Source organism: Agaribacillus sp. DX54, assembly GCF_056858335.1.
On sequence record NZ_JBXEQE010000005.1, the window covers coordinates 1 to 57,671 of the forward strand.

The 57,671-nt window shown below is 44.0% G+C and carries 48 protein-coding genes (1 of these 48 running past the window's edge); 31 read left to right on the forward strand and 17 right to left on the reverse strand.

Going from position 1 to position 57,671, the window contains the following annotated elements; all coding sequences use genetic code 11:
- Positions 1 to 54 precede the first annotated feature (54 nt).
- The 3 genes from AC04NP_RS07600 (at position 55) to AC04NP_RS07610 (ending at position 8,746) form a co-directional block, all read left to right on the forward strand.
- A complete protein-coding gene (locus AC04NP_RS07600; RefSeq protein ID WP_482858928.1) occupies positions 55 to 228 on the forward strand; it encodes a hypothetical protein in 174 nt (57 codons plus the stop codon).
- 776 nt (positions 229 to 1,004) lie between these two features.
- Entirely contained in the window at positions 1,005 to 4,580 is a 3,576-nt protein-coding gene (locus tag AC04NP_RS07605; RefSeq protein ID WP_482858930.1) for a T9SS type A sorting domain-containing protein, read from the forward strand.
- Positions 4,581 to 5,095: 515 nt separating this feature from the next.
- The gene (locus tag AC04NP_RS07610) at positions 5,096 to 8,746 is read left to right on the forward strand and encodes a T9SS type A sorting domain-containing protein (RefSeq protein WP_482858931.1); all 3,651 of its coding nucleotides are present in this window, start codon (positions 5,096 to 5,098) and stop codon (positions 8,744 to 8,746) included.
- A 178-nt stretch (positions 8,747 to 8,924) separates the two neighbouring features.
- On the opposite strand, the gene AC04NP_RS07615 is transcribed toward AC04NP_RS07610, so the two are convergent.
- Positions 8,925 to 11,465: a glycogen/starch/alpha-glucan phosphorylase gene (locus tag AC04NP_RS07615; RefSeq protein ID WP_482858932.1), complete on the reverse strand. Its 2,541-nt coding sequence runs from the start codon at positions 11,463 to 11,465 to the stop codon at positions 8,925 to 8,927.
- 480 nt (positions 11,466 to 11,945) lie between these two features.
- On the opposite strand from AC04NP_RS07615, the gene AC04NP_RS07620 reads away from it, so the two are divergent.
- Together AC04NP_RS07620 and AC04NP_RS07625 are read left to right on the forward strand one after the other, a co-directional pair.
- The gene (locus AC04NP_RS07620) at positions 11,946 to 13,277 is read left to right on the forward strand and encodes a porin (RefSeq protein WP_482858934.1); all 1,332 of its coding nucleotides are present in this window, start codon (positions 11,946 to 11,948) and stop codon (positions 13,275 to 13,277) included.
- Positions 13,274 to 14,617: a hypothetical protein gene (locus tag AC04NP_RS07625; protein WP_482858935.1), complete on the forward strand. Its 1,344-nt coding sequence runs from the start codon at positions 13,274 to 13,276 to the stop codon at positions 14,615 to 14,617. Before AC04NP_RS07620 ends, AC04NP_RS07625 begins: the two co-directional genes overlap by 4 nt.
- Before the next feature lie 23 nt (positions 14,618 to 14,640).
- On the opposite strand, the gene AC04NP_RS07630 is transcribed toward AC04NP_RS07625, so the two are convergent.
- The 3 genes from AC04NP_RS07630 to AC04NP_RS07640 are packed head-to-tail and all read right to left on the reverse strand — an operon-like array spanning position 14,641 to position 17,984.
- A complete protein-coding gene (locus AC04NP_RS07630) occupies positions 14,641 to 15,384 on the reverse strand; it encodes a succinate dehydrogenase/fumarate reductase iron-sulfur subunit (protein ID WP_482858937.1) in 744 nt (247 codons plus the stop codon).
- 6 nt (positions 15,385 to 15,390) lie between these two features.
- The gene (locus AC04NP_RS07635) at positions 15,391 to 17,322 is read right to left on the reverse strand and encodes a fumarate reductase/succinate dehydrogenase flavoprotein subunit (RefSeq protein WP_482858938.1); all 1,932 of its coding nucleotides are present in this window, start codon (positions 17,320 to 17,322) and stop codon (positions 15,391 to 15,393) included.
- On the reverse strand, positions 17,322 to 17,984 hold the full coding sequence (locus AC04NP_RS07640) for a succinate dehydrogenase cytochrome b subunit (protein WP_482858940.1): 663 nt from the start codon (positions 17,982 to 17,984) through the stop codon (positions 17,322 to 17,324). The genes AC04NP_RS07635 and AC04NP_RS07640 overlap by 1 nt, the downstream gene beginning before the upstream one ends.
- 64 nt (positions 17,985 to 18,048) lie before the next feature.
- Here AC04NP_RS07640 and AC04NP_RS07645 point away from each other — a divergent pair, with 64 nt between their 5' ends.
- The 4 genes from AC04NP_RS07645 (at position 18,049) to AC04NP_RS07660 (ending at position 21,608) form a co-directional block, all read left to right on the forward strand.
- Positions 18,049 to 18,240 carry a hypothetical protein gene (locus AC04NP_RS07645; protein ID WP_482858941.1) on the forward strand — a complete coding sequence of 64 codons (192 nt, stop codon included), beginning with the start codon at positions 18,049 to 18,051 and terminating at the stop codon, positions 18,238 to 18,240.
- Positions 18,241 to 18,396: 156 nt separating this feature from the next.
- Positions 18,397 to 19,185 carry a universal stress protein gene (locus tag AC04NP_RS07650; RefSeq protein ID WP_482858943.1) on the forward strand — a complete coding sequence of 263 codons (789 nt, stop codon included), beginning with the start codon at positions 18,397 to 18,399 and terminating at the stop codon, positions 19,183 to 19,185.
- Positions 19,186 to 19,756: 571 nt separating this feature from the next.
- Positions 19,757 to 20,590: a universal stress protein gene (locus AC04NP_RS07655; RefSeq protein ID WP_482858944.1), complete on the forward strand. Its 834-nt coding sequence runs from the start codon at positions 19,757 to 19,759 to the stop codon at positions 20,588 to 20,590.
- A 394-nt stretch (positions 20,591 to 20,984) separates the two neighbouring features.
- A complete protein-coding gene (locus tag AC04NP_RS07660; protein ID WP_482858945.1) occupies positions 20,985 to 21,608 on the forward strand; it encodes a hypothetical protein in 624 nt (207 codons plus the stop codon).
- Between the two features lie 14 nt (positions 21,609 to 21,622).
- Here the strand turns inward: AC04NP_RS07660 and AC04NP_RS07665 are convergent, their stop codons facing one another.
- Together AC04NP_RS07665 and AC04NP_RS07670 are read right to left on the reverse strand one after the other, a co-directional pair.
- On the reverse strand, positions 21,623 to 22,525 hold the full coding sequence (locus AC04NP_RS07665; RefSeq protein ID WP_482858946.1) for a ParB N-terminal domain-containing protein: 903 nt from the start codon (positions 22,523 to 22,525) through the stop codon (positions 21,623 to 21,625).
- A 154-nt stretch (positions 22,526 to 22,679) separates the two neighbouring features.
- Positions 22,680 to 23,081 carry a DUF7793 family protein gene (locus AC04NP_RS07670; protein WP_482858947.1) on the reverse strand — a complete coding sequence of 134 codons (402 nt, stop codon included), beginning with the start codon at positions 23,079 to 23,081 and terminating at the stop codon, positions 22,680 to 22,682.
- A gap of 203 nt (positions 23,082 to 23,284) precedes the next feature.
- On the opposite strand from AC04NP_RS07670, the gene AC04NP_RS07675 reads away from it, so the two are divergent.
- From AC04NP_RS07675 to AC04NP_RS07735, 13 genes are all read left to right on the forward strand, one after another.
- Positions 23,285 to 23,836 (forward strand): aminotransferase class I/II-fold pyridoxal phosphate-dependent enzyme, encoded by a 552-nt coding sequence (locus AC04NP_RS07675; protein ID WP_482858948.1) that lies wholly within the window; start codon positions 23,285 to 23,287, stop codon positions 23,834 to 23,836.
- A 122-nt stretch (positions 23,837 to 23,958) separates the two neighbouring features.
- Complete coding sequence (locus AC04NP_RS07680; protein WP_482858949.1) at positions 23,959 to 24,348, forward strand: aminotransferase class I/II-fold pyridoxal phosphate-dependent enzyme; 390 nt, start codon at positions 23,959 to 23,961, stop codon at positions 24,346 to 24,348.
- A 173-nt stretch (positions 24,349 to 24,521) separates the two neighbouring features.
- Positions 24,522 to 25,766 carry a GNAT family N-acetyltransferase gene (locus AC04NP_RS07685; protein WP_482858950.1) on the forward strand — a complete coding sequence of 415 codons (1,245 nt, stop codon included), beginning with the start codon at positions 24,522 to 24,524 and terminating at the stop codon, positions 25,764 to 25,766.
- Between the two features lie 528 nt (positions 25,767 to 26,294).
- Positions 26,295 to 27,113, forward strand: coding sequence for an SDR family oxidoreductase (locus AC04NP_RS07690; RefSeq protein WP_482858951.1), 819 nt, complete (start codon positions 26,295 to 26,297; stop codon positions 27,111 to 27,113).
- Positions 27,114 to 27,164: 51 nt separating this feature from the next.
- Positions 27,165 to 28,349 (forward strand): mannonate dehydratase, encoded by a 1,185-nt coding sequence (gene uxuA, locus AC04NP_RS07695; RefSeq protein ID WP_482858953.1) that lies wholly within the window; start codon positions 27,165 to 27,167, stop codon positions 28,347 to 28,349.
- A 4-nt stretch (positions 28,350 to 28,353) separates the two neighbouring features.
- Positions 28,354 to 29,751: a glucuronate isomerase gene (gene uxaC, locus AC04NP_RS07700; RefSeq protein ID WP_482858955.1), complete on the forward strand. Its 1,398-nt coding sequence runs from the start codon at positions 28,354 to 28,356 to the stop codon at positions 29,749 to 29,751.
- A gap of 3 nt (positions 29,752 to 29,754) precedes the next feature.
- Complete coding sequence (locus tag AC04NP_RS07705; RefSeq protein WP_482858956.1) at positions 29,755 to 30,792, forward strand: PfkB family carbohydrate kinase; 1,038 nt, start codon at positions 29,755 to 29,757, stop codon at positions 30,790 to 30,792.
- A gap of 36 nt (positions 30,793 to 30,828) precedes the next feature.
- Positions 30,829 to 31,254, forward strand: a complete 426-nt coding sequence (locus AC04NP_RS07710; RefSeq protein WP_482858957.1) for a four helix bundle protein — start codon at positions 30,829 to 30,831, stop codon at positions 31,252 to 31,254.
- 63 nt (positions 31,255 to 31,317) lie between these two features.
- Positions 31,318 to 31,992: a bifunctional 4-hydroxy-2-oxoglutarate aldolase/2-dehydro-3-deoxy-phosphogluconate aldolase gene (locus AC04NP_RS07715; protein WP_482858958.1), complete on the forward strand. Its 675-nt coding sequence runs from the start codon at positions 31,318 to 31,320 to the stop codon at positions 31,990 to 31,992.
- 5 nt (positions 31,993 to 31,997) lie between these two features.
- On the forward strand, positions 31,998 to 32,978 hold the full coding sequence (locus AC04NP_RS07720; protein ID WP_482858959.1) for a TRAP transporter substrate-binding protein: 981 nt from the start codon (positions 31,998 to 32,000) through the stop codon (positions 32,976 to 32,978).
- Positions 32,979 to 32,988: 10 nt separating this feature from the next.
- Complete coding sequence (locus tag AC04NP_RS07725; protein ID WP_482858960.1) at positions 32,989 to 33,450, forward strand: TRAP transporter small permease; 462 nt, start codon at positions 32,989 to 32,991, stop codon at positions 33,448 to 33,450.
- Positions 33,450 to 34,748, forward strand: a complete 1,299-nt coding sequence (locus AC04NP_RS07730; RefSeq protein ID WP_482858961.1) for a TRAP transporter large permease — start codon at positions 33,450 to 33,452, stop codon at positions 34,746 to 34,748. The genes AC04NP_RS07725 and AC04NP_RS07730 overlap by 1 nt, the downstream gene beginning before the upstream one ends.
- A 297-nt stretch (positions 34,749 to 35,045) precedes the next feature.
- Positions 35,046 to 36,467 carry an SLC13 family permease gene (locus AC04NP_RS07735; protein WP_482858962.1) on the forward strand — a complete coding sequence of 474 codons (1,422 nt, stop codon included), beginning with the start codon at positions 35,046 to 35,048 and terminating at the stop codon, positions 36,465 to 36,467.
- A gap of 77 nt (positions 36,468 to 36,544) precedes the next feature.
- Here the strand turns inward: AC04NP_RS07735 and AC04NP_RS07740 are convergent, their stop codons facing one another.
- The 4 genes from AC04NP_RS07740 to AC04NP_RS07755 all read right to left on the reverse strand — a co-directional run bounded on the left by AC04NP_RS07740 (position 36,545) and on the right by AC04NP_RS07755 (position 41,620).
- A complete protein-coding gene (locus tag AC04NP_RS07740; protein WP_482858964.1) occupies positions 36,545 to 38,821 on the reverse strand; it encodes a WG repeat-containing protein in 2,277 nt (758 codons plus the stop codon).
- Positions 38,818 to 39,732, reverse strand: a complete 915-nt coding sequence (locus AC04NP_RS07745) for a hypothetical protein (protein WP_482858965.1) — start codon at positions 39,730 to 39,732, stop codon at positions 38,818 to 38,820. The genes AC04NP_RS07740 and AC04NP_RS07745 overlap by 4 nt, the downstream gene beginning before the upstream one ends.
- A 12-nt stretch (positions 39,733 to 39,744) precedes the next feature.
- Positions 39,745 to 40,401: a hypothetical protein gene (locus AC04NP_RS07750; protein WP_482858966.1), complete on the reverse strand. Its 657-nt coding sequence runs from the start codon at positions 40,399 to 40,401 to the stop codon at positions 39,745 to 39,747.
- 106 nt (positions 40,402 to 40,507) lie between these two features.
- Positions 40,508 to 41,620: an acyloxyacyl hydrolase gene (locus tag AC04NP_RS07755; RefSeq protein ID WP_482858967.1), complete on the reverse strand. Its 1,113-nt coding sequence runs from the start codon at positions 41,618 to 41,620 to the stop codon at positions 40,508 to 40,510.
- 475 nt (positions 41,621 to 42,095) lie between these two features.
- Between AC04NP_RS07755 and AC04NP_RS07760 the strand changes: the two genes are divergently transcribed.
- From AC04NP_RS07760 to AC04NP_RS07790, 7 genes are all read left to right on the forward strand, one after another.
- On the forward strand, positions 42,096 to 42,464 hold the full coding sequence (locus AC04NP_RS07760) for a hypothetical protein (RefSeq protein ID WP_482858968.1): 369 nt from the start codon (positions 42,096 to 42,098) through the stop codon (positions 42,462 to 42,464).
- Between the two features lie 95 nt (positions 42,465 to 42,559).
- The gene (locus AC04NP_RS07765) at positions 42,560 to 46,933 is read left to right on the forward strand and encodes a CusA/CzcA family heavy metal efflux RND transporter (protein ID WP_482858970.1); all 4,374 of its coding nucleotides are present in this window, start codon (positions 42,560 to 42,562) and stop codon (positions 46,931 to 46,933) included.
- 12 nt (positions 46,934 to 46,945) lie between these two features.
- Complete coding sequence (locus AC04NP_RS07770; protein ID WP_482858971.1) at positions 46,946 to 48,115, forward strand: efflux RND transporter periplasmic adaptor subunit; 1,170 nt, start codon at positions 46,946 to 46,948, stop codon at positions 48,113 to 48,115.
- 97 nt (positions 48,116 to 48,212) lie between these two features.
- On the forward strand, positions 48,213 to 49,535 hold the full coding sequence (locus AC04NP_RS07775; protein WP_482858973.1) for an L-fuconate dehydratase: 1,323 nt from the start codon (positions 48,213 to 48,215) through the stop codon (positions 49,533 to 49,535).
- 14 nt (positions 49,536 to 49,549) lie between these two features.
- On the forward strand, positions 49,550 to 50,329 hold the full coding sequence (locus tag AC04NP_RS07780; RefSeq protein WP_482858974.1) for an SDR family NAD(P)-dependent oxidoreductase: 780 nt from the start codon (positions 49,550 to 49,552) through the stop codon (positions 50,327 to 50,329).
- A gap of 10 nt (positions 50,330 to 50,339) precedes the next feature.
- On the forward strand, positions 50,340 to 51,200 hold the full coding sequence (locus AC04NP_RS07785) for a fumarylacetoacetate hydrolase family protein (RefSeq protein ID WP_482858975.1): 861 nt from the start codon (positions 50,340 to 50,342) through the stop codon (positions 51,198 to 51,200).
- A gap of 86 nt (positions 51,201 to 51,286) precedes the next feature.
- Positions 51,287 to 51,934: an IS630 family transposase gene (locus tag AC04NP_RS07790; RefSeq protein WP_482858976.1), complete on the forward strand. Its 648-nt coding sequence runs from the start codon at positions 51,287 to 51,289 to the stop codon at positions 51,932 to 51,934.
- A 215-nt stretch (positions 51,935 to 52,149) separates the two neighbouring features.
- Here AC04NP_RS07790 and AC04NP_RS07795 read toward each other — a convergent pair whose 3' ends face one another.
- The 5 genes from AC04NP_RS07795 to AC04NP_RS07815 all read right to left on the reverse strand — a co-directional run bounded on the left by AC04NP_RS07795 (position 52,150) and on the right by AC04NP_RS07815 (position 55,675).
- Positions 52,150 to 52,416 (reverse strand): hypothetical protein, encoded by a 267-nt coding sequence (locus AC04NP_RS07795; protein ID WP_482858978.1) that lies wholly within the window; start codon positions 52,414 to 52,416, stop codon positions 52,150 to 52,152.
- Between the two features lie 4 nt (positions 52,417 to 52,420).
- Positions 52,421 to 52,606, reverse strand: coding sequence for a hypothetical protein (locus AC04NP_RS07800; protein ID WP_482858979.1), 186 nt, complete (start codon positions 52,604 to 52,606; stop codon positions 52,421 to 52,423).
- A 10-nt stretch (positions 52,607 to 52,616) separates the two neighbouring features.
- Positions 52,617 to 53,450: an AAA family ATPase gene (locus tag AC04NP_RS07805; protein ID WP_482858980.1), complete on the reverse strand. Its 834-nt coding sequence runs from the start codon at positions 53,448 to 53,450 to the stop codon at positions 52,617 to 52,619.
- A gap of 222 nt (positions 53,451 to 53,672) precedes the next feature.
- Complete coding sequence (locus AC04NP_RS07810; RefSeq protein WP_482858981.1) at positions 53,673 to 55,442, reverse strand: hypothetical protein; 1,770 nt, start codon at positions 55,440 to 55,442, stop codon at positions 53,673 to 53,675.
- Positions 55,443 to 55,459: 17 nt separating this feature from the next.
- Positions 55,460 to 55,675 carry a hypothetical protein gene (locus tag AC04NP_RS07815; protein WP_482858982.1) on the reverse strand — a complete coding sequence of 72 codons (216 nt, stop codon included), beginning with the start codon at positions 55,673 to 55,675 and terminating at the stop codon, positions 55,460 to 55,462.
- 120 nt (positions 55,676 to 55,795) lie between these two features.
- Between AC04NP_RS07815 and AC04NP_RS07820 the strand changes: the two genes are divergently transcribed.
- Positions 55,796 to 55,900, forward strand: coding sequence for a helix-turn-helix domain-containing protein (locus tag AC04NP_RS07820; RefSeq protein WP_482859220.1), 105 nt, complete (start codon positions 55,796 to 55,798; stop codon positions 55,898 to 55,900).
- A 48-nt stretch (positions 55,901 to 55,948) separates the two neighbouring features.
- Complete coding sequence (locus AC04NP_RS07825) at positions 55,949 to 56,377, forward strand: hypothetical protein (RefSeq protein WP_482858983.1); 429 nt, start codon at positions 55,949 to 55,951, stop codon at positions 56,375 to 56,377.
- A 260-nt stretch (positions 56,378 to 56,637) separates the two neighbouring features.
- Here the strand turns inward: AC04NP_RS07825 and AC04NP_RS07830 are convergent, their stop codons facing one another.
- Both AC04NP_RS07830 and AC04NP_RS07835 read right to left on the reverse strand, forming a co-directional pair.
- Positions 56,638 to 57,597, reverse strand: coding sequence for a hypothetical protein (locus tag AC04NP_RS07830; protein ID WP_482858984.1), 960 nt, complete (start codon positions 57,595 to 57,597; stop codon positions 56,638 to 56,640).
- 59 nt (positions 57,598 to 57,656) lie between these two features.
- Positions 57,657 to 57,671 carry the 3' portion of a transposase gene (locus tag AC04NP_RS07835; RefSeq protein WP_482858985.1) on the reverse strand. It continues 324 nt past the right edge of the window, so only the last 15 of its 339 coding nucleotides appear in the window; the start codon falls outside the window, past its right edge — the gene reads right to left on this strand; the stop codon is at positions 57,657 to 57,659.

Consider the following 57,671-nt stretch of genomic DNA (forward strand, 5'->3'; position numbering starts at 1 on the left):
ATAAAAGCAAGTCCGAATTGAGTTATACTAGGTAGTAGCGGATACTATTTCCACTTGGTACGGTACGATGGCAAAGTGATAAATATAGATACACGCCATTCGGAGGACGATAGCGAGGCTTTGTTGGTTGAAGATGGCGTGTATTACAGCGTAAACATTGAAGGCAAACGAAGGCTTTTGTTGGACAAGAAGCCTCATAGCTATGATCAACCAAAAGGAGAAGAGTAAGTGAGTACTGGGCTGATCATCAAAACAAAATCCTCAATGCATAAAAATCTTCAAAGCGCAAATTTAAATACAGACAACGTGATACAATATTTTTGGTGAAAGGTTTAGCTGATAGCCGGTAGTTATATCACTGCTTTGGCACGATACAAAACAAATGGATATGGATCAGTTTACATATTCGCGAAATCCGGAAATCTTTAAATAAGCGGAAAGGCTTAAACCAGGCTTTCCGGATTTATTTTTCCGGGCTAAATTTTGTTTTAATTTTAAATAATCACGTACCGTATTCAACCGGTATGAATATAGATACTTCGCCTATTACCTTAATAGATTGAGTTTAAGTTCCTTAAAATCAATGAGCTGAATTTAAAAATCAATTTTGAAGCCACCAATTTTTATCTTTAATTTGTGTCCATTTAACCATGTACGATTTCACCTGAGATTATATCCCCATATTTTACTTATAACTTTTTTGATCTGCCTGATTCACGTAAATTTGAAAATAGATGAATTAAATTTTTTATCATAATCTAATGCATGATAGTTTTTTACTGTTTCAAATAGCTTTTAGAATCCTTTGCCTGGCAAGGAGAACTTAGCATTTTATTATCAAGACATAGTTGGCTGGAACAACCGGAATTTGCTGGATGGTTAATAGCATTTTTTAGACATATTTCTGCGGTTTCAGGCAGAAAGCAACAGGCGGCAGATAGCCAAAGCTATTTGCCGGTTAGTGCCATAGCTTTTTATGTAGTTTTATTGAAAAACATCGACCAATGACTTTCAACAGCGTTACTTTTAGCTTACTCGTAATCATACTCTTTGCCGGAGCATTACCCGTTCATGGGCAAATGCACCTTACCAACTACCAGTCGATCTATGGGGATCTCGAGCAATCTTATCTGGGTTGGCATGTGGATATGGAAGGTGACCTCGTAGTGGCCGGCAATAACCGCTTTCCTGAGGATGAGGGATTTGGCGGCGCCTACCTGTTCAGAAGACATGATGATGATACATGGCGGACCGAGGCAACGTTAAAGATCAGTGAGCCGTTGATCACCCATGAAATAATTGAAGATGTACAAATTGAAGGTGATGTGGTAATGCTGGTCACATTTGATGGGGTCTATTTTTTTGAAAAGCCGGATGGAGGCTGGGGTGATATGGAAGAAACGGCTAAACTTACCGGAACAGGAGGATATAGCATAAGAGCGGCACAATTCCGTGATAATCGCTTGCTGGTATTGGAAACAAGCGAAACGAATGATCCGCCAACCCTGGTAAGCCTGTATGAAAAAACAGGTTCATCCTGGAGCAGCAGGGCGCTGGTTAAAACTTTTTCCCAGCCCGAAAAAAATATAAATATAGCCAATAGTTGTAAAAATTGTATTTTATTGGCGGAAGACTTTTTTGCGTTTAGCAACATCAGGATCGACCCTGGAAAAGTATTCGTCTATGAGCAGGCCGGAAATGGCGGTTGGCCGGATTTACCTACCGCTACCTATGAGCCCGATGCTTTGGCAGATACATATAGGTTTGGACAGTCGCTTGCTACTGACGGACAAACACTTTTTATCGGAAGCGTACAAGACCAGTCTAACAATACTGATGCGGCACTTTTTGTAGTGGAAAAAAGTGTCCAGGACTGGCAAAGCGCCGTATTATCGCCCCAGCTCACTTTTGATCGGAGCGATGTTAGCAATCCTGCGTTTAGTCTCCTTTTAAAAGGGGACTCACTGTTTGTCGGCCGCCAGTTCGCGGTTGATGAGCACTCGCCGTTGGCTTTGCTGTATCCGAAACCGGCAACGGGATGGGGAGGGCTGACCGGAGACGGTACACCCTTAAAATTGGTCAATGGGCGTGATCAATTAGTAGATATGCTAATGCTGGGCTGGAGCTTTGACCTGGAAGACGATTATGCGGTATTTGGCAATTGGATTGGAGAGCGTAAAGAAAGGGCCCTGCAGGAACAGGGCGAAGTAGCTTTTGCAAAATTAGCAGCAACGTGCCTGCCTGTTACTGAGATAGCTGACCCGGTAGTAAGTGTTGGGACAACAGGGCTCAATGTAGTAGCGTTGTCATGGGAGGCTCCGGGTTACAGCTTCCGGACCGAGATTGCCTACAGGGAAGCAGGCAGCGGAGGGGCGTATAGTACCCTGTTGAGTTCGGGACAGCGTGAATTGTTAACTAACCTCAAGCCCAATACCACTTATGAATATAAGCTTCGTAACATTTGTGGCGTTTTCGGTCTTCCCGACACAACCGCCTACAGCGCTCCCCGGCAGTTTACCACGGCCATGGGTGGCATTACAGAGCTGGTAAATGTGCCTGTGCGCGGGATAGAGGATGTTGACCCTGACCGGGTTCAAAGACTGGTAATAGATGACAGTACCGCAGTCGTTGGTTTGTCAGATTTCCGCCTTCTGATATTGGAAAATCAAGACAGTGTCTGGAGACGTGTTGCCACCCTCCAACCTTCTTCACCACCCGCTTTTCACAACGTGGCTATTGACGGCCACACGATCGTAGCTGCGAATTTTCCGTCCACTGCTACACCCGATGATAACAACGGACAACTGTTTATCTGGGAAAAACCAGATATGGGGTGGGAGGATATGGAAGAAACGGTCAAGGTTGTCATCCCCGCGATAACCGATGGGCAAAATATTTTTGGCCTTTCTCTTGAAATATCGGGCCCTGCAATTTTGGTAAATACACTCCAACACAATAATTCATTTTCAAATTTTCTGGGGTCTGTCTTTGTCGTTGAAAAAACCAATGGAAAATGGGGTGAAAACCCTCCGGCTGTGCTTACCGCTAATCTGAATGGAAGAATGGTCGATTTAGAACGTTATTATTTTGGGTTCGGTTTTTATGCTTCTCTAACGGAAGGTTTGGTTATTGCTTCCCGGCCGATGTTCATCAACAACTTATCACCAATTTTTACCGCACTCGACGATTTCAAGCGTAATCCATTGGTCTTTGTAAAGTCATCCTCTGGTTGGTCTACTGGCAGTGAGTCATTTGCATTGGCCACCATACATCCGGGATACCTGCTCTTTAATCTAGCTAATCTTGATCATTTGTCTGCGGCGGGTACGGCGGTTGCCACCATAGAATCTATTGGTTCTCATTTATTTTCTTTCAGGGAAAGGGTTAGCATTAACATAACCGAATTAGCACAAAATGGCGATTGGGCAGAAGCCCCGCAGGTGAAGGCAATCCATCCGTCTCCGGATCTTTTTGACCTTTCATCCTTTCATAAATTTACTGATGACCGGCTGCTTTTAGTCAATAACCATATCCATATGGGTAGTGCTCTAAAAAAGAACAATATAACCATTTATCATAAAACAAGTGATACCTGGGCCGATGCCGCTCCTGCTATAACAGCCACCATTACCAATTCCGACGGCCTGGACTCCGATGGTATAAGAGATTTTGATCAAAGTGGCCCTTTCTCAGGTTTTGTACAGCTCAAAGCCAATACGATCCGGGACAAACTTCAGTTTTTTACCGAAAACCGTTATTGCGTGACGCCGGAGAATATCAGCGCCACAGTTTCTGATAAAGGTACATCACCGGCAGTCACCATCAACTGGGAAAGCCTGCCCACGTCATCATCATGGGAAGTAGAATACAGGATCGCAGGCAGCCAGGAACTATTTCAGTTAGTACCTGCTTCTGAAAAAACGGTGACAATCAGTCAAAATCTGCGCTATGGTACCACCTACGAATACCGCGTCAGAAGCCTGTGTGCGGACTATCCGGACTTCCCGGTTTCAGCGCCCACGGCGCTTCAGCAATTCACTACGCCTTGTTTGCCACCTACCAATCTGAAGAGCGCTGCAGAAACCGATGCCGACAACAGTTTTGAGGTATCTCTTACCTGGGAACAACCCCATGAAAATAAGGGTTACAACATTGTTATCATGCTGGGAGACAGCGTGGTGGCAGATCTGCAATCCAGGGATCCCGGTGTTATACTTAACAGCGGTCTGCTTTTCAACGAGGAGTACCGTTTCCAGGTTCGATCCGTTTGTGGTTCATCTTCCGAACCCTTCTACTCAGCGTTTTCCGAAGGGACTTTTACCATCGATGAATTCATCCCGGAAGCATTAAAGTTATATCCCAACCCGACAACGGGCAGGGCAACGATGGAAGTTCCCGTCAGCCAGATTGACCTGAACCTGGGGTATCAGCTTGTGGATCATTTGGGAAAGACCCTTTCAACAGGGGTTATCACCAGAAATAACTTCGAGATCGACCTCACCCATCTGTCGCCTGGCATTTACCACATCGTACTTTCCAGCCCCGAAAAAAACACGACATTGCGGGTGGTTAAGTACTAAAACAAGCTATTAACCCGACACTATGAATTTTCAAACACTGCCTGGGACTGTTCTGAACGATCTGGTACATCCTGCTCATTCAGGGAAAATGACGTACTATATTGTACCGTTACTCATCTTGATACCAAAGGCCCTGTTTAATCAGTCCGAGTGTAACTCGCTTAAAATCAATCTTATGAATATATTCAATACGTGCAATCCGGGATTTGCCTGTCTCATATTTCCCTGCCTTTAACCATGTACGATTTCATGTGAGATTATATCCCCATATTTTACTTTTGACTTTTTTAGCTTGTCCGATTCACATAAATTTGGAAAGCAATGAATTAAATTTTTTAACAATAAACCAATGCATGATTGTTTTTTACGGTTCAAAATAGCTTTTATAACGTCCGGCTTATCATTGAAAGCTTAGATTTTATGAAAGCATAACCGGCTGGTGTTGCCAGAATTTGATGGATGGATAAGCGATTTTTTATGGACACCTTTCTGAGGGTTACTGTAGCAATAAACATATGGCGAATGGCCATCACGATGGGTCGGTGACCAGGGTTGCCTCGAATTCAGTTTTTATCAAAGATAATCAACCAATGACTTTCAACAGCGTTACTTTTAGCTTCATCATAATACTACTTTTCGGAGGAGCATTACCTACCCATGGGCAAATGCACTTTACCAACTACCATTCGATTTACGGGGATATGGAGCAATCTCGTCTGGGCTGGCATGTGGATATGGAAGGTGACCTAGTGGTGGCCGGCCATAACCGCTTCCCTGAAGATATGGGGCATGGTGGTGCTTATTTGTTCAGAAGACACGAAGATGATACGTGGCGAACAGCCGCAACGCTTAAGATGAGTACGCCCCTGGCTAACAACGAAATTATCCTCGATGTACAAATGGAAGGGGACGTTGTCATGGTAGTCACCTCCTTTGGCGTCTGTTTTTTTGAAAAAACCGGTGGGGGTTGGAGCGATATGGAAGAAACAGTTAAGTTTGCTGCGAAAGATGGCTATAGTATAATAGCGGCACAATTTCTGGGTGACCGCCTGCTGGTATTCGAAACAAGCGCAACGCATAATCCACCAACCCTGCTGAGCCTCTACGAAAAAACAGGACCATCCTGGGCCAGTCACAGCCTGATTGAGGCTTTTTCCAAGACAGATGACAGCTACGTGATGGATATTGATTGTAAAAGCTGTATTTTATTGGCAGAAGATTTTTTTGCGTTTAGCAACACCAGGCTGGACCCTGGCAAAGTATTTGTCTATCAGCAGTTAGCGAATGACGATTGGCCTGATTTGCCAACCGCTACTTATGAACCTGATCCTTTGTTAGATATACACAGGTTTGGCCAGTCATTGGCAACTGACGGACAAACACTATTTATCGGAAGCGCGCAAGACCAGCCTAACAATACTGATGCCGCTCTTTTTTTGGTGGAAAAAGGGGGCTTGGCCTGGCAAAACGCCACCCTGTCGCCACAGCTCGTGTTTGACCGGAATGATGTCAGCAATCCTGCTTTTAGTTTGCTATTAAAAGGGGATTCACTGTTCGTGGGTCGTCAATTGGCCGTCGATCAGGATTCTCCGTTGGCTTTGCTGTATCCAAAACCGGCAACCGGGTGGACAGGCCTTACCGGGGACGGTGTGCCCATTCAGCTCTTAAACAAGCGTGATGAAGCCGTAGATTTTACAATGCTGGGCTGGACCTTTGACCTGGAAGAGGATTATGCGGTATTCGGTAATTGGATTGGCCGGAGAAAAGAAAGACCCGTGGTGGAACAAGGCGAAGTAGCTTTTGCAAAATTAGCGGCAACGTGCCAGCCGGTTACCGAGATTGCTGATCCGTTGGTGCGTATCGGGTCAACAGGACTCAATGTGGTGGAGTTGGCATGGGAGGCGCCGGGTTACAGCTTCAGGACCGAGATTGCCTACAGGGAAGCAGGCAGCGGAGGGGCGTATAGTACCCTGATGAGTTCCGGACAGCGTGAATTGTTAACTAACCTTAAGCCCAATACCACTTATGAATACAAGCTTCGCAATATTTGCGGCGTTTTCGGTCTTCCCGACACCACCGCCTATAGCGCTCCGCGGCAGTTTACCACGGGCATGGGTGGCATTGCCGAGCTGGTAAATGTGCCTGTTCGTGGGATAGAGGATGTTGACCCTGACCGGGTTCAAAGACTGGTAATAGATGACAGTACCGCAGTCGTTGGTTTGTCAGATTTCCGCCTTCTGATATTGGAAAATCAAGATAGTGTCTGGAGACGTGTTGCCACCCTCCAACCTTCTTCACCACCCGCTTTTCACAACGTGGCTATTGACGGCCACACGATCGTAGCTGCGAATTTTCCGTTTAATTCTACACCGGAAGGTAACAACGGACAACTGTTTGTATGGGAAAAACCAGCGACCGGGTGGGAGGACATGGAAGAAACAGACAAGGTCATCATTCCTGCATTTTCCAATGGGCAAAATATTTTTGGCTTCGAACTTGAAGTATCGGGCTCCACCATTGTAGTAAATACCCTCCAACACAATAGCTTGGTTTCCAATTTCCTGGGCTCGGTTTTTGTGGTTGAAAAAACCAATGGAAAATGGGGTGAAAACCCTCCGGCTGTGCTTACGGCCGCCATCAATGGAAGATCCAGTGATTTGAGCCGTTATTATCTTGGATTCGGATTCAATCTTTCTTTTGTCGAAGATTTTATTGTGGCCTCCCGCCCATTGTTTCTTAGTAATTCTGCACCTCGTTATACGGCACGTGACGATTTCAACCGCAATCCACTGGCCTTTGTGAAACCATCCCCTGGATGGACTTCTCAAAATGAGTCATTTGAAATCACCACTAAGAATCCGGGATACTTGCTTGCGGAAGAAGAAAATTTTGAAGATCTGTCCGGGGCGGGTAATGCAGTGGCTATACAGGAAGTTATTAGTTCTCCTTTGTTCTCCTTTCAGGAGAGAACTACCGTGAGCATCATAGAATTGGCACAAAATGGTATTTGGCAAGAAGCTCCACGCGTAAAATCAATACATCCGTCCCTCGATCTTTTTGATAATTTCCCCTTCATACATTTAACCGGGGACCGTTTACTAATTGTCAATAATAATTTATTCACAAACGCTGCAGCATACAGCAACCATATTGCCATTTATCATAAGACCAGTGATACCTGGGCCGATGCTTCACTGGCGTTGGTAAATACTATTACTAACACTGATGGTTTGAGTTCCCGGGGGCTGAGAAGTTTTGATCACAGCGGCCCATTCTATGGTTTTGTACAGTTTGAGGCGAATACAATCCGGGACAAACTGCAGTTTTTTACCGAAAACCGTTATTGCGTTTCTCCCACCAATATTCTGGCTGCGGCTTCCGGTGAAGGCGCCTCTCCCGCAGTCACCATCAACTGGGAAAGCCTGCCCACCTCATCATCGTGGGAAGTAGAATACAGGATCGCAGGCAGCCAGGATCCATTTCAGTTGGTACCTGCTTCTGAAAAAACGGTGACAATCAGTCAAAATCTGCGCTATGGTACCACCTACGAATACCGCGTCAGAAGCCTGTGTGCCGACTATCCGGACTTTCCCGTTTCAGCGCCCACGGCGCTTCGGCAATTCACTACGCCTTGTTTGCCACCTACCAATCTGATGAGCGCTGCTGAAACCAATACTGACAACAGTTTTGAAGTATCCCTCACCTGGGATCAACCCCATGAGAATGAGGGTTTTGAAATTGTTATCATGCTGGGGGACAGCGCGGTGACAGATTTGCAGTCCTTAGATCCCGAGGTAATACTGAATCGCGACCTGCGCTTGAATCAGGAGTACCGTTTCCAGGTTCGATCCGTTTGTGGGACATCTTCCGATCCCTTTTACTCAGCGTTTTCCGAAGGGACTTTTACCATCGATGAATTCATCCCTGAAGTATTAAAATTATATCCCAATCCGACTACCGGACGAGCGACCATGGAAGTTCCCGTCAGCCAGATTGACCTGAACCTGGGGTATCAGCTTGTGGATCATTTGGGAAAGACCCTTTCAACAGGGGTTATCACCGGAAATAACTTCGAGATCGACCTCACCCATCTGTCGCCAGGCATTTATCACATCGTACTTTCCAGGCCCGAAAAAAATACGACACTAAAGGTAGTTAAGCACTAAAATATAATATTAAACCATACAATCCCCTGCTCTGCCCTTTAAGACATAGTGTAAGTGTCGACTTGTGTTAGGGGAGAGGGGTCAGGAGAGAGGAGACGGACGCTGGCGTCAGGTTAAGCATTAAGTTATATGAGGCACAAAGCCAGAGGAGCCCTCACGCTATCGGCTATTTTGAGATTCACCGGGGTGCGCCATTTAACTTTACTTTGGTCTGCTCCTTCGGATTGTATTTTGGGATTTTTACATTCACCGGCTTTACCTGCCAAATATCCCGGCAATACTGTCCGACTGTCCGGTCGCATGAAAACTTGCCGCTTCTTGCCACATTCAGAATAGACATTTTGGTCCATTTTGAAGGGTCACGATACACTTTATCCACTTCATCCTGACAAGCAATATATGACTGGTAATCTGCCATAAGCATATATTCATCATGATTAACCAGGGAGTCATAGACCGGCTTGAAAAGGTCGATGTTTTCAGGAGAGAAGTATCCCATACGAATCATATCCAGGGCTTTTTTAAGATCCGGATTGGTTTCATAGTAGTACTGAGGATCATAACCGTTCGATTTCAGGGCATGAACCTCGTCTGTTTTCAGGCCAAATAAGAAGAAATTCTCCTCACCTACCTCTTCCCTGATTTCGATGTTTGCACCATCCAGGGTGCCGATGGTTAGTCCGCCATTCATCGTAAACTTCATGTTCCCGGTACCGGATGCCTCTTTTCCGGCGGTTGAGATTTGTTCTGAAAGGTCAGCCGCAGGATAAACATGCTGACTGGTTTTTATATTGTAGTTGGGGAGAAAGATCACCTTGAGCCTGCCATTTACGTCCGGATCATTGTTGACAACTTCCGCCACGGAATTGATCAACTTGATAATCAGTTTGGCCATGAAATAACCTGTGGCCGCCTTGCCTCCGAAAATAAATGTCCGGGGAACGATGTCAATGTCCGGATTTTCCTTGATCCTGTTGTAGAGCGTAATAATGTGCAGCATCTTGAGGTGTTGCCGCTTGTACTCATGAATTCTTTTCACCAGGATGTCAAACATAGAATTCGGATTAATTTCCATACCTAAGTGCGTGGAGATATAATCGGCCAGATATTTTTTAACATTTTTTTTGCATTTTCTCCATTCTTTTTGAAAGGCAGGATCATCAGCATACTTTTCGAGTTTCTTCAGCTCATACAGATCCTTGATCCATTGGGTCCCGATTTTAGATGATATTAATGTGGCCAGGTTTTGATTATTGAGCACCAACCACCGCCTGGGCGTAACCCCGTTGGTTTTATTGCTGAATTTTTCAGGCCAAAGTTCATAAAAGTCTTTCAGGATCCCGGATTTCAACAATTCCGTATGCAGGGCGGCCACGCCGTTGATCGCTTTACTTCCAACACATGCCAAATTAGCCATGCGCACATATTTTCCACCACTTTCATCAATGATAGACATCCTGCTGATTCTTTCTTCATCTCCTGGAAAAGTATTTCTGACAACTTTCAGGAAATGATGATTGATCTCCAGAATAATTTCAAGATGACGAGGGAGCATGCTTCCGAAGATGCTCATGGGCCACTTCTCCAGGGCTTCCGGTAACAAAGTATGATTGGTATAGTTGACCGATTGACCGGTAACCCTCCAGGCCGTATCCCAGTCCAGGTGGTAATCATCCAGCAAAATCCTCATCAGTTCTGCCACTGCCACTGCCGGGTGTGTATCGTTCAATTGGATGGTAAAACTTTCGTGAAAAGACTCAGGGGCATTTTTACCTTCCCGGCAGTGCATTCTCATCATGTCCTGTAGAGAGGCCGATGTAAAGAAATATTGCTGCTCGAGCCGCAATTCCTTGCCTCTGACCTGCTCATCGTTAGGGTACAGTACTTTGGAAATATTTTCTGAAGTCACCTTATTATTGACAGCGCCATAATAATCTCCGTTGTTGAATCTTTGAAAATCAAAGGATTCCGATGCCTCGGCTTTCCATAAGCGCAATAGGGCCGAGGTATTGGTACCATAGCCAAGCACAGTGGTGTCATAGGGTACTGCGATTACCACATACTCGGGGATCCATTCGACACTGTATCTTCCATTTTGATCGAAATAAGCTCTGGTGTTTCCTCCATATTTAATAGATTGGGTTAATTCAATCTGTGCAATCTCCCAGGGGTTGCCATACTTTAACCATTTGTCAGTAATTTCTACCTGCCAGCCGTTCTTTATTTCCTGGTTAAACAACCCGAATTCATACCGGATCCCATAACCAAACGCGGGAACGTCGAGCGTCGCCAATGAGTCGAGAAAGCAGGCGGCAAGTCGGCCCAGACCGCCATTACCGAGACCTGGCTCTTCTTCCTGTTCAATTAAATCATCTAAATTCAGCCCCAGCTCCTTTAATGCTTTATCAAAATTGTCATAAAGACCGAGGTTAAGCAGGTTATTTGCCAGGTGTGGGCCCATCAAAAACTCTGCAGACAAGTAGGAAACCATTTTTGCCTTATGCTTAATGTATTCCCTGACCGAATGCAGTGTGCGGTGTAACATTCTGTCTCTCACCGAATACGCGAGGGCCATATAAAAGTCGTGCTGGCTGGCCAGTTGAGGTATTTTTCCCTGTAAATAATAGAGATTATCGAGGAAAGCCCTTTTAAGCGTTTCTTTTTCCGTGCCAGTACGGTCGTCTTCTATGATTATCTGATTATTATCTGAATTTTTCATATGGATGTTATCATTGAATTCACTGTAAGACTAATCGAAATAGTCCCGGAATTGTTTCTCAATAATACCATTAATTTTCAAATACGCTGGTCACATAATCAAATGGTAAAATTAATATAATAAAAAAATAACAGAAAATCGAGTTTTCCGAGCCAAAAAACACCCTCACATGGCGTAATTGGGACGTGGCTGTTTCTCAAAATTTCTGGCAAAAATCTTTGTGCCTTGGTGCCTTTGTGGTTCCCCTTTTTTCACCACGGAGACACAAAGGTATAGGGCTAAATAGGACAATATACCCACAGTTTTGTTTTGTGTGCCCGTTGTGCGGGTAACGCTGGTGTTGGTTTTCATTAAGAAACCATTTATACGATGATTTTACAGTGATGATACAAATAATCTCCGATCAATTCCGGAAAGATTTGTAAAAAGTATGTTGTACGATCGCCTCACAGGATTTAACTTACGCCAAAATAACAAGTTGTGGCTAGAAAACTTTTATTGTGTTTTTTTCTATTTGGGAACATGGCGCTGTCAGGATATTCGCAGCAAACAGGTACTTTTGGAAATAAACCCCTGAGATGGCATCTCAACCAGGATAGCACACGCTGGCTGGCATTACATACTTACGTGCAACTTTGGGCAAGACTCAACAGTAATAACCCGGGTACCCGGGTTTTTGATAATGTCGAAAAAACAACGACCGATATTTCTATCCGGCGGTTCAGGCTGGGGTTACAAGGCCAGCTTACGGAAAACCTGTTTGTCTACACGCAGCTTGGAATCAATAACCTGAATTACCTGTCACCACGGGGTACTTCGTCAGACCTGCTGGATGCTTATGCCGAATACCGGTTTTCAAACGCACTGGAGATTGGCGGCGGCAAGACCGCATGGAGTGGATTGTCAAGGTATTCAGCACCCAATACTTCTAAACTTCTTTCGTATGATCTGATTTTTCTTGCCTTGCCAACCAATGACGAAACAGATGACCTGATCCGAAAATTAAGTCTGTATGCCAAAGGGAAGCTCGGCAGGCTGGATTACAGGCTCATCATGTCTAAACCATTTTCCGTCCAAAACAGTCCGGATTTTGATCCGGTTCCCGAAGAAAACATCGCCAAATTTGCCGATAATGTGTCAGGCAGGCTGTATTCAGGGTATTTGAAATGGGAGTTGGATGGTAGTGAAAGTAATAAAATCCCTTTTTCGGACGGGAGTTATCACGGTGGCAAATCTATCATGAATATTGGGATGGGCCTGGAATTTCAACCCGATGCCTTGTGGCATCTCCAAAACGGGGATACCACCTTCAACGACATGCTCTTATGGGCTGTGGATTTCTTTCTGGACAAACCGGTTAATAAAGGGAAAAAAACGACGATTACTTTGTATGCGGGCTACTTTAATTACGATTTTGGCCCCAATTACACTAAAAATATCGGCGTCAACAACCCTGCTAATGCCATCGACCCGGCGACAGCTTCTTTGAACGATCCCGGTAATGCTTTTCCCGCGGTGGGTACCGGTGAGTCGTTTTTCACACAGGCCGGATATTTGTTGCCTCCGATGGACCCATCCGGTAAAATGGGCCGCTTGCAGCCGTATTTTTCGTTCCAGTATTCTGATTTTGAGAGATTAGATGATCCGATGGTCTATTATGACATGGGTATTAACTGGCTGTTTCACAGGCACCTCTCCAAGCTATCCCTCAATTTCCAAAGCAGGCCCGTGTACAGGGTGACTCAGGGCAGGACGGAAGTCGATACGCGAAAATTGATGGTGGTCTTACAATATATCATCAGGCTGGAATGAAAAGATCACTGACAACTGTTCAATTGCTCGTATTTTTACTGCTGCTGGAAGGGGTAGGAGCATCTATGTTACGTGCTCAGAATTCTGTGACCAATAAACCCCTCATGATTCACCTCAATGAGAAAAAAACACATTGGATCAGGTTTAGCAGCTACATTCAGCTATGGTCAAGGATTAATCAGAACAACCCGGGAACCACAGTTTTTGGCGAACCGCAAAGTGTCACTTCCGATATTTCCGTCAGGAGATTCCGTTTTGGTCTGCAGGGACAGCCCGCAGACAGGCTGTATCTGTATTTTTTACTAGGTGTAAACAATCTGAACTATCTTTCTCCACGTGGTACCTCGCTGGACCTGCTGGATGCTTATGCCGAATATAGTTTCGGCAAACATTTGTCTGTTGGCGGGGGCAAATCGGCCTGGGCGGGACTTTCAAGATATACTTCTCCCAGCAGTTCCAAACACATGAGTTACGATTTACCCTTTGTCGCCCTGCCTACCCTGGATGCTACCGATGACCTCATCAGGAAATTAAGCCTGCATACCAAAGGAAAAATCGGACGGATCGACTACCGGTTTGTTTTAACGAAGCCGTTTTCCGTTCAAAACAGCCGGTCTTTTAATCCTGAGCCGTTGGAAGGTATTTCAGGCTTCACAGATACCCGCTCATCTGCGCAATATGCCGGATATTTAAAATATGAGTTTTGGGAACGGGAAAGCAACAAAACATCTTATCAGGTGGGTACCTATCACGGTTCTAAAAAGGTGTTGAACCTTGGAATCGGCTTTAACTTTCAAAGCGATGCCCTCTGGTCTCGCAGACAGGGTGATACGGTATTTCATGACATGCATCTGACAGCGGTTGATTTTTTTATGGATCTTCCCCTGAATAGCTCAAAAAAAACTGCCATGACGCTGTACGCCGCTTTTTTCAGGTATGATTTTGGCCCTGACTATATCCGCCAGATCGGCGCCAACAATCCCGCTAACGGTGTAAATACAGGTCTTGGTTCTTTTAATGGGCGTGGCAATACCTTCCCCATTTCGGGCACTGGAAATTCTGGCCTTTTCCAAGCTGGCTATCTGCTACCACCGGTAGGCAAATCGAATGACCGGGGACAATTGCAACCTTATGCTACCTTTCAGTTATCCGGTCTCGAACGGCTGGCCGATCCCATGATTTACTATGATTTAGGAATCAATTGGCTATTTCAGGGCCACACTTCCAGGCTGACTTTGAATTTTCAGAACCGGCCCGTATTCGATGACCGCGGCGATGGTCTCAGGGTAGAAGACCGCAGGCTTATGGTAGTGATGCAGTACCAGGTGAGGATCGAATGAGATTTAAGTAGTCGACTTTCTTTTTATTTTAAAAGCCTGGCTCTGTTGTATTCCCAATTCATACGGTCGATATTAGCCACAGATATTTCCTGCGGACATTCTACCTGGCAGGCATGCGTATTGGAGCAGTGGCCGAAACCTTCTTTGTCCATCTGTGTTACCATGTTCACCACCCGTTGTTTGGCCTCCGGTTTTCCTTGCGGTAATTTTGCCAGGTGGGCGATTTTTGCCGCGGTAAACAGTGCGGCGCTGCCGTTTTTACAGGTAGACACACAGGCACCACAACCGATACAGGCGGCCGAGTCAAATGCTGATTCTGCTTCGGCATGCGTGATTGGAGTAGTATTGGCTTCGGGCGCATCCCCTACTGAGGTAGATATAAAGCCACCGGACTGTAGAATGCGATCCATAGAAGACCGGTCTACCTTCAGATCCCTGATAACCTGGAAGGCCCCTCCGCGAAAAGGTTCGATATATATAGTGTCACCGTCTGCAAAACTCCTCATATGCAATTGACAGGTAGTTGTACCAGCCAGTGGACCATGTGCCCGGCCATTGATAAATAACCCGCAAGTGCCACAGATACCTTCACGGCAATCATGGTCGAACTCTACAGGCATCTCATCTTTTATAATTAATTTTTCATTCAGGTAATCGAGCATTTCCAGAAAAGACATGTCCTCCTCCACACCGTTCAGCTCATAGTCTACCAGTTTGCCATCGGCATCCGGGTTTAATTGTCTCCAGATTTTCAAATATAATTTCATGCTTAATTATTTATAATCCCTGGAAATAAGTTTCACATCTTCAAAGTTAAGGTGTTCCTTATGCAGCGTCGGTGCCCGACCGTCACCGTTATAACCCCAACAGGAAATAAAGGCAAAGTTTTCATCATCCCGTAGCGCTTCTCCCTCTTCTGTCCGATATTCCTCTCTGAAGTGGGCCCCGCAGGATTCATGCCTGGTCAGGGCATCATGACACATAAGCTCACCCAGTTCAAGATAGTCTGCCACCCTGCCTGCTTTCTCCAGTTCCGAATTGACTTCAGCAGGGGTTCCCGGTACCTTCAAATCTTCCCGGAACGACTTTCTTAAAGACTGTATTGCCTCGATAGCCGTTTTCAGGCCTTTTTCACTTCTGGACACCCCGCAATAATCCCAAAGCAGCTTTCCCAGCTTTTTGTGATAGTAATCTGCTGTTTTGCTGCCATTGATGCCGGTTAGCCGGTTCAACATGTCTGTGGCCGCCTTTTCTGCTTCGGTAAAAGCCGGATGGCCGGTATCGATGCTACCGGTTTTGATATCGTCGGCCAGGTAGTTGCCAATGGTGTACGGGATAATGAAATATCCGTCCACACATGCCTGTAACAAGGAGTTAGCGCCCAGCCGGTTGGCCCCGTGATCGGAAAAATTACACTCCCCCAATGCGTAAAGGCCGGGAATGGTAGTGCCCAATTCATAATCCACCCACAGGCCACCCATTGAAAAGTGGGCGGCGGGACTGATCTTCATGGGTTCGAGATAAGCGTTTACACCGGTGATCTTTTCATACATGCGGAAAAGGTTACCATAGCGTTGCTTTATGACATCCATGCCATATTCTTTAATGGCATCCTTAAAATCCAGGTAGACGGCATTCTTGAGTGGTCCCACGCCATTTCCTGCGTCAATTCTTTCTTTGGCAGCCCTCGATGAAATATCCCGGGGTGCCAGGTTGCCGAATGAAGGATATTTCCTTTCAAGGTAGTAATCCCGGTCTTCTTCCGGAATATCATTCGGTTGCCGCTCTTCCCCGGCTTTTTTAGGTACCCAGATTCTACCGTCATTCCTCAGGGATTCTGACATTAACGTAAGTTTGGATTGGTGTTTGCCTGACTGCGGGAGGCTGGTAGGATGTATTTGCGTCCAACTGGGGCTGGCCATATAGGCCCCCTTTTTATGTGCCCGCCAGATCGCAGAGCCATTGCAACCCATAGCCAGGGTTGATAGGTAAAATATTTTTCCAAATCCACCCGTAGCCAACACAACAGCATGGGCGCCATGTCTCTCAATCTCTCCGGTTTCGAGGTTCCGGGTTATGATTCCCCGGGCTTTTCCATCGATTACCACCAATTCAAGCATTTCATGTCTGGGATAAAGTTTCACCTTCCCCAAATTTACCTGCCTTATCAATGAAGCATAAGCACCCATCAGCAATTGCTGGCCGGTTTGACCTCTGGCGTAAAATGTTCTTCTCACCTGCACTCCTCCAAAAGACCGGTTGGCCAGGTATCCGCCGTACTCCCTTCCAAAAGGAACCCCCTGGGCCACTGCCTGGTCAATCAGGTTGGCTGAACATTCAGCCAGGCGATACACATTAGCCTCCCTGGCTCTGAAATCCCCACCTTTTATGGTATCATAAAACATCCTGTAGATGCTGTCACCATCATTTTGATAGTTTTTGGCAGCATTTACACCGCCTTGAGCCGCTACCGAATGAGCCCGCCGTGCCGAGTCCTGGAAACAGAAAGATTTGACATGATAACCTCCTTCTGCAAAAGAAGCCGCGGCCGCACTCCCGGCAAGTCCCGTGCCTACCACAATGATATCCAGCTTTTTTTTATTGTTAAAGCTCACCAATCGGCAGGTAGCCTTATACCTGCTCCATTTCTCAGCTAAAGGCCCCGCAGGAATTTTAGCGTCCATTTCTTTTTGTCGTGTTGCCATCAGGTATGATAATTCAGATAAACAAAAACAGGAATAATAATAAATCCTGTGGTAATGATTAAAGTAAAGCCAATGCCCAGGTAATACAATCCCCGGGAAAGCTTTGACGGATACACGCCCAGGGTTTTGAAAGCGCTGTAGAACCCATGCAGCAGATGATATCCCAGTGCTATAAAAGCGACGATATTCAATATGACATACCACAACCTGCCATATGCACTCACAACAATTGAAAACAGGTCTTTGTTACCTTCATCATCCAACGGTAAGGTGCCAAAGGAGTACTGATACCAAAAATCTTTCAGATGGATGACCAGAAAAAGCAGAATGATACTTCCCAGCAACCCCATATTCCTGGAAGACCAACTGCTCACCACTTTTCTCCGGTCATAGGCGTAAGCTGAACCGCTGGCTTTCCGGTTTTTTATCGTAATGATCAGTGCATAAATGCTATGCAGCACAATGGATAAAAAAAGGAGCCATGAAATAACTTTTATAAAATAATTACCTGAAAGGATCCTGGAATAAAGGTTAAACTGTATCACGGCCGTTTCCTTCGGAAGCAACAGTTGCAGGTTGCCGGCCAGATGAACCACCAGGAACAGGCAAAGGAAAAGCCCGGTCAGGGCCATCAGGTTTTTACGGAATAAGGTAGAGGTCATTTTACCTTGCAAACGCTTTAGTAGGTATCGGTTAATACGGAGGTGAAAAATAAATAAAATAACAATGACAGAAAACAATACCCTCAAAAATATGTCTGTTAAATTGAAGGCTTTTTTACTTTACGATTTGATTATATCGAAATGCCCGCACGCCACACACCGACCTTACCATCGGTATCTACTATTGGGTACCACATTTCAAGCCATGGCTACCTGTAGTGATATCGCCGATCACTTCAGCATATTGAACGCTTGATTATCTCCGCAAAATATTATACCTTCCTCCCGAAGGTGGTCAATGGCGTTTCAGTATCTGCTTCCTGCCCGGTTCCATTGATTTTTCGTTCACGCCAGGATTTAAAACCCTGAAGAATTACATACTTTTGCAGTAAAAAAGAAAATAAACGAAATTATGAGTAAAATCGACAAAATACTTGTCCCAACCGATTTTTCCAGTGCAGCAGAAAGTGCTGTTACCTATGCTAATAATTTTACAGAGGGGGATGGATCAATTGAGATTACCTTATTATATATCTCCGAATCCCCGCTGGATGAAGAGGATCAAAACGCATTGGAGGTAAAACTTCATGCATTAAAGGATAGATTTCTGCCGGCCCTGAAATCTTCCTGTCAATGTGTTGTGAGGTCAGGGTCCCTGACTGAAACGATATTAACCATGCAGAAAGAAACCGGGGCCGATCTGATTATCATGGGTACAAAAGGCGCCTCGGAAGAAGGAGAACCGGCCATCTCCAGGACTTCTGAACTGGTTTTGGAAGCTGATTGTGCTGTGCTGGTAGTTCCTGAAAACACCGGCACTTTTACCGTGCAGAATATTGCACTTGCCTTGGGAAAAAATGAAATAGATGACTCATTTGCCCTGGGAACCCTGCACGATGTTGCCAGGAAATTTGGTGCGGAAGTGCATATACTTACCATTAATAATGAGGAAGGAGCGATGGTGACAGAAGATAAAAATGAAAGTATTCTGGAATATTATCTTGAAACCCTGCATTATCATCATGTATTCCCTAAAAATACCGACATAGAAAAAGGGATTTTTGATTATGTAAGGGAAAAAAACATCGACATGCTGGCGATCTTACCACGTAATCATGCCAAAAAAAGTAAACCTTCGGAAGGGCGATTAACAAGGCTGTTGACGCTGCATACTGAGGTGCCGCTTTTGACAATAGATTAAATTAAACGGGCTGACCTATGCAACATTTGAATATTGTCAACCCAAACTGTCTTCCGGTTCCAGCGCGGAGGGAGGTGATGTTACTGTCACCGCAGATATTACAAACACCGGCAAAATGGAAGCAGAGGAGGTAGTTCAGCCTGACATTTCTTTTCCCGAAGCTTCTTTTGTGGTACCGCAGTCAGCATCGAAGGCATTTAAGCAAGTCAGGTGAAAGCCAGGAGAAACACGCAAAGCCTCATTTGACTTTTTGCCGGCAAAACTTGCTTACTTCGGTAATGCAGGCCCAAGTAACTAGGCCGGGGGCGGGGGTAAAGTGTATATTACTCCGAGAGGTGCCTCATCCGGCTAGCGCGGTGTGTCGTTGGGCAGTCCTGCTTTTCGCGAAGTGACTCCGGAAATAAGCTCGATAATAATGGATGCCCATCGGGCGCCGACAACGATACGGACTTCCGGAGTATGCACACGACAGATTGTATTTAATTGATAAAAATCAAAGGATAGCATGATTTAAATCATCAGTGGGATTTTTGCTATCCATAATTTTGAACAGAATATAATTATAGATTTTATGAAAAAAATATTGGTTCCTACAGATTTTTCAGATTATTCAAAAAAAGCCATTGCGGTCGCTGTTGAAATTGCCGCTAATTCCGACGCCGAAATTATATTGTTGCATTGTGTGGTTACCCGTTTGGACTGGGCATTGATGCCAGCAGAAAAACGGGAACAGTTTCCTGAAACGCAGGCTGCTACCGTTGCTGCCGAAACCATGCTCGAGAGGCAGGCCAAAACCAAGATTTTTGCCAATAGCAAGGTACGAAGCATCGTGGCACATGGCGTTCCCTCAGAGCAGATAATCTTTGTAGCGAACAAACAGAAAGTTGACCTTATTATTATGGGTTCACATGGGATCAACGAACCTCATGAATACTTCATCGGTTCCAATATCCAGAAAACACTAAGAAAGGCTTCATGTCCTATTATGATGGTGAAAAAGAACCATAAAGCCAAGGCATGGAAGAAAATGGTCTTTGCCGCTGACTTTGAGGAAGATATTAAAAAGGAATTCAAACCGATACTTACCTTGTCAAAGCTGATGGGCGCGACCATAGATCTTTTATTTGTAAATACTCCGGGTAATTTTAAGTCCAACGATGAAGCCCGCTCGTTGATGAATGAATTTAGCGGTCATTTTAAAAACGTTAAAATGAATCACGCCATTTACAACCATCATGAAGTTTACAAAGGTGTCATGCAGTATTGCAAAGAAACAAAGGCCGACTGGGTCTCACTCGTTGCGCACGACAGGCGTAGAAGACCTCAATATCTTATTGGCAACACCGAGACATTGGTGTACTATAGTGATATTCCTGTACTCAGTGTTAATCAAAATACAAAGTAGTTTTAAGCGCTTCCGGTTTTCTGCTCTTTCGGCCCCCGGGCAGCCTGTAATTTTGCTGCCCTGGGCCAGGCCGGTTGACTTTGACTGATCTGGTATGTCCCGAAGTCTTTACCCGGCTTTGGGCAATCCCGGCTGTTTGTATGCAAGCCTGAACATTCTATATATTCAATATATAACCTGCTGATAACCTGATGCTTATAACAAATTAAACATTATTGTAGATAATTTTTGCGATACATTAATATAATTTGTGTATATTCAATCAGTGGCTGTTCAGAAAAGTTAAAAAATCAGCCTGATGTTGTAAGAACCCGAACAATTGTTGGAACTGAATCTATGGTTTGGTAATTGTATATAAATTTGTGAATTTCGTATAATTATTGATACCAGAATAATGAGAGAACAAGTAGAACTGCTTATTGATGAATTTGTCGATGAAATTCTGTCAAATTCTCAATTTTATCATGAGTCAGGACGAAAGCAGTACCACGCCAGATATATCTCAGTGTCAAAATTTATCAACAAACTTATCTTTAGTTTTGACCAACTTCCTAAGAGCGATGAATATCATATACGGGATATGTTTGAAAGAATGCATAGGGATAACTACAAATCTGTTCACAGAGCAAAACTTATTTATGATCGTGAGTGGGTACTGCGGCGGTTTGAGCTTAAACTGTTTGGTGATGATCTCGTTTTCAGAAGGGTTTATAAGGAATTAAAAAGTCAAAATATATTGGCACCGGGCCATCAGGTAGATTTTTCTTTGGATAACCAATTGGAGGAGCTGCTTACGGAGTTTGAAGAATTAGGTGTCCTATTCAAGAAAGGTGATATATGGCTTATAGGAGGGAAGAAGTATCGCATTGAAGGAAATTTCGCCAAATCTGATTTGTGGCTTCAGCATTTGGATGGTCGGGAAGAGGTGATCAGGCTCAGGGAATTGCTACCACTCAGGCTGAGGGATTTTTACCAAATTGTAGGCGATGGCAAAGAAGTCGGCGCAAACTCCTGTTAAATAAATCAGAGATGCTACCGGATATCTGGTAGCAACAAACTTTCCAACTTGTCAATCAATGCTTTCAGCTCTTTCATGGATCGTGCATTTTTTTGCTCTATAGCCTGATTGACAGCCGATAAGATCATACCTTTTATTCTTTGAATTCTTTGATTAGGCGCTTCGAAGATTTGACTTTCCATGATACCGTACCCCCTGTTATCCATAACTTCAGGTTCCGGTTCAGATGATGCCAGGGAATCACCTGTAAGCTGACTTTTTAAAATATTGGCTTTGTTTATAAGATCGGCCTCATTTTTAATGGTTTTGAAAGTGCCTTCATCGATATTTGAAAACAAAAGAATCGAGGATTTTTTTATTTTAACTTCTCCGGATAGGATCCTGTTTTTTAAGACGGGGTTTTTTTGGCCGATCCTGTCGAGTGCCCGGGCAAATTTTGCGTCCCGGTGAATGGTCATTCTGCTCACCTTAAATTCCCGGGCCAGAAGATCTATTGTTTTTTGATCTTTTTTGGGCGGCATACCTTTCAGGTAACTCGTTTTCGTATATTCCTTGCCGCCCCAGTTCTTCTTTACGCTTTCATACTTAACGCCACGGTAATAGCTCAACTGCAAAGGATTTAAGTTACGCCTGCCTAATTGATTATTGATCATCCACATCTTTACCTCCTTCACGTTTTTAAAGTTGCGGACCTCCAATTTATAGGGTAAATTATGTTTTTGACATATTTGCAGCCGGTTGTGACCATCTACTAATACATGCTTACCATTTGGTTTCTTCCATATAACCAAAGGATCACGGCACCCCTCATTGCGTAAATTCAGCTCCAGTTGTTTAAATTCTTCCCTGCTAAGCGGAACAATAAATTCCTTCAACACCGCTGATATGGAAATATTTCTCTCCATCCTGTTTTCCATTATGTTTAAAAATTAGTCATACGAACCGGCATAGAAACCAATTGCGTTCCAAGACTAAAAACATCACTTAAATATATAGCTAATGTGACTAAATAAATACAAACTCTTTGATTTTTTATACAAAAGTTCGACGATAATCAAGTTGTTCGAAATACTAATTCACATTTTTAATATATTTTAACCAATTCAGCGCTTTTTCTTTGTTTGTAAATCCTTTGGTAGGAATCGGGGGATTGGACAGCACCTGAAAAGCGTTGAATGCAAGACGGTTGATGGTACTTTTTACCAGGAATGCCCCGTCGCTTAAATAATGAAGGGCTTCTTTAGATGCCATGTACCGGCGTGTTTCTTTGTTGATGCTGAGCAATTGTCTCATATCTACAAAAAGTGGCATGGTAGTATGATCTGAGACTTTTAACCTGTCTGCGACCACCTTCCTTCCGGCCTCTAAATTAATGACGGTTCCTGGTTTAAATACCTCGAATATTATCCCATCCTCAATCCAGATTTCCACGTATTTATTTTCCAGGTAGTTTTGTTTCGCCCGGTTTCCCATGGCTGCTTAAAGACTAAATGATTATTTTTTCTGTTTACCAGTAGTGCTTCTTAAAGGGTAAATTAAAAAAAAAGGGGGAAAAACTAAAATCTGACAGGTTAAAAGGGTAACGGTGTTGCTATCATTTTTTTGCTGCTTTTTAAGAAGAATCCTGTTGTGTTAAATTATAATAAATTTTTTATCTCACCTAAATTAAACCAGATATGAGAAAAACAAAAGTTGCTAATGCCAATGACATGGTTAATGATTACATTAACCGTGGCCGTACAAAAAAAGTACTGCATCTGATAACGCAGGACAAATTCTACAACGGTCGTGAAATCCGGATTGACAACAGAAAGTTCATTAATTTAGGTAGTTGTTCTTATTTGGGCCTGGAATTGGATCCCAGGCTTAAAAACGCGGCCAAAGCCTACATTGACAAGTATGGCGTACAGTTTTCCTCCTCGCGGACCTATCTCAGGTGTACGGCTTACCACGAATGGGAAGAATTATTGACTGCGCTCTTTGAAACCCCGGTGGTGACTTTTACAAGTGTATCCCTTGGACATCATGCGGTCATTCCTGTGGTGGTGGAACCGGGAGACGCCATCATTCTTGACCAGCAGGTACATGCCAGCGTTCAGGACCCGGCCAGGAAAATGATGCTCAACGGCGTTCATGTAGAAGCCATCAGACACAATCGACTGGATGTTCTCGAAGAAAGAATCAAGGCGCTGAACAACAGGTACCAGCGTATTTGGTATATGACTTGATGGGGTGTATTCCATGTACGGAGACTTTGCACCCATGCATGAAATTGTTGCCCTTCTGGAAAAATACCCCAAACTCTACCTGTATGCCGACGATGCGCACGGTATGAGTATTGCCGGTAAAAATGGGTGCCGGAGTTATTTATCATCAGGTGCCGCACCACAAAAAAATGGTTTTAGGCACTTCCCTCAACAAAGCCTTCGGGGCAGGAGGGGGTGTTTTCCTGTTTCCCGATGAAGAATTCTGTCTTAGGGTAAAAAACTGCGCAGGTGCCTATATTTTTTCAGGAGGGCACCAGGTGCCTGTCATCGGTGCAGGTATTGCCTCGGCCAGGATTCACCTGTCCGATGAAATCATTCAAAGGCAGGAAAGCCTGAAGGAAAAGCTTAGCTATTGTCATCAGATGCTGGAAGATTATCAGTTGCCGATCCTCTCCAACCCGGAGGCCCCTATTTTTTACATCGGTGTCGGGCTTGTCAATACCTGTATGCATTTGGTTGAGCTATTTGCATGATGACGGCTGTTATGTTAACTACAGGTATGTTTCCGGCAGTGCCTGACCAGAGTGCCGGTGTTCGTTTTACTATCACTGCCCATCATAACAAAGAGGATATCGAATAGCTGGTAGAACGCATTGCCTATCACTATCCCAGAACCTTTCGCGAATTAGGCAGAAGCGCTCAGGACGTGGTGAGGGGATTTGGACGGGTGAAGCAATTCAATCTGCTGATCGAGGGGATACCGGTAGATATTGTTAAATCCAAGGGATATGAAATCCAGCATGAAACTTCCATCCGGAATGTTCCCAAACACCTTTGGGATGAACTGGTTGGAAGTTTAGGGGCCAACAACTGGGATCAGATGTTGTTTTTTGAAGAAACATTTTCAGGCCGTGCAAAGAAGGAGCACAACTGGAAATTTCACTATTATTTGATCAGGGATAAAAGCGGCCACCCGGTTATCGCCACTTTTTTCACAGAAGTACTGGCCAAAGACGATATGTTTGCACCGGCTGAGGTTTCACGACAGTTAGAGCATTTGCGCCGGCAAATGGATGATCCATATTATCTGTCCTCCCAAACCTTGACAATGGGATGTCTGCTTTCGGTGGGTGATCACATTTATATTGATAAAACCCACACGGAATGGCAAAAAGCTTTTGTTGTTTTGCTGGAATCTGTTCAAAGCCTGCGGGAAGAAAACGATATTCCTGTTTTAAGTCTGCGGGATTTTGATACGGAAGATGAATTGATGAAAGGATTTTTGATAGACCTGGGTTTAAAACGGGTGAGTATTCCCGACGGCCATTTAATTGATCGTTTCGAATGGAATACACCAGAGGAATTTCTTCGTCAATTAAGGGGTAAGAATAGTAAAAGTACCCATGACCGGAGAAATTATATTCGTAAGCGCGCTTTAGGTTTTGAAGATCGCTTTGAAGTAAAAATAGTCAGATCGGCTACCGCAGATGAGATACGGCATTTCAGAAGGCTTTATCTGAATGTAAGTGAAAAAAGCTATGATATCACCGGGTTCAACCTGCCTGAAAGATTTTTTGAGAATGTATCGACTCATCCCCGGTGGGAAATCCTGGAACTAAAGCTAAAACCCGAATATGCTCCTGCAAAAGCACGCAAAGCAGTCGGGATAGCGCTTTGTTACAAGACCGACCGCTTATATAGCTTTCTGGTAACGGGCATGGATTACAATTTTTTAACTGAGCACAATGTTTATACACAGATTCTCTGGCAAACTATCAAAAGGGCAAAACAACTGGGGCTTCCTGTCAACATGGGCATAACAGCCTCTCAACCAAAAAGAAAATTCGGGGCGAAATTAATGAAGTATTCAGTCTATGTACAGAATAAGGATACTTTTAAAGATATGATTGTCAATCTCTTACCTCAACGGGAGCCTAAAATCCTGAGATAGTTTTAATGGGCTGTTGTATTTATATAAAGCCCTTATACTCATAGCCCTGTTTTTACACCATTCCCCATCCGCCGTCCCGTTCCTTCTTTCCATGAAATCAAAGCGGTGGTATCGGCGTTCTTGATGGTTAACTCCCCGGTGTCCCGGGAACCTGTTATGTCAAGGTTATCGATTCGTTAATTTTTATGCGAGATGACCTCCCATTTACCCAATAAAACAAGATTTTCATCATAGGACATGAAACTGCGCAGCAAAAAACTTAATCCCGGAATTATAAAATTTTAATTGGGATCGTTCCCGGAAAAAGATTTCTATGATATTATTTGGACAATGAATATATTCGTGGGCGTAAGGCCGGGAGCACTTATAGAATTAACTGTTTTCCGAGAGAATCAGATGATAATATTTTTTGAAAGATTTTTTTTAGCGACAATAATTTACCTTGAATTATACCTTTCCATCCTTTGGTTTTCAGTGTAAGGGTGGTTTAGCTTCTTAAAGTCTTTACAGAGCAAAGAGCGATTGATTATGAAGACCAATTTATTTGACATTACGAGTAAGGTGGTGGTTGTAACCGGAGGAACCGGTGTACTAGGGCATGCGATGGTCAAGGGTTTGGCTATGGCAGGGGCCAAGATAGGGATCCTGGGAAGAAGGGAAGAAATTGCCTGTTCCAGGGCAGAGGAAATCAGGGAACTCGGGGGCCAGGCGATACCTCTCAAAGCGGATGTTTTACAAATAAATGAACTGGAGCTTGCCTATGACCGGATTATAGGTGAGTGGGGAAGGGTCGATGTTTTAATCAACGCGGCAGGTGGCAATATGCCCGGAGCGACTATTATGCCAGATCAAACTTTCCTGGATCTTTCACCTGAACACCTAAAAAAGGTGATGGATTTGAACCAACTGGGTACCATTTTTCCCAGCCAGGTATTTGTCAAAAGCATGATTGAAAATAAAAGCGGGACAGTGATCAACATTTCGTCGATGGCAGCCCAGAGGCCACTGACAAGGGTGGTGGGTTATGCCGCATCAAAAGCGGCCATTGACAATTTCACACGCTGGCTGGCTGTTGAAATGGCCCGGAAATTTGGTGAAGGGATCAGGGTCAACGCAGTTGCCCCGGGGTTTTTTCTCACAGAACAAAACAGAAGCCTGTTGTTACAGGAAAATGGTGAGGTAACCGAACGTGGTAAATTAGTGATACAACATACCCCAATGAACCGATTCGGAGCCCCGGAAGAGCTGGTGGGCACAATCATCTGGCTTTGCAGCGAAGCAGCACGCTTTGTAACAGGGACGGTGATTCCCGTTGACGGAGGATTTAGTGCTTCTACCGGAATATGAATAAACATAGGAACGGTTGCTAACAACAAATACATAAAGGAGACTATAAAATTGGCACTACAACAAACATGGCGATGGTTTGGACCGGATGATCCCGTGCAGCTTTCTGACATCAGGCAGGCTGGAGCGACAGGTATTGTTACCGCCCTGCATCAAATCCCAAACGGCGCTGTTTGGCCGGTGGAAGACATCAGGGAAAGGCAGCAGCTCATTAAACAAAACGGATTGGAATGGGTGGTTGTGGAGAGTGTGCCGGTCCATGAAAGTATTAAAACCCGAACCGGCCAGTTTGAAATGTACCTTGAAAATTATAAACAAACGCTTATTAACCTGGCAGCATGTGATATCCGCACAGTTTGTTACAATTTCATGCCAGTATTGGACTGGACGCGCACTGACCTCGAATATCCCATGCCGGATGGTTCGCTGGCGTTAAGATTTGATTGGATTGCAGTGGCTGCCTTTGATGTCTTTATGCTAAAGCGACCGGGGGCAGAAAATGAATATACGGAGGAATTGCAGGCGGATACCCGCTCTTATTTTGAAAAGTTGGATGAGCCAGGCAGGGAAAAGTTGCAAAAAACGATTTTAGCAGGCCTGCCGGGTTCTGAGGGAAGCTATGCTCTGACAGATTTTAATAAAGCCTGCGAATCGTATAACCAAATCGATGCAGAAAAGCTCAAGCGTCATCTCGTTCATTTTCTGGAAGAGGTGATACCGACTGCAGCCTCGGCCGGTGTTAACATGTGCATTCATCCTGATGACCCGCCTTTTTCGATTTTTGGTTTACCAAGGGTCGTTAGTACGGAAGATGATGTGTCTGAACTATTACGAAGTGTCGATGATCCTGCCAACGGCTTAACCTTTTGCACGGGCTCTTTCGGCGCCCGGGGGGACAATGATCTCCCCGGAATGATTGAACGATGGGGCGATCGTATTCATTTTATACATCTGAGGAGTACTGAGCGCGATGTGAGGGGCAACTTTTTTGAAGCTAACCACCTGGAAGGTGATGTCGATATGTTTCGTGTCATGAAAGCCTTGCTGAGGGAGGTGCAAAAAAGAAAAAGTAAAGGTAATAAGCATTGGGCGATTCCCATGAGACCGGATCATGGTCATAAAATGTTGGATGATATGCATAAAAAAGGCAACCCCGGCTATTCCGGCATTGGAAGATTGAGAGGACTGGCAGAACTAAGGGGGCTGGAAATGGGGATAGAACGAACTTTATCATGAGCTTATGAGAAACTTTCTTGATGACAACTTTCTGTTGCAGAACAAAACGGCAGAAATACTTTACCACGATTTTGCCAAATCGTTACCTATTATTGACTATCATTGTCATTTACCACCTCAGGAAATCGCCGAAGACAAAAACTTTGATAATCTCACCGGTATCTGGCTGGATGGCGATCATTATAAGTGGCGTGCCATGCGTACTTTTGGCATACCTGAGGCATACATTACTGGAGACAAAGATGATTATTCCAAATTTGAAAAGTGGGCTGCCACCGTTCCTTACACCATCCGGAATCCCCTTTTTCACTGGACACACCTGGAACTAAAGAATTATTTTGGGATTGAAAAGCTGCTGACCCCTGAAACGGCGGCGTCGATCTATGAGGAGTGTACTCAAAAACTTGGTACAGAGGACTATAGCACCAAAGCCCTTTTAAAAAAGATGAAAGTAGAGGTGGTTTGCACCACCGATGACCCTACCGATAATTTGTGTTATCATCAGGCGCCCGGTTCGGATCATTTTAAAATGTTTCCGGCTTTTCGTCCTGATAAAGCGCTGGCCATTGAAAATGCCAGGGATTTTAATCAATACATACAAAAACTGTCGGCCGCGGCTGATATGGAAATCAAAGACCTCGATGGCCTGCTCGAGGCCCTCCAAAGACGGGTAGATTATTTTCATGCGCAGGGCGCGCGTTTGTCTGACCATGGACTGGAATACGTTTACTCAAACGACTTTACGCTAGGTTCGGCAAATAATACCTTTAAAAGCGTGCTTGCTTCAAAAGATGTCGGTGAGCCTGAAGCGCTGGAGTTTAAATCGGCCGTACTTTATCATCTCGGCCAAATGTATGCCGATAAAGGGTGGGTACAGCAATTTCACCTCGGTGCTTTGCGAAATGTCAGCTCCCGCCAGCAGCAACTGCTTGGCCCCGACACCGGTTTTGACTCTATCGGGGATTTTGACCAGGCAAAAGCCCTGGCCGTGTTCCTCGACCGGTTGGATGCCAATAACAAATTAGCCAAAACCATATTATACAACCTCAATCCCAGGGATAATGAAGTAATGGCTACGATGATTGGAAATTTTAACGATGGTTCCAGCCGGGGAAAAATGCAATTCGGTTCGGCATGGTGGTTTCTGGATACAAAAGACGGCATGGAAAAGCAGTTGAATTCCCTCTCAAACCTGGGATTGTTAAGCTGTTTTGTGGGTATGTTGACAGATTCCCGCAGTTTTTTGTCATATCCCCGCCATGAATATTTTAGAAGAATACTTTGTAATTTATTGGGTAAAGATGTTGAAAACGGGGAGTTGCCTGACGATACCAAATGGTTGGGTGAGATTGTGTCCGACATTTGCTATCACAATGCCAAGTCATACTTTAATTTTAAATAAATAATGAAAAAGGTTGTTACATTCGGTGAAATTATGCTTCGCCTGGCACCTCCGGGCTTTTTGAGGTTTTCTCAGACTAATACTTTTAATGCTATATATGGTGGCGGAGAATCCAATGTAGCTGTTTCATTGGCCAACTATGGCATCCCTGTCGAATTTGTCACCAGAATTCCTGACAATGACATTGGTAAATGCGCTATGATGGAGATGAGAAAGAGGGGCGTGGGTGTCAACCATATAGTGTATGGAGGCGACCGCCTGGGCATCTATTTTTTGGAAACCGGTGCTGTTGCAAGGGGAAGTAAAGTAGTCTATGACCGGGCTTTTTCTGCGATGAGTACCCTAGAAAAGGGCATGGTTGACTGGGAAGAAGTCTTCAGGGGTGCACAATGGTTTCACTGGACAGGCATTACGCCGGCTATCTCGCAGGGCGCAGCAGATGTATGTCTGGAAGCCGTTCAGGCCGCCAGTCAATTGGGTATAACGGTTTCCACAGATCTGAACTATCGCAAAAAACTCTGGAATTACGGGAAGGAGCCCGGAGAGGTTATGCCGGACCTGGTGGCCGGTTGTGATATAATTTTGGGGAATGAGGAGGATGCAGAAAAACATTTTGGCATTCACCCGGACTCCGTGGATGTGACCAAAGGCGATACAATGGATGCCCGGGCTTACAGATCGGTCTGCACAAAGTTGATGGAACGCTTCCCGAAGGCCCGCAAGGTGATTACCACCCTGAGAGGCTCTATCAATGCTTCTCACAACACGTGGTCCGGTGTATTGTACAATGGCAAAGACTTTCTGGAAGCTGCCTCCTATGATATTACGCATATTGTAGACCGGGTAGGAGGGGGTGACTCTTTTATGGGCGGGCTGATCTATGGCCTGATCAATTATCCGGATAACGATCAAAAGGCTTTGAATTATGCGGTTGCGGCTTCTTGCCTGAAACATACTATTTATGGAGACGCTAACCAGGTCACGATCGATGAGGTAGAAAAACTGATGGGAGGTGATGCATCCGGCAGGGTGGCCAGGTAGTGAAATTGAGATGGGTTGATTGATTTTTTTGGTTTTATGGTTAAGGTAAAAAGGTTAGAGGATTTAAAAGTTTGGCAGTTGTCAAGAGAATTGTGTCAAAATATGCATATTTTAAGTGTTGATTCCGGGTTGAGTGGTGATTTTTCATTAAAGAGACTGATAAATATGTCTTGCAGCCACATCATGGATAACATTGCCGGAGGTTTCGGCCGTGGCGGGAACAAGGAGTTCATTTATTATCTGTTGATGGCCAAAGGTGCTTTGTTTGAGTTCAAATCTCAGTTGTACAGGGTTTTGGATAAACGGTACATTAATGATGAAAGCTTCCGGAGTCTTTATGATAAAGCGGAATCATTGGGCAGCATGCTCGATGGTTTGATAAAGTATCTGCAGAATTCCGGAGAGTCTGACTCAAAACCCCTTGAAAATGAAAATCAGTTATATTTATATAAGGATAACTGAATACAACGAATAAAATCAAGCGCCTGGCATTAAACATGAAGCAATAAGAACCAAATACAAAATATGTCGAAATTCTCAAGAATCGAAGTAGCCACAGTCATGGCGTCCAACGGGCTGGTGCCACTATTTTACCACCCTGATATTGAATTAGGTAAAAAAGTATTAAAAGCTTGTTACGATGGAGGCGCCAGGCTTCTGGAGTTTACCAATCGTGGAGATTATGCCCACGAGGTTTTTTCGGTGCTCAACAAGTATGCCATGGAAGAGCTACCGGAAATGATCATGGGTGTAGGCTCTGTGACAGATGCTGCTACGGCCTCTCTGTATATGCAAATGGGTGCTAATTTTGTGGTTACCCCGGTGCTACGGGAGGATATTGCCGTAGTCTGCAATCGACGGAAAATATTATGGTCGCCCGGCTGCATGTCCCTGACTGAGATTGCCAGGGCTGAGGAATTGGGGGCCGAAATTGTGAAGATTTTTCCTGGCGGGCAGCTAGGACCAGGTTTTGTAAAGGCTATCAAGGGACCATGTCCTTGGACCAGCATCATGCCTACCGGTGGGGTGTCTCCCACGCAAGAGAACCTGGCTGCCTGGTTCGACGCCGGCGTGACATGTGTGGGAATGGGCAGCAAGCTGATCAGCAAAGAAGTATTGAAAAACAAAGATTTCGAGGGGCTGAAAACCACGGTTCGGCAAACGCTGCAGATTATCTCAGACCTTAAAAACAAGCACTAAACAGCATGTCCACAACCAGGCTTTCAGGCTTCTTATTATTACTCTCCCTGCTATTGGCAGGTTGCGGTGAAATTGGCAAAGTTACCACCATTAAACTCGCTCACGGGCTGAATGTCGATCATTCGGTGCATAAGGCGATGGTGTATATGGGAGAACGGCTTAAGGAAAGGTCAGGTGGTAAAATGCATGTAGAAATTTATCCTAACCAGCAATTGGGTACGGAAAGGCAGCTCCTGGAGTTGTTGCAAATCGGCAGCGTGGGAATGACCAAAGTATCGGTGGGTGTCATGGAAAATTTCGCACCCAATATGAAGGTATTTGGTTTGCCCTTTATTTTCAGGGACAAGGAACATGCCTACAACGTAATGGATGGGGAAATAGGAAGGGAATTATTGTTACAGGGGGAAGATTATTGGTTACGGGGCCTCACTTACTACGATGCCGGCAGCCGCAGTTTTTATACAAAAGAAAGACCCATCTATACGCCTGATGACCTTTCCGGCCTTAAAATCAGGGTAATGGAAAGTGCCACTGCGATGGATATGGTTCGGAGCCTGGGGGGATCACCTACACCGATCTCATGGGGGGAATTGTATACCGCTTTGCAACAAGGTGTGGTAGATGGGGCTGAAAATAATCCACCGAGCTTTTACCTGTCCGGTCACTATGAAGTTTGCAAGTATTATACTTTGAATGAACACACAACCTTGCCGGATGTCCTGCTAATTGGCACCCATGTCTGGGACCGCTTGTCGCCCGAGGAGCAGGAATGGCTGCAGGCAGCGGTAGATGATTCGGCCGTTTATCAAAGAAAACTCTGGGCCGAATCGGAACAGGAAGCACTTGATGCGGTAAAAGAGGCTGGTGTGGAAATCATTGTTCCGGATAAAAGTACTTTTAAAAAGGAGGTGACACAGTTGATTGAATCGTACAAGAACGACAACAATATCTATAGCCTGATTCAACGCATTCAGGATACAGAATAACCGATTTTTTATGAAATTAAGAAATAGTATAAACACGGCCCTCGGCTGGACACTGGCATTTTTGATGGCCGTGATGGTGTTGAATGTTTTGTGGCAGGTATTTACCCGGTATGTAATCGGTATACCCAGTTCCTTTACTGATGAACTCGCCCGATACTTGTTGATTTGGATTGGCATATTGGGGGCGGCTTATGCGGCAGGCAGAAGAATACACGTGGCCATCGATATACTTCCATCCCGGCTCAGCCCCCGGTCACAGGTAAATTTGCTGGTGTTTGTCAATGTGGTTATCATTATATTCGCCCTCACCGTGTTGGTGATCGGCGGTTCCCGCCTGGTATATATTACCTTTCTTTTGAAACAAAACTCCCCGGCCCTGCAAATTCCATTAGGTGGGGTGTATACAATTATTCCTGTCAGTGGTCTCCTGGTAGTTTATTATAAAATTTCTGACCTCCTAAACATAAAATAATGTTAGAGTATATCCCCGTTCTGGTATTGGTAATAAATTTTTTAGTACTTCTGGTACTGGGTGTTCCTGTGGCATGGAGCATTGGTACTGCCTCATTGCTGACTATGCTTGTAAGTATTCCTGCCATGCCTGCCTTCACGACAGTGGCCCAGAGGATAGCAACAGGTCTCGACAGTTTTGCACTGCTGGCAATACCCTTTTTCATCTTATCGGGGCAATTAATGAATAAGGGGGGGATTGCGCACCGGCTGATCGATTTTGCCAAAACCTTGGTTGGTTCTTTGCCCGGAGGTTTGGCGCACATCAATGTCATCGCAGCCATGCTCATGGGGGCCATCGCCGGCTCCGCTATGGCCGCGGCATCTGCTATGGGTGGTATCCTGGGACCCCGTATGGAAAAAGAAGGCTATTCAAAAGAATTTGGCGCGGCAGTCAATATTACTTCCGCCACTACAGGGCTGGTCATTCCACCCAGTAACACACTGATTGTTTATTCCCTGGCCAGCGGAGGCGCTTCCATCGCAGCATTATTTTTGGCGGGTTATTTACCAGGCATACTCACCGGACTGTTTTTAATGATTGTAGCGGCCGTTTGGGCTAAAAAGAAAGGCTTCCCCGTTGGTGAAAGAAGTAAACTGAAAGATGTCCTTACAACGTTTATCGATGCATTTCCGAGCCTTCTATTACTGGTTTTGGTTATTGGCGGTATTGTGGCAGGAATTTTTACTGCTACCGAAGCATCTGCGGTGGCAGTTTTGTATACATTGATTCTGGCATTTTGGTATAAGGAAATAGCCTGGAAAGATCTGCCGGGTATTTTGTTGCATTCGGTAGAGACCACTGCCATGGTCATGCTGTTAATAGGCACTTCCATGAGTATGTCATGGGTGATGTCCTATGAAAATATACCTCAGGAGGTCAGCAATGCCTTGTTAAGTGTGAGTGATAATAAGATCGTCATTTTATTGATCATCAACATGATTTTGTTGTTTGTTGGTATTTTCATGGATATGACCCCCGCAGTACTTATTTTTACGCCCATCTTCCTGCCTGTTGTCACTAAGTTTGGCATGGACCCGGTTCATTTCGGTATTGTAATGGTGCTGAATTTATGCATTGGCTTATGCACTCCCCCCGTTGGCTCCGTATTATTTGTAGGGGTCGGGATTGCCAACACTACGATAGAAAAAGTCATCAAACCATTGTTGCCGTTGTTTATCGCCATGCTTATTGCCTTAATGATGGTTTCTTACTGGCCGGCCCTGAGTTTGTGGTTGCCTGAAAGCTTTGGGTATTAATGACCGGTTTTTACGCCACGCTTTTTGATGACGGTGGCCGCAGGACGAAAACAACAGGGAAAAGATTTTTCAGAATGTGCCTTGACATTAACTAAAGTAGGACTTCGGGATCATCGTTAAACAATTAATTGCCTATTTAATTCATGATTCATGATGAATATTATAAGAAAATTTATCGTATTGTAATGCCATAAGTTGTTCTAAGCTTGCTCAAGAGTTAATAATTTCATAATATTCAGCATTGGCATTAATAACTATCTTTCAGATACTTTTCCACCGTAACAAAACTAATCCTCTATGGCAGATTCCAGGTTTGCGGCAATCAGATTATTTATACGAAAGCGATGGCCTTTTACCAACAAGATTACACTTTTACTGATCGTATTCCTAACGTCCCTGTTTGGCACTCAGTTATTTGGTAGTGAGGATATTTCTGTTCAGGCTAACCATGCCTTGTTTTTGCTGCTGTTTGCCGGTGGCTTATGGATTACTGAAGCCATTCCTCCATTTGCAGTGAGTATTTTAATCATTGGATTTTCCATCTATTTCTTAGATGATATACATTTTAGTGTCATATCGTCGGACTGGGAGAAATATATTAACACCTGGTCAAGCCCGATCATATGGATTTTGCTGGGTGGATTTTTTTTGGCTATGGGAGCGCAGATCACGCAATTTGACAGAAAGTTTTCCCGCTATGTATTGCGACGGTTCGGCACCAGTCCTTATACTATTTTATTAGGATGTATGCTGGTTACCGGTATTTTGAGTATGTTCATGTCTAACACAGCCACTACCGCTATGATGGTCGCCATATTAAAACCAATCGTGAAAGTGTTAGATAAAGATGATCCGTTTGTGAAAGCCTTGTTTTTGGGGGTAGCTGCGGCGGCAACTGTCGGCGGTATGGGCACGGTCATCGGCAGCCCTCCGAATGCCATTGCCATGGGGGTCATCCAAAATGCACAAATTGAATTTGGATTTTTGGAATGGATGAAGGCCGGTGTGCCTGTTGCCCTGATGTTCATCATACTCATCTGGTTTTTGCTGAAGAGTTATTATCGTACCAGCTACCAGAGTATTCAATTTGGCCAGGTTGAAGAAGATTCGGACTACCCGCTCAGAAATACTGTCGGCAATCGCAGAACAGTGGTTTTGACTTTCATCATTACCATTGGGTTGTGGCTTACTTCTCCGTTACATAATATTCCTGTGGCACTGGTATCGTTTTTGCCAATACTGATTCTTACTGTCAGCGGTGTGGTATTGGGCGAAGACCTCAGGTTGGTGCCCTGGGATACACTGATATTGGTTGCCGGTGGTTTAACCCTTGGCATTGTTATCAGCGATTCAGGACTGGCCGATTATCTGGTGGGTCAAATCCCGGTCTTTAGTAACGTTTATCTCATGTTACTCATCCTTAGTTTGTTGACAACCGCTTTGTCCAACATCATGAGTAACACAGCCGCCGCCAGCGTGCTCATTCCCGTAGGCGTATCATTTTTGCCTGATTACGCATTGGTTGTCTCTGTGGTCATCGGCCTGTCTGCCTCCACCGCCTTATTCTTACCCATCTCCACACCCCCCAATGCTATCGCTTATTCTTCAGGCTTTTTGAAACAATCCGATTTCCGCTTCATCGGATTAGTCACCGGTTTGGCCGCCCCGGTAGTGATCATCTTTTTTGCCATACTCCTGTTCAGCCATCTGGACCTATAATTCCACTCACACAAACAAACGGGGTTGAGGAATTGACAGTTGACAATTAACAATTGACAATTAGTAGTTTCCAACTGTCAATTGTCAATTCCTTCTAAATCTTTTCTCCAAATAAATCCCATTTCATGCCATTGATCCTGCAAGGACGGACTAACCATTACCTCAGGGGTTTGTATTTTGTTGTTGATGACGATAGAATTTTTAGGAATTTGATCTTTCAGATAGGCTGCCAGTTCGTGATAAGTAACATTTCCTTCTGTTTGCTTTAACTTTTTCAACAGAAAATAGGTAAACATGCCATGTCCTTTCTGCTCATAGGCAAATGCTGCTTCGTTGCCGCTTGTAGCGGTGAAAACCACCAGATTTCCTCTTATGTAAGGCGATTTGGGCTTGATTTTTACCCCTCGTGATGCCACCAATTGTTCACCCCTGCCGCCTCCGGTAAAACAGGCATCCAGCAATACCGTAACCCGTGTATGTGGGGATCTGGTCAGGGTGTTCAAAGCTTCTTCCAGGCTGATGGCAAATGATAAATCAGAGCCGTCTACATCTACCGGAATCAGATAGGGACTGGAAGTGCTGATGTCAGGAAGGCCGTGGCCGGCGTAGTAGAAGATCAGCTCGGCTTTTCCATTATATGCCTCGGCAATCTGGCTCATTTTATTTAAGCCCTGTTTGATTTGTCCTGCGGTTCCATTGGTTATCAGGGTAATGTTCTTTTTGGGTACCCCCATGGTTTGGTGCACATACTGACTGAAAATTTCGGCGTCGATCGCTGCATACGAAACGTTCACTTCTTCGTCGAATCCTGCCTGGAAAGATTTATAATCTTCATTGCCTACTATCAGGGCGAAGGTGTTTTTCCTTTCTATATTGTTAACCGGAATATCGATATCCACGTCAGAAAAACCTGGTCGGGTACTCGCCCGGACCGGCTTGTCCTCCGCATATATCCGAGGGCTGGACCATACGATTTCCGGAATGGAAATTTCATTGATCCATGATAAATCGGCGAAGTCAAAATACTTGCCTTTTTGCGCTGAAATAGCATAATCATATACTTTTCCATTAAGCGCTATTGTGTATTTTTTTAAGATCAGGTTTTCACCGGCCAGAAGAAAGCCGGGATCCGTGATAACGGCTTCCTCCCAATTGGTTTTGAATGCAATGGCTTCTTCAATGGGAATATTAATGCGTGTGGGCATGGTTCCGGAGATAAACACGTGAAAATACTCCTCGTCGGCATCGTAGATTCCCAATTCTGCATTGGCAAAATCAATGTATTTAGTGCCGTATTTTGCTAGAACCCGGTTTGATATACTGTCCAATACGGCCGATTGATTCTGAGACTCCATTCTCCTGGCATACTGACTTGTTTTTTCAAATTCACCTTTCCTTCGCCAGACAAGGTAAGCTTTCTCAATTTTTTCTTTGAGTATGTCCTTTATGTTATAAGCCCTGCCGGCACTCCCGATTTTGGAAAATGCAGGTTCGATAACCCATTCTCCGGACTTGTCAATGACTCCGAATCTCCGGTTCTTTACGGCGACTGCATAACCTAATTTAAATGGAAAAGCTTTCTCAAATTTCGGTTTTATCGCCCATGAGCCCTTCTTATCGATATATCCCCAGGTATCTCCATTCCGTACCGCCGCGAGCCCCTGACTGAATTGTGATGAGTTTTTAAACATCAATGGGATGACGACATTTCCCGACCGGTCTATAAATCCCATCTTGTATTGATTCTTTACCTGTGCGAGCCCTTCGGAAAAAGGGTGTGCCATGTCGAAGTCGTGCCTGATTTGGACTTGACCACCGTTGGAGATGTATACTTTCTGCCCCTGGAAGTTTACCGGGGCAAGTCCCTCTGCAAATGGCAGCGCGTCATCGAAGCTTTGCTTGGTTATCTGATTACCATGGTGATCGATAAAATACCTTCCTGCACCTTTTGAAGCAATGGCCAGCCCTTCTGAAAAAGAGCTTACGAGTCGATAGCCATGGGGAATGATTACTTTTCCATCATGGTCGATAAATCCCCATTTATTATTAACTACTACCGCAGCGAGCCCCTCGTTAAAGGGGGTAGCCCTTTCATATGCAGGCTTTAAAATCCATTTTCCACGCTTATCAATGTAACCCCATTTGCCGGAGTTCCTTCTTTTCACAGCCGCCAATCCTTCAGAAAATGGCTGCGCTGATTGAAAGGAAGGATCGATGGCCCATTCCCCTTCGGAATCAATATAGCCCCATAGACCATATTGGCTGGCCGGAAATAATATGTCCTGGGCAAAAACACCGGACCAACTCCAGAAAAAGGCCATTATTACTAACCCGATGTGTATTTGACGTTTCATTTTTTAACTGTAAGGTTTGAGGTTTGATAAAAGAACGTTGTGTTTACCATGCGGTTATTCCGAACCCATTCATCAAAATCCTCTCTGGGAATATGCTTTGGATTTTTATAAGCCCCGGGAAGCTCGGTCTCGTTTTCAAGTATCGGTTTGGTATAGGGCGTGGAGGATAACACCATATACAACTGATAAGAGGTCTGATCCTTTTCAGTATCCAGCATTATTTCATCTGTTAAATAATAGGGAAAACCCTCGAAATAATTGGCAGACTGATCCGGATGGAAAAAAATGTATTCCTGATCTGCTTTTACCGGTACGTTATGAATATACTGTTTTGGCATTTCATTGTACGGAAGTATTCTGTACGCTTGCTTATCATCGGCAAGAAAAACGCTCAGATATCCGTCCACAGGTGTTTTGAAATACAGATAGAATTGAGAATTGTTTTCAAAATCTTCCCTGGCACAATCCATTTCCGGACAATTCAGTGGTGAATAATCGAATTTAACAGACGTATCGACTATTTCACGGGCTTTTCCTTTAATGGTACAGGTGATCCATATTTCCTGCCTGACGTCCGAACCGGTTTTAATCCGGCGTACTTCTTCTTTAAATGACTCATTAATGGTTTCAAGCCACTCTCCCTTGACCTGCGTGGCGCCTGTAATGTGTACCGATGTACTGCCATCTTCAATTTTAATCCTTGAATCTTTTGAAATAAAAGTGCCATACCTCTCCTCCAGCGCCTTATGAATGGCCTGTTCCCTGGCCATTTCGCGGGTTTGTTCCCTGCTCAGATGGTCTTCGAGCCTGACCACCACAGTGGCGCCAACGAGGTGTATTTTCTGGCCATAAACAGTATGTATAAAGCTTATGGCCAGCATAATCAGTACTATGGAATATGGCCGTTTCATAGTACTGTTGTATTAAAAGTCGAGAATTTTATCCAGTTTTTTATGCAGTTGTTCAGTCTGTTCTTCCAGTTGCCGTTTAATGGCGTCTTTAGCTGTTTGATGCGCCATTTTACTATTGTAACCGATCCTCACCGAAGACTCCATGTTTTTGTCACCGACCTCCCGGTAAATTTCGAAAAGCGTGACTACCCTGCCAATCTCCTGTGCGATAATGTTTTTGGAAGCGGCCACAGTTTTCGTGATAGAGGCAGCATCCTCACGGCTCAATTGATTGTTGGCTACGCTGTTTTCAATAATTGCCACAATATTTGTTTGAACAATACCTGCCAGCTCGAGCTTGGCTAACTCCAAAGCCTGGAGTTTGGCAGCCGATTGTGATTCGGCCACAGAGTTACCTGAGGCAACGAGGTACAATGGATATCCGTTTTCATCATCTTCATACTGGAGTAACCACGCTTTTTCCACTTGTTTGTCCATAGGCAAAGCGCCCGGTGCCACAAACCACTTGCTTTTTTTAAATTTCCTTGCTTCTTTTCTGGCAAGTTTTGAAGCCTTCTTTTTCATCTCCTTTTTGGCTTCTTTTCCTCTTTTTTTGTCCGTAGCCTGGGTCATGGGAATCGATGTTGCCATGAGGCTTAGTACAATAAACAATGCTGATAACTTTTTCATGGTAAGAAAATTTAGATTCCTTTATTTCAGAACAATTACCAAGCCAAAAAATTACAACGGCGGATAATATGTGTGCAATTCCAGATTTTTTAAAAAAATTATTTCATTAAAATACGATTCCCATTCTTACATCGATGTTTTGGGCTACATGGCCATGGGCTTTCAGGGAAATTCCTACTTTTAATAAATCAGTTAGCTGGTAATCAAGGGCATACCGCTGGAACAACCAACGATCATTTGGATCAGGAGAGCCAAGGTAAACACCAAATTGCTGACTGAAACGATACCTTCCGAAATGCAGGTTGTTGCCGGCCATCAAAGAAAAGATATAAGTGCTGTAATCTTCATTCCCAACCTTCCGTTTTTCCCGGTTTGAACCATCATATGAGGCCTCGAAGCCCAGGTTGAAACCATAAATTTTACCTAAACGTTTAGTTACGCCGCCGTTCAGGCCTATGGTCAGTTTTCTGTTGTCATTCTCGTTGGTACTGTCACTGACTGAGCGGGTGGTAGCAAAAATTCCCAGGTAACGCTGCCAGGGATATCCGGATGCGCTTTTTACCCGTTTCCTCACCGGCAGGGACTTTGGAAAAAGTATGTAATCCAGGCCCAGGGCAATTGTGGGATAATTGATGCCTTTATTGGGTTGTCGCATCCCGCCATTGGATATGTGATTGTAAAAAACAGACAGGTTGGCATTCCATTCCGGTGCGATTTTGTAATTCAAAGCGAGATTTACTAATAACGGAAAGCTGAAGGATGTGCTGTAAAACAGGTTGGTGGGATTTTCAATTTCGTCATAAATATTATCCATATAGGAAATACCCATACCTGCCCTGAAGGATACATGGAAGTTCCTTTGGTAGGTTATCAGGGGTTCGAGAAAAAAAACCATGCTATAAGCATTACCCAGCACGTCCGGGTTTGCAAAGTTGGTATAGGAAAATGAAAGGCCTACCTTACTGTAGCAGTTGCAGTTTCGCCATGATTTATCTTTTGTCTTCAACTGACTCACCTCAAAAGTCAACCCCCATGGATTAGTGCCTGAAATAGATTCAATGTCACTGGAGTGTGCGAGGATATCCCCGTATTGATATTTGACGCCTATGTATAAAGGATCTCTCTGGCTGTTTACATCCACACTGTCCTGCTGCCCTTGTGCCCAAAGGTGAATAATCGTGGCCAGGATTAAAAGGATGGTAGTTTTGGTTTTGATCATAGTACCTTTAGTGCACTTCAATACTGCGATTATATAACTTTATAATTGTTTTTTCAATTAAAATGTTTCTGCGCAAATAATTTTTTTGTTTTAGGTGCTTATTCATTTGGAGCACAAGCAGCACGTGGCTGTTACACAACTTAAGACTGTACCTTTATTTTACAGGCGAAAACTCTTTGTGTCTCTTTGTGTCTTGGTGCCTCCGTGGTGAGGAATGGTTAACGACAAAGAATGGTTAACCACCAAGACACAAAGAGACACAAAGAGTTTTGTCGAAAACGTTGTGCAACAGTCGCGAGACGCTTGCGCCAGGCCTATTTTTTTGAGTAGTCATAGTATGACCGATTCTGCCAATCGATTTGATTTCCATAATACCATAACATTGTTTAATTTTGCGGTGTAGTTAAAGTTAGCTGCCTGTTTAGGTTCAATTAATGTTTAAAGGTAACCATAATTAAGTTCCATGTTCAAAAAAGTGAGTTTAGCGTTTCTGTTTGCTGCAACAGCTATGCTGATGGCTCATAATTTTGTGCCCCATTCTCATTATACCGCCGGGGCGGGGGAAATTGTTACCAGCCATTGTTCTCATCACGAGGATAACCTGTTGGGTTTGCTGGCGTCCATATTTCATCTGGATTTAGGGAATGAACACCTTGAAAACCTTAAACCAGCCAGTGCCCAGGTGCTAAATCTTATCGCTCCCTTTGTTTTGGCTTTTGTCTCGTTTGATTTGACGGTACTCACCGAAAAGGAGTCGAATCACTATTTGTATCCGCCTGCAGCCATTTTAACAAACCCTTTTCTCCTTTCACTGAATATACACCGGGGACCTCCCGCGGCATAACCGAGCCTTAATCCCTTTATTTTTTATTTACAAAACCTGAATTCGCAGGAAATCCCCGATATTTTCCTCAATTCATTTTACAAAATATCATAATTATGATTGACGCTATTGTAGGCTTCAGCATTAGAAACAAGCTGATTATTACACTGTTTCTATTGGCATGGATAGGCTGGGGGGTTTATTCTATCACGCAGATTCCCATTGGCGCCGTGCCTGATATCACCAATAACCAGGTTCAGATCATCACCACTTCCCGCAACCTTTCTACCCAGGACATGGAACAATTTGTGACCTACCCTGTGGAGTTGGAAATGGCCAATTTGCCAGGAGTGATAGAGATCCGGTCGATCTCGAAATTTGGTTTGTCGGTGGTTACTGTTGTTTTTGAAGACAAGATGGGTACCTACCTGCCCCGTCAGCTCATTTCAGAAAAACTCAAATCCGCTTCGGAAAAAATCCCTCCGGAATTCGGTACCCCCGAAATGGGGCCTATCAGTACCGGACTGGGGGAGATATACCAGTATGTTCTGGGTGTAAAACCCGGTTATGAGGGCAAGTATTCAACCATGGATCTACGTACTATCCAGGATTGGGTGGTCAAACGGCAGCTTTCGGGAATTCCGGGGGTTGTGGAGGTCAATACCTGGGGCGGCTTTCTGAAACAATATGAGGTGGCGGTGAATCCGGAAAAGCTCAAAAGTATGAATGTCTCTATTTCAGAGGTGTTTCAGGCCCTGGAGAAAAACAATGATGTGATGGGAGGCGGTTATATTGAAAAGGTATCCCAAACTTATTTCGTGCGGGGGGAGGGAATGATAAAGTCACTGGAAGATATTCAAAAAATTGTGGTGAAAAACGTTGGTGGCGTTCCCATACTCATTCGTGACATTGGAGAAATTTCCTTTGGCAGTGCCACGCGTTTCGGGGCCATTACAGGCAACGGAACGGGTGAAAAAGTGATGGGACAGATCATGATGCTGAAAGATGCCAATTCCAGCGAGGTAATTGAAAATGTCAAACGAAGAGTGGCCGAAGTGCAGGACCTTTTACCTGAGGGACTGGTGATTAACCCTTTCCTGGAACGTACGGAGTTGATCAATAAAACTACCTATACTGTGGTGGAAAACCTGGTCCTTGGCGCGTTGATAGTAATTTTTGTGGTGGTTTTACTGTTGGGTAATTTTCGCTCCGCCCTCATCGTAGCTTCTATCATTCCTTTATCCCTGCTTTTTGGCATTTCCATGATGCATCTGTTAGGAATTTCTGCCAACCTGATGAGTCTGGGGGCCATTGATTTCGGAATCATCATTGACGGCTCGGTTATTATTATCGAATACATCATATTTAAAACCAATCGAAACAGTGCAACCTTACAGGCATTGACCGGTGATCAGCTCAGACTGGAAAGAGACCGCCTTACCAGGGAAAGCACTGTCAAAATGATGAATCCTGCGATTTTTGGACAGGTGATTATCCTGATTGTGTTTATTCCCATCTTGTCCCTTGCCGGAATTGAGGGTAAGATGTTCCGGCCTATGGGACTATCTTTTGTTTTTATCCTGATAGGCGCGATGATATTGAGTTTGACTTATGTACCGGTACTGGCTTCGGTCGTGTGTAAGCCCGATACCGGAAAAGGATTAAATATCTCAGGTAGCATCATGCACGTGCTGGAGAAAGCCTACTCCTTGGTTATTCAATTTGCTTTGAAAAGCAAAAGGGTGGTACTCGGTATCGCCATGGCCCTTTTAATTGGAAGTGGTTTGATCTTTTTCAGCATGGGAGGAGAATTTGTACCGACTTTGAATGAAGGGGATTTGGTGGTACAACCAGTGCTGAAAACCGGCACATCGTTGGGAAAAACCGTTGATATCATGACAGCGCTGGAAAAGATTTTACTCGACGGGTTTCCGGAGGTGGACCAGGTGGTTACGCGGATTGGCGCTGCCGAAGTACCTACCGATCCTATGTCCATGGAACAGGCGGATGTCATTATCAAACTAAAGCCAAAAAGGGAATGGCGCAGCGCACGCTCACGGGAAGAGTTGGCCGATAAAATGAAAGCTTCTATGTCTGTCATGCCCGGTTTGGACTTTGAGTTTACGCAACCCATTGAAATGCGCTTTAATGAATTGATCACCGGGGTACGTTCGGATGTGGCCATTAAAATTTATGGTGAAGACCTGGACAAATTGCAGGAATTAGGTGACCGCGCAGGTGAATTGGTGCACGATGTGCGAGGTGCTGCCGATGTGACCGTAGAAAAAACAGTCGGACTGCCACAAATGGTGGTCAGGTATAACCGGGATAAGATTGCCCAACACGGATTGAGCATCAAAGCACTCAACCGGATAGTGAGCATGGCTTTTGCCGGTGAGACGGCCGGAATTATGATTGAAGGGGAAAAACGTTTCGATCTGGTGGTAAGATTCGGAGAAGCCTTCAGAAATGATATTTCAAACCTGCAAAACCTTTATGTCGACCTTCCCAATGGCAGGCAAATACCTCTCAGGGAAGTAGCATCCGTGGAATACAGTACAGGCCCGGCCAAAATATCCCGCGATGATACCAAAAGACGCATCGTTATTGGTATCAATGTCCGGAACCGTGATGTTGAATCGCTTGTGGAAGAGGTCCAAAATATTTTGTCTTCCCAACTGCCCCTGCCTGAAGGTTATTACATTACCTATGGAGGTCAATTCGAAAACCTGCAAAATGCCAAGGCCCGGCTAAGCATAGCCGCACCGGTGGCGTTGATATTGATTTTTGTTATGTTGTACTTTACTTTTCATTCCTATCGTCAGGCCTTAATAGTGTATACGGCCATTCCCCTGGCTGCTATTGGCGGCGTTACGTTGTTGTGGATCAGAGGACTTCCCTTCAGCATTTCTGCCGGTGTTGGTTTTATTGCCTTGTTTGGAATTGTGGTGTTAAACGGAATAGTACTTATGGGTTTTTTCAACGAATTAAAGGATAAAGGGGTAAAGGACATCTACGATCGTGTCATACAAGGAACCCGGCAGCGGCTTAGACCGGTGCTTTTGACAGCTTCCTCTACGGCACTGGGCTTTTTCCCAATGGCCTTTTCCACTTCTGCGGGCGCCGAGGTGCAGCGGCCCCTGGCCACGGTGGTTATCGGTGGTTTAATTACCGCTACCTTTTTGACTTTGGTGGTATTGCCGGTGCTTTACATCATGTTTACGGGGCAGGCTAAGCAAGATGCTCATGGCGGTAAGCCGGTCAGACTAAATCCCGGAAGGGCTGGTCTGATGATTTTATTGCTTGCCGGGTTTTTCATCAGCCTGCCGGGCAAGGCACAGGTAAACAAAATCGGGTTAAATGATGCCATTGAAATTGCCTTAAAAAACAATGCCGGTTTTCAGGCATCGAAAATGAGGGTCACACAGCAGCAAAAACTGGAAAAAACCGCTTTTGATATACCTCAAACTTCCATTTACCACAGTTTTGATGAAAACAACATTGCAGAAAACGGAAGGCCGGTCGATGTTTATGGCGTACAACAGCACATCAGTTTTCCGACGCTTTATGGGGCGCAAAAAAAACTTCAGCAGCAAAAAACAGCTTTACGTCGCATAGATCACCGGATTAACGAAAGACTGCTCAAAAAACAGGTTTCCCAGGCATATTATGACGTTTTATATCAACTTAACCGCCTCGAGGAGCTGACATACCTGGACAGCCTTTACCGCAATTTTGCCAGGGCGGCGCGGCGGCGTCATGAAGTGGGGGAAACCAACTATCTCGAAAAAATTACCGCCGATGCCCGGTATCTTGAATTAAACAAACAACAAGAGCAGAGCAGGGCTGATGTTGATTTCAGCTATCAAAGGTTAAGGGAACTGTTACAAACAGAAGAAACATTTATTGTGCCGTTTACCCCCCTTACCAGGATTGAACTGGAAATGCAGCAAGTGCGCGCGGAGTTGGAAGATAATCCCGGCACGCAATTTTATCAGGGGCTTTCCGATCTCGCCGCTGCCAGTATCGAAGTTGAAAAAAACAAAATGTTGCCGGAGCTCGAAGCCGGGTATTTTTTGGGGGTAGGCAGGGGGGAGAACGCCGAAAATTTAAGCGGGTATCAAATTGGCATTGGAATCCCTATATTGACAGGCGCCCAACGCGGCAAACTTCAAGCTGCCAGAATTGAGAAAGAGATCAGCGAAAGGGAATTGGAGAACAACAAGACAGGCCTTATTTCGCAGTATGAACAACTGAATGCCTTGATACAAAAACATGAAAAAGCCATTTCCTACTACGAGTCCGGGGGATTGCAAATGGCCGGTGAAATTTTCAGAATGGCGGAGAAAAGCTACCTCAGTGGAGAAACTGACTACCTGCAGTACATACAAAGTCTGGAAGGTGCCAGGCAAATTAATCTCGGCTATCTGGAAAGCTTAAATCAATACAATCAGACGGTACTGGAGATGCAGTATCTTATCTATCTTTAAAGTGAAAAATATATGAAAAGCCAAACTAATAAAATACTCCTGTTGATTGTTGTACCGGCCATCACTTATGGCTGTGGGCAGGAAGGGCATGTTGCTGAAAATGCCTCCCGGCATACTGAGACAGAAAACAGCATTGTTATGTTAAGTGAGGACCAGGCCACCGCCGCGGGAATAACTTTGGGGGCCATAGCGTCGAGGGAAATATTCGAAAAAATAAAGGCTAACGGTTATTTTGATGCCCCCCCTCAAAACAAAGCGCAGGTAAGCACAATTGCTGCGGGCTATGTTAAAAAAACCACCCTGTTGATCGGAGATGTAGTGAAAAAAGGCCAGGTGATTGCGACCCTGGAAAATCCCGAATACGTCAGGTTACAACAGAACTTTATGGAGGTAAACGGGCAACTGGATTACCTGAAATCTGAATATGAGCGAAAAAAGATCCTGCAGGAGGAGAACATCGCTTCCAGGAAAAACCTGCTGAAGGCTGAAGCAGATTACAAGTCCACCCTGGCCAGACACACCGGGTTGAAGAAAGCGCTGCAAATGATGGGATTTAACGTAGACAATGTACTGACTGGAAAATATACTGCTACTTTGGCTATCCGTGCACCGATTGACGGTACGGTTACTGCTGTCAATTTGGTCATTGGCAAATACGTACGTCCGGAGGAGATACTGCTGGAGATTATCGATACCGACCACCTGCACATTGAATTGAATATTTTCGAAAAAGATATACTCAGGATAAAAGAAGGCCAGGTTATTCATCTGAGAATCCCAAGCCTCGATCATGAGATCCATGAAGGTGAAATCTATTTGGTCGGTAAGGCCTTTGATCAGGAAAAACGAACTGTAAATGTACATGGGCACCTGAAGGATGAAGAAAATACATTCATCCCCGGTACTTACGTCGAGGCGGATATTTTGGTTGAAAGCCATGTCATCGAAGCCTTACCCCAGGCTGCGGTGGCCTCACTAGCGGGAAAGGAATACATCTTTGTGGAAATTGGCAGGAAGGGAGAGAACAGGCAATACCAAAGGGTGGAAGTTGAAACAGGGCGGAGAAGCGAAGACTGGGTTGAAGTAAAGCTTGCCGATCAAAGGAAGCCCGGTGGTGGTGTCGTGGTCGGGGGTGTTTACTTTTTGTCTTCTGCTTTGGAGGAAAAAATCCACGATCATTAGTTTTTCTCCTATATCGCTAAAATACCATCATAATCCGTGAAATATTCAGTAGATCCACCGCATCCCGCACATTAATTTTGCCCTGAAAGATATAAAAATGCCTGTTACAGTTACTGATATTGAAGTAAAGGATATACGCTTTCCCACCAGTCACTCCCTCGATGGGTCGGACTCTATGAATCCTGACCCGGATTATTCTGCGGCTTATGTCATACTAAAAACGGATCATCCGGAAGGGATTCAGGGGCACGGGCTAACTTTTACCATCGGCCGTGGCAATCAATTGTGTGTTGAAGCGGTTCATGCGCTTTCCTACCTTATTAAGGGAAAATCATTGGAGTCTTTTACCGCGGATATGGCCGGATTCTGGAAAATGATCACCGGTGACAGCCAGCTCCGGTGGTTGGGGCCTGAAAAGGGTGTGATTCATCTGGCCACCGCTGCGTTGGTCAATGCTGTCTGGGATCTTTATGCCAAAGTAGAAGGAAAACCACTCTGGAAACTGCTGGCTGACATGAAACCTGAAGCGTTGGTTTCCTGTATTGATTTTACCTATATCACCGACGTTATCACGCCCCGGGAAGCTGTCGACATACTGCGTCGTCAAATGCCGGGCAAGGAGAAGCGGGTGGCCGAATTATTACAACACGGATATCCGGCCTACACGACCTCGGCAGGCTGGCTTGGGTATTCGGATGAAAAGATCAGGACGTTGTGCAGGGAGGCGCTGAAGGATGGATGGCAATACCTGAAAATGAAGGTGGGCGCCAACATCGATGATGACATTAAAAGAGCGGGGATCATCCGTGAAGAGATCGGCCATGAATTAACACTCATGATGGATGCCAATCAAAGATGGGAGGTAGAGGAAGCTATTGAAAATATGGAAAAACTATCGGTGTTTAATCCATGGTGGATCGAAGAGCCGACAAGTCCCGACGATATTCTGGGCCATGCTGCCATTGCAAAAGCCATCGCGCCGATAAAGGTCGCTACCGGTGAACATTGTCAAAACAGGGTCATATTCAAACAACTTTTGCAGGCTGGCGCCATTGATGTATGCCAGATCGATAGCTGCCGGGTGGGGGGTGTTAATGAAATCCTGGCTATCTTGCTGATGGCAGCTAAATTCGATATTCCCGTTTGCCCTCATGCCGGTGGGGTTGGTTTATGTGAGTATGTACAACATCTGTCTATGTTTGATTACATCGCCGTCAGTGGCAGCCTCGAAAACCGGCTCATAGAATATGTCGATCACCTGCACGAGCACTTCCTCGACCCGGTCCGCATAAAAAACGGCAGGTATATGCCTCCTGAGTTGCCGGGTTATAGTATCACCATGAAGCCTGCATCTCTGAATGAGTACAGTTTTCCTTTGGGAAAAGTCTGGAAAAGTGATAACTTTTCGCCGGTTGAATAACCCATAAAAACAATATGACTACCTATAATCTGAGCAATAAAGTGGCCGTCGTAACCGGAGGTGCCAGTGGGATCGGAAAAGCCATCTCGCTGAATTTTGCTGAAAATGGAGCCCATGTATTTATACTGGAGCTCGACGAAAAAAACGGCCACGAAACTGTTTCTGAAATTCAGGAAAAAGGAGGTAAATCATCGGTTTTTGCCTGCAACGTAGCCAACCATCGGGAAGTAATCGGTGTAGTTGACAAAATCGCCCGGCAACATCATATCGATATTCTGGTGAATAATGCCGGAATTGCCCACGTGGGCAATATCGAAAATACCAGCGAGGAAGATATAGATAGATTGTATCAGGTAAATATCAAGGGCGTTTATAACTGTATATTTGCCTGCATTCCGCACATGAAAAAACAAGGTGGGGGTGTAATACTTAACATGGCTTCTATTGCTTCCACATTGGGAATTTCAGATCGGTTTGCCTATTCAATGTCTAAGGGGGCTGTCCTGACCATGACCTACTCAGTGGCAAAAGACTACATCGGCGACAATATCCGTTGCAATTGTATTTCACCTGCCCGCGTTCATACCCCGTTTGTGGACGGATTTATCGCTAAAAACTATCCGGGAAAGGAAGAAGAGATGTTTGATAAATTGTCGAAAACCCAGCCTATAGGCAGAATGGGTACGCCTGAAGAAATTGCCGCGCTGGCTTTGTTCCTTTGCTCGGATCAGGCAGGTTTTATTACAGGAACCGACTATCCGATCGACGGTGGTTTTATTAAGTTAAATAGTTAAATAATCGTTCATGAAATTAGTAAGATTTGGATCACCTGGTCAGGAAAAACCGGGATTGCAACTGGAAGACGGCACATTGGTAGATGTTGGCCACTTTGTTCAGGATTACGATCAGTCATTTTTCGAATCCGTTGGCATAGAAAAATTGCAATCTTGGTATGATCAAAATAAAGAAAACTGTCCTGTGGTAGAATCAGGCAGCAGATTAGGCCCTCCTTTGAAAAACCCCTCCAAGATAATATGCGTTGGTTTGAATTACGCGAAACATGCTGAAGAAAGTGGTATGGAAGTTCCCAAAGAACCGGTACTGTTTTTTAAGGCTACATCTTCGATAACAGGACCTAATGACAACATCATCATTCCAAAAGATAGTGAAAAAACAGATTGGGAGGTAGAGCTTGCCGTAGTGATTGGCAAACGGGCCTCTTATGCAGAAGAATCCGAAGCCATGGATTATGTTGCCGGCTATTTGCTGCACAATGATGTCAGCGAAAGGGCCTTTCAGCTTGAAATGGGTGGCCAGTGGGTGAAAGGGAAAAGTGCCGATACCTTTGCTCCGATGGGGCCTGTGCTGGTCAGCAAAGATGAGATTAATGATCCGCACGATCTGGACTTATGGCTCAAAGTCAATGACCGGATGCTGCAATCCAGCAATACCTCCGACCTGATTTTCAATATTCCCCGGCTTATAAGCTACATCAGCCGTTTTATGACCCTGGTGCCGGGAGACATTATTTCAACGGGTACCCCATCCGGTGTGGGCCTTGGTTTGGATCCCCCCAGGTATCTGAAACCCGGCGATGTGGTAGAATTAGGGATCGACCTGCTAGGCACTGCCAGGCAGCATGTCAGAGGTTTTGATGGCGCCTGATAGATCCTTTCGGACCTGATCGCCATGGCGTCTTGGGGCTACTTCACAACGTTTTGGACAAAATTCTTTGTGTCTTAGTGCCTCCTATGTTGAAAAGCAAGGCTAAGCGCTATTTTTTTTGGTGTGGCAAAAGTACTGACCCTGAGTTTGAGGAAAAAATGCTCAATGTAATAGGGCTTTACCTCTCCAAAGACGAAAAGGCCATGGTCTTATCCGTTGATGAAAAAACGCAAATACAGGCTTTGGATAGAAGTCAACCTGAATTACCGCTAAAAAGTGGGCTACCCAAAAGGCATACTGTCACTTATAAACGTAACGGTACGGTATCATTGATGGCAGCCCTGGCAGTACATGAAGGGGAAGTCACCGCACAAACCATTGACAAGAACAACCATGTGAACTTTTTGAAGTTCCTCAAAAAACTCTACCGAAAATACCCTGACAAACAACTACACATTATTGTGGATAATCTCAACGTACACAAACATAAAAAGGTAAAAGCATGGGTAAATAGCAAGAAAAGGCTCACCATGCATTTCACGCCAACCTACTCTTCCTGGCTCAATCAGATTGAAAGCTGGTTCAATATTTTAAGCAAAGATGTGCTGAAGGGAGGAATATGGCATTCCAAACAACAACTCGTTGATCAGTTAATGGAATATGTCCAAACTTACAAGGCCACACGAGCCAAAACTTTTCAATGGAATTACGCACCTCATAGTAAACTAACTTGAAAATCAATACACTAGTTTAAGAACATCTTGATAACCTTGGTTGAATTAAGAAATTTGTTGATCTTGTTAATTTTATCGGCCATCATATCTATACAAGCAGAAATTTCCTTAAATTCATCACCACATGTAGTTGCATTTTTTTCTAAATATTGCCGGTCAATTTTTGTCTCACTTTCCTGATGAATCAAACTTACATTTGCTTAGGCAAATATGCTTTACTGTTTAATCTTGATGCCAAGGTCATCAAGTATGCTGTTTAAAACCTTACCGGCCTTGGTTCTGTCATTGTTCCGGGCTATTTGCTGGAACTGGGAAACAAGTTTCGGCAATTCCGACTTTGTGTATTGATTCAATGGCTTTTTGATGTATCCCCTTGATTTCAGGAAGGCATCAATTTTGGCCATATTCATTTTTTTGTCATCATCATTGCCGTTGTAAATCCAACCAAGCTGATAACAGATGCTTATGATCTTCTTTCTCATTTTGTCACACGGATCGTTTTTTTGAAGCATCTTTATTACTTTGGTTAGCTTCATGATAGGTTAAATCCTTTGTGCTGTCTGAGCCTATACCGGAAAATGAAAATATTATTTCCCGCTTGTAATCCATCATTCCCGTGTTGTTTAACAGGGCGTGGATTTTTATGATTTGTTGCTTGCTAATCCCCTTCATGTCCGTTTGCTTATAATTGACTGATCATTACAGCGGTTTCTACACCCCTGTAACTGCCAGTTTCTCTACACTTTTCGACCGCCTTATCGATTAAGGATTCATCATCAATACCATTGGCGTAACAAATTCTTGCAATGTCCGTTTCGCTTGCTTCTTTAAGCCGTACAAATGGAAAGTATATCCTATCAACCAGCTCGGAAAACCCGCGTTTTCCTTTCCTGGCTTTTGCAGTAAGGTTAAGTTTCAGGTAAGGTACACTCAACATCACTATGCCAGATAAGGAATTAGAACGATCGCCGTATATTTCCTTAACCAGCAACAGGCAACTATCATTTAACATGCTGGCCTCATCCAGTATCAAAAGTGCGTTTTCGGTTTCATTGAGCTTTTTTCTTATTGCGTCAATGAGGTCGGTTTTTGTGCCGCCTGAAATTACATACATGGATTTACACAACTCCTCCAAAAACCGTTTTTGGGTATAATCCCGGCATTTAAGCAAGAAAGTGTTTCGGCGGTTCCTTGCATACTTTTCACTGGCCGTACTTTTACCCGAACCAGCATGGCCAATGATGCAATGAAGCGATTTAAACTCCCTAGCCACCTCAAAAAGCTTCATGCACGTTTCTTTGTTTTCGGTATCTACCACAGTCCAAACATGTTTTTGAGATATTCTGTAGTGGTTTGCCAGCTTATTCCATGTGGCTTCGTGCGGATCGTGTTTACCATTCAATATCTGGCTTAAATAACCCTTTGATACACCTGTTTCAATTTCCAGCTTTGTTAAGCTTTGAAGGCGCCGGTAGTCTTCTGAAATCAGATTTTTAATTTGTTGTTTGTCTACCATCGTTTTATTGTTTATTGTTCAATTTTGTTAAAAAATCACCTTCCATATCTTTGCCCGGATCATGGGTGACCTGGGCTATTTTTCTGTGATCCGAAATCTTTGCTTTTTGGTAGGACTCAGCATCGTTTAAAAAGTCTTTATAAACGGTTTCAAAACCCCTTTTTAAAATGAGTTCACTTTCCTTGTTGATATGGGATTGCTGAAATTCTTTTTTTGCCTGTTCTAGTATAGCCTTTCTTTTTTTAAGGTCTTTTGCAGCTTTTTCTTATCACCGCGCTGGTAGTCTGCTACAGCTTCCGGATGAAGGTTTTTCAAAGTGGCAATAGCTGCTTTTTTGCCTTTATAGTATAATGCTATCCATTCAGGGTTTTTATTGTCATACCATACCTCGAAATTTTCATTCAGGTAGTTGCGGTAAAATACACCGTCAATAGTTCCGTCAGCATCTTTCACTGTGTAGGTATATTTTTCCTTGTTAATTTCAATGGTTAAACCACTTGTCGTATATTTTACCGGCTTACGCCTTTTGGCCATGAAAAGCTCTATAATATCCGATTGGTCAACTTTCCTCCTTTTGGGATGCGGGGTGTTGTAAACATCAGACCGGGGTGTTTTTACTTTCCAATCGCTTTCATTGTAGGCTTTGACCACCATTTGAATAATGCCTTCAAACTCGTTAACCGTTGGCAGTTCCCCCGCTTTTCTGAGTGCTTGTAAAATGTCAGGGTTTAACTTGCTGGTTCTGTTTTTTGCTGTAATGTTTCCGCCCGTCCAGCTTGGCAGAAATTTTAAATAGTTGTATTGAAATTCTTTTATATATCGCTCGGCTCTTAGTGCAGCCGGGTTTTTGGCTTCGTGTGGGAAGTGTATTTTGCATATTTTATCAAAAAAGCTTTTTGCCTCATGGCTTATGTTCGCGCTGCCGGGATCGTAGGAGATTTGATATGGTAAATGGCCGGTATTGCGTATAGCGTTTTTAGTGGCAGACAAAACTAAATGGGTAGTTTCACCCCTGCCGATGGAATAACCCGCAATCTTACTGGAATGGCTATCGAAAACGTAGCATATGTCTAATGATTGGGTCCAATTTCCGTTTTGGTCAGTTATTTCTAAATCAATTCTTGTGGAATCAATCAACCAAAGCGCATCCGGGAATGAAGCTTTTTGACGGCTTAATTTATATTCAAGTTTTTTTCTTGCTGCGATTTCGCCATGTTTTGCAGCATACCAAATATGCCGGATTTCGGGTTTATTAAGGAAATTAGCTATGGTTTTTACTGACTTTATTTCAGGCCAATTATAGCTTTTATGCTTCCTTTTATAAAGTTGAAAAACGTCCTCCAAGTTGATTCCGGGGCTTTGGGCATACCAACATATTAATGCATTTCCGTTGGTCTTGAGATCAATTTTATTTCTATTCTGATTGCCGAACATGCCATTATGTACCTTCCAGTTTGAATTATTGTCTTTAATGGTTTTTTTTATGGCTTTCAGCCTTTTTGTAAAGCTTTCATAGCTGGTGAGTTTGAAAGGCAGGTAGTCCCAGCCTCGTATGGCTTCAAAGATTTGTTTCAGGGTATAGGATGTATTTGATAAATCTATAAGTATTTCATATACTGCCTGCTTTTTAGCCAGTTCTACACATTTTTCTCTACTGGCAATGTCATCGTAATTTTTCTTGTAATCATAGGTGTTTTCTCCTACATAATTCAATACCTCAATACGTATAATTTCCTTTTTGGTATTGGCTTTGGATTGCTTTGCTAACGCGATTAATTCATGTTCGGGGTCTATGCGGTCTTTAATGGATTTTGTAAGGCTGGAATAAAGGATTTCTGGCTTGCGGTCAAATGGGTTTTTGTTATTAATGATCTGCTTTCTCCATACACCTGTATCAATCGTACTGCGAGGTATCCCCTTACTTTCGAAATAAGGATATTTAATCCACAGATTTTGACCTTTCTTTCTTATATGGCCTTGTAAGCCTTCCATAACCTACTTTTTGGGTATTAATTACTAATTTTGATTGACGCTTGTAGTTGGTTTGACTCATTTATGTATTTGTTAAGCTCAATGAGAATTTTTGCTCTTTTTGAATCAATGGATGGTTTTTTTTTATACTGTTTTATCGTTTGATAAGCGTGCGTATATGATACATCGGCTCTTTGGGCTATTAACCTAATCGCTCCGTGTGGTAACTCTAAGTTTGTTTTTGCTTCATTCATGTCTTTATTGTTATATTTACAATGATTTTACACAATAATAGTACTATATGTTACAACAATTTGTGATATTTTTTATTGTTTAAAACTTTCCCAATGGAAATAAAGACCAGACTAAAAGCGATGAGAAAGGCCTTAAACCTTACTCAAAAGGAATTTTCAGAAAAATTAGGAATCACTCAGTCCTTTTTGTCTGCATTAGAACTAGGAAACAGAGATATCACTTGAAGTGTTTTAAAAACACTTATTGTAATATTTGAAGTTTCTACCGACTGGTTGATTACTGGAAAAGGGAGTATGTTTTTATATGAGACAAAAAACGGAAACGAGCAAAAAAGTGAGCAAATTGTTCAGAATTCAGAAATTTTAAAGAAACTTAAACAAGCTGAAAACCAGATAGTTATTGAAATCGACGATATAACGGACAGAATAAACACTATTAATCATTGGATAGCTATGTCATTTGATATATTAGAATCCCTGAAAGTGGATAATTATAAAAGGACAAATGATGAAATCGAAGATAAGATGTTTAATGAAATATCTGAAAATCAGTATTTTGCGTTTTCCAATGAACCGTATAGCAACATGGAATTAGATCCAAAAATTCAATACTTAATTCGTTTGAGACGTTTTTACAAATACTTGGAAAAATTATTTCAAAGTCTGCATTACACTGTTCTTAAATCTGTTGGTTATCCATAAAAAAGTAAAAATCATACATAAAAACGTTGTTTTAAGACTTTTTAGGCCTCCCTTCTAATTAGGTTATTCATTAGTCTTATTGGCATCTAATGAGTTGGGGTTTGGTAATTTGAACAATATTTTGAAATGATAGTCTTGTTTTATTATTAGCATAGTACAATTTTAATAGTGATACAGGTATACTGAATGGCTAAATTTCAGGACAAGGCGTACCTATCCTGTCTTTGCTTTGATTCAGCAGTACAATTATTGTAGGTTAGCTAGGCTGCTTTTTTGAGCGACTCCTCGGGTGGGGGTTTGCGCCTGCGTTTGGTCAATAACACTGCATTGGCATCCATGACACCAAAAAACACCCAGGTTTTCTCGGTTTCTTCTCTTAGGGCCTTGACTTTTCTAAGGCCATAATGATTTTTGTGATTGCCAAATGCACCTTCCAGGTGAGTAGATCGCACTTTATTGATTTGTGACTTCAATACATCAATGGCTTTGTTTTTGTTGTGATCTTTTGGCTGGCGGCCTTTTGTTACGAACCCGTGAAAGATTTGTTTTTCGCTTAAATACCTGCGTTTTTCGTTGGTCGCATAAATTCGATCAGCTGCTAGTTGATGACAGTGACCAAAAGCTTGTTTGTGCTTAGCAACAGTGATTTTCAGCCGCTTACATTCATTGAAGGGATTGAATTGCATACAATCAAACCAGCTCACCCCATCGCATTGGAGCATATGCGCTTTCATGCCCCATTCATTGGGCTTGTTTTCTTTACCTGTTTTGATGGTTCTGATATAGGGTTTGTGTAAAGAAACGATCCGGTCGGCAATTTTGGCCTTTGGATCAAGGGCTAGTTTTTGTTGCTGCATAAGCACCTTTTTGATGGTGCGAAGGTAATGACCTTGTAAATGGGTCAGCGTTAAGTTGGGATGGTCGTCAAGGACTTGCTGCAGTTGATCCAGGCCTTTCCTTAACAGGTAAAGTAAGGAGGTGTGACGTTTCCTTCCTTTTTTGTAAGACTTCTTGCGCAGTTTAAAATAAGTCTGTTGCTTACGTTTCTGGTCAATGAATTTGTTCCTGGGTCTTTTGATCTTCAATAGTTTGCAGCTTTTGAACAGTATATGCTGGTAGCCCCAAGTACAACTCTCCCAAAGTAATTTTACATCGGTAGGAAATCTTATATAAGACTCGTAAACGGTCGCATCCATCAACAACAAAGCAGTTAAATCCATATCATCCTTCCAATGGGAAAGTAACCCTGCTTGAAGTTGCTGCCAGTCAGCCTGATCGGCTATATAACCACGTA

Coding starts and splice junctions, on each gene's coding strand:
- AC04NP_RS07605 (WP_482858930.1), top strand. CDS start 1,005: ATGACTTTCAACAGCGTTACTTTTAGCTTACTCGTAATCATACTCTTT.
- AC04NP_RS07610 (WP_482858931.1), top strand. CDS start 5,096: ATGGCGAATGGCCATCACGATGGGTCGGTGACCAGGGTTGCCTCGAAT.
- AC04NP_RS07615 (WP_482858932.1), bottom strand. CDS start 11,465: ATGAAAAATTCAGATAATAATCAGATAATCATAGAAGACGACCGTACT.
- AC04NP_RS07625 (WP_482858935.1), top strand. CDS start 13,274: ATGAAAAGATCACTGACAACTGTTCAATTGCTCGTATTTTTACTGCTG.
- AC04NP_RS07630 (WP_482858937.1), bottom strand. CDS start 15,384: ATGAAATTATATTTGAAAATCTGGAGACAATTAAACCCGGATGCCGAT.
- AC04NP_RS07635 (WP_482858938.1), bottom strand. CDS start 17,322: ATGGCAACACGACAAAAAGAAATGGACGCTAAAATTCCTGCGGGGCCT.
- AC04NP_RS07640 (WP_482858940.1), bottom strand. CDS start 17,984: ATGACCTCTACCTTATTCCGTAAAAACCTGATGGCCCTGACCGGGCTT.
- AC04NP_RS07645 (WP_482858941.1), top strand. CDS start 18,049: ATGACAGAAAACAATACCCTCAAAAATATGTCTGTTAAATTGAAGGCT.
- AC04NP_RS07650 (WP_482858943.1), top strand. CDS start 18,397: ATGAGTAAAATCGACAAAATACTTGTCCCAACCGATTTTTCCAGTGCA.
- AC04NP_RS07655 (WP_482858944.1), top strand. CDS start 19,757: ATGAAAAAAATATTGGTTCCTACAGATTTTTCAGATTATTCAAAAAAA.
- AC04NP_RS07660 (WP_482858945.1), top strand. CDS start 20,985: ATGAGAGAACAAGTAGAACTGCTTATTGATGAATTTGTCGATGAAATT.
- AC04NP_RS07665 (WP_482858946.1), bottom strand. CDS start 22,525: ATGGAAAACAGGATGGAGAGAAATATTTCCATATCAGCGGTGTTGAAG.
- AC04NP_RS07670 (WP_482858947.1), bottom strand. CDS start 23,081: ATGGGAAACCGGGCGAAACAAAACTACCTGGAAAATAAATACGTGGAA.
- AC04NP_RS07675 (WP_482858948.1), top strand. CDS start 23,285: ATGAGAAAAACAAAAGTTGCTAATGCCAATGACATGGTTAATGATTAC.
- AC04NP_RS07680 (WP_482858949.1), top strand. CDS start 23,959: ATGGGTGCCGGAGTTATTTATCATCAGGTGCCGCACCACAAAAAAATG.
- AC04NP_RS07690 (WP_482858951.1), top strand. CDS start 26,295: ATGAAGACCAATTTATTTGACATTACGAGTAAGGTGGTGGTTGTAACC.
- uxaC (WP_482858955.1), top strand. CDS start 28,354: ATGAGAAACTTTCTTGATGACAACTTTCTGTTGCAGAACAAAACGGCA.
- AC04NP_RS07705 (WP_482858956.1), top strand. CDS start 29,755: ATGAAAAAGGTTGTTACATTCGGTGAAATTATGCTTCGCCTGGCACCT.
- AC04NP_RS07710 (WP_482858957.1), top strand. CDS start 30,829: ATGGTTAAGGTAAAAAGGTTAGAGGATTTAAAAGTTTGGCAGTTGTCA.
- AC04NP_RS07715 (WP_482858958.1), top strand. CDS start 31,318: ATGTCGAAATTCTCAAGAATCGAAGTAGCCACAGTCATGGCGTCCAAC.
- AC04NP_RS07720 (WP_482858959.1), top strand. CDS start 31,998: ATGTCCACAACCAGGCTTTCAGGCTTCTTATTATTACTCTCCCTGCTA.
- AC04NP_RS07725 (WP_482858960.1), top strand. CDS start 32,989: ATGAAATTAAGAAATAGTATAAACACGGCCCTCGGCTGGACACTGGCA.
- AC04NP_RS07730 (WP_482858961.1), top strand. CDS start 33,450: ATGTTAGAGTATATCCCCGTTCTGGTATTGGTAATAAATTTTTTAGTA.
- AC04NP_RS07735 (WP_482858962.1), top strand. CDS start 35,046: ATGGCAGATTCCAGGTTTGCGGCAATCAGATTATTTATACGAAAGCGA.
- AC04NP_RS07740 (WP_482858964.1), bottom strand. CDS start 38,821: ATGAAACGTCAAATACACATCGGGTTAGTAATAATGGCCTTTTTCTGG.
- AC04NP_RS07745 (WP_482858965.1), bottom strand. CDS start 39,732: ATGAAACGGCCATATTCCATAGTACTGATTATGCTGGCCATAAGCTTT.
- AC04NP_RS07750 (WP_482858966.1), bottom strand. CDS start 40,401: ATGAAAAAGTTATCAGCATTGTTTATTGTACTAAGCCTCATGGCAACA.
- AC04NP_RS07755 (WP_482858967.1), bottom strand. CDS start 41,620: ATGATCAAAACCAAAACTACCATCCTTTTAATCCTGGCCACGATTATT.
- AC04NP_RS07765 (WP_482858970.1), top strand. CDS start 42,560: ATGATTGACGCTATTGTAGGCTTCAGCATTAGAAACAAGCTGATTATT.
- AC04NP_RS07770 (WP_482858971.1), top strand. CDS start 46,946: ATGAAAAGCCAAACTAATAAAATACTCCTGTTGATTGTTGTACCGGCC.
- AC04NP_RS07775 (WP_482858973.1), top strand. CDS start 48,213: ATGCCTGTTACAGTTACTGATATTGAAGTAAAGGATATACGCTTTCCC.
- AC04NP_RS07780 (WP_482858974.1), top strand. CDS start 49,550: ATGACTACCTATAATCTGAGCAATAAAGTGGCCGTCGTAACCGGAGGT.
- AC04NP_RS07785 (WP_482858975.1), top strand. CDS start 50,340: ATGAAATTAGTAAGATTTGGATCACCTGGTCAGGAAAAACCGGGATTG.
- AC04NP_RS07790 (WP_482858976.1), top strand. CDS start 51,287: ATGTTGAAAAGCAAGGCTAAGCGCTATTTTTTTTGGTGTGGCAAAAGT.
- AC04NP_RS07795 (WP_482858978.1), bottom strand. CDS start 52,416: ATGAGAAAGAAGATCATAAGCATCTGTTATCAGCTTGGTTGGATTTAC.
- AC04NP_RS07800 (WP_482858979.1), bottom strand. CDS start 52,606: ATGAAGGGGATTAGCAAGCAACAAATCATAAAAATCCACGCCCTGTTA.
- AC04NP_RS07805 (WP_482858980.1), bottom strand. CDS start 53,450: ATGGTAGACAAACAACAAATTAAAAATCTGATTTCAGAAGACTACCGG.
- AC04NP_RS07810 (WP_482858981.1), bottom strand. CDS start 55,442: ATGGAAGGCTTACAAGGCCATATAAGAAAGAAAGGTCAAAATCTGTGG.
- AC04NP_RS07815 (WP_482858982.1), bottom strand. CDS start 55,675: ATGAATGAAGCAAAAACAAACTTAGAGTTACCACACGGAGCGATTAGG.
- AC04NP_RS07820 (WP_482859220.1), top strand. CDS start 55,796: ATGAGAAAGGCCTTAAACCTTACTCAAAAGGAATTTTCAGAAAAATTA.
- AC04NP_RS07830 (WP_482858984.1), bottom strand. CDS start 57,597: ATGGATTTAACTGCTTTGTTGTTGATGGATGCGACCGTTTACGAGTCT.